At 46.4% G+C, this 57,671-nt stretch carries 45 protein-coding genes (2 of these 45 cut by a window edge); 31 read left to right on the top strand and 14 right to left on the bottom strand.

The window, feature by feature from the left end; all coding sequences use genetic code 11:
* On the bottom strand, window positions 1–230 hold the start of the coding sequence (locus IAQ59_RS05220; protein ID WP_209329723.1) for a TonB-dependent receptor plug domain-containing protein. Its footprint begins 1,768 nt before the window's first position; only the first 230 of its 1,998 coding nucleotides appear in the window; it begins with the start codon at window positions 228–230; the stop codon falls past the left edge of the window.
* A 214-nt stretch (window positions 231–444) separates the two neighbouring features.
* Between IAQ59_RS05220 and IAQ59_RS05215 the strand changes: the two genes are divergently transcribed.
* Window positions 445–939, top strand: coding sequence for a PAS domain-containing protein (locus IAQ59_RS05215; protein ID WP_209329722.1), 495 nt, complete (start codon window positions 445–447; stop codon window positions 937–939).
* A gap of 522 nt (window positions 940–1,461) precedes the next feature.
* Here IAQ59_RS05215 and IAQ59_RS05210 read toward each other — a convergent pair.
* Window positions 1,462–1,641: a hypothetical protein gene (locus IAQ59_RS05210; protein WP_209329721.1), complete on the bottom strand. Its 180-nt coding sequence runs from the start codon at window positions 1,639–1,641 to the stop codon at window positions 1,462–1,464.
* A 435-nt stretch (window positions 1,642–2,076) separates the two neighbouring features.
* Window positions 2,077–2,928, bottom strand: a complete 852-nt coding sequence (locus IAQ59_RS05205; RefSeq protein ID WP_209329720.1) for an alpha/beta hydrolase — start codon at window positions 2,926–2,928, stop codon at window positions 2,077–2,079.
* Between the two features lie 206 nt (window positions 2,929–3,134).
* Here IAQ59_RS05205 and IAQ59_RS05200 point away from each other — a divergent pair, with 206 nt between their 5' ends.
* From IAQ59_RS05200 to IAQ59_RS05190, 3 genes are all read left to right on the top strand, one after another.
* Window positions 3,135–4,682 (top strand): AbgT family transporter, encoded by a 1,548-nt coding sequence (locus IAQ59_RS05200; RefSeq protein WP_209329719.1) that lies wholly within the window; start codon window positions 3,135–3,137, stop codon window positions 4,680–4,682.
* Window positions 4,683–4,686: 4 nt separating this feature from the next.
* Window positions 4,687–5,571, top strand: coding sequence for a serine hydrolase (locus IAQ59_RS05195; protein ID WP_209329718.1), 885 nt, complete (start codon window positions 4,687–4,689; stop codon window positions 5,569–5,571).
* 87 nt (window positions 5,572–5,658) lie between these two features.
* Window positions 5,659–6,033: a DUF2784 domain-containing protein gene (locus IAQ59_RS05190; RefSeq protein ID WP_209329717.1), complete on the top strand. Its 375-nt coding sequence runs from the start codon at window positions 5,659–5,661 to the stop codon at window positions 6,031–6,033.
* Between the two features lie 60 nt (window positions 6,034–6,093).
* Here IAQ59_RS05190 and IAQ59_RS05185 read toward each other — a convergent pair whose 3' ends face one another.
* The 3 genes from IAQ59_RS05185 to IAQ59_RS05175 form a co-directional block, all read right to left on the bottom strand.
* Entirely contained in the window at window positions 6,094–7,656 is a 1,563-nt protein-coding gene (locus IAQ59_RS05185; protein ID WP_209329716.1) for a SulP family inorganic anion transporter, read from the bottom strand.
* Between the two features lie 253 nt (window positions 7,657–7,909).
* Entirely contained in the window at window positions 7,910–9,214 is a 1,305-nt protein-coding gene (locus IAQ59_RS05180) for a D-alanyl-D-alanine carboxypeptidase (protein ID WP_209329715.1), read from the bottom strand.
* A 12-nt stretch (window positions 9,215–9,226) separates the two neighbouring features.
* Window positions 9,227–10,141: a serine hydrolase gene (locus tag IAQ59_RS05175; protein WP_245189443.1), complete on the bottom strand. Its 915-nt coding sequence runs from the start codon at window positions 10,139–10,141 to the stop codon at window positions 9,227–9,229.
* Window positions 10,142–10,333: 192 nt separating this feature from the next.
* On the opposite strand from IAQ59_RS05175, the gene IAQ59_RS05170 reads away from it, so the two are divergent.
* Complete coding sequence (locus tag IAQ59_RS05170) at window positions 10,334–10,951, top strand: TetR/AcrR family transcriptional regulator (protein WP_209329714.1); 618 nt, start codon at window positions 10,334–10,336, stop codon at window positions 10,949–10,951.
* Between the two features lie 11 nt (window positions 10,952–10,962).
* Here IAQ59_RS05170 and IAQ59_RS05165 read toward each other — a convergent pair whose 3' ends face one another.
* The gene (locus IAQ59_RS05165; RefSeq protein ID WP_209329713.1) at window positions 10,963–11,364 is read right to left on the bottom strand and encodes a GNAT family N-acetyltransferase; all 402 of its coding nucleotides are present in this window, start codon (window positions 11,362–11,364) and stop codon (window positions 10,963–10,965) included.
* 471 nt (window positions 11,365–11,835) lie between these two features.
* Here IAQ59_RS05165 and IAQ59_RS05160 point away from each other — a divergent pair, with 471 nt between their 5' ends.
* The 8 genes from IAQ59_RS05160 (at window position 11,836) to IAQ59_RS05125 (ending at window position 20,121) form a co-directional block, all read left to right on the top strand.
* Window positions 11,836–13,188 (top strand): TolC family protein, encoded by a 1,353-nt coding sequence (locus tag IAQ59_RS05160; protein WP_209329712.1) that lies wholly within the window; start codon window positions 11,836–11,838, stop codon window positions 13,186–13,188.
* Entirely contained in the window at window positions 13,185–14,243 is a 1,059-nt protein-coding gene (locus IAQ59_RS05155; RefSeq protein WP_245189442.1) for an efflux RND transporter periplasmic adaptor subunit, read from the top strand. Before IAQ59_RS05160 ends, IAQ59_RS05155 begins: the two co-directional genes overlap by 4 nt.
* Window positions 14,240–17,287 carry an efflux RND transporter permease subunit gene (locus IAQ59_RS05150; RefSeq protein WP_209329711.1) on the top strand — a complete coding sequence of 1,016 codons (3,048 nt, stop codon included), beginning with the start codon at window positions 14,240–14,242 and terminating at the stop codon, window positions 17,285–17,287. Before IAQ59_RS05155 ends, IAQ59_RS05150 begins: the two co-directional genes overlap by 4 nt.
* 11 nt (window positions 17,288–17,298) lie before the next feature.
* Window positions 17,299–18,078, top strand: a complete 780-nt coding sequence (locus IAQ59_RS05145; RefSeq protein ID WP_209329710.1) for an SDR family NAD(P)-dependent oxidoreductase — start codon at window positions 17,299–17,301, stop codon at window positions 18,076–18,078.
* 5 nt (window positions 18,079–18,083) lie between these two features.
* Window positions 18,084–18,878: a hypothetical protein gene (locus IAQ59_RS05140; protein ID WP_245189441.1), complete on the top strand. Its 795-nt coding sequence runs from the start codon at window positions 18,084–18,086 to the stop codon at window positions 18,876–18,878.
* Window positions 18,879–19,031: 153 nt separating this feature from the next.
* Window positions 19,032–19,277: a cyclic nucleotide-binding domain-containing protein gene (locus IAQ59_RS05135; RefSeq protein ID WP_245189440.1), complete on the top strand. Its 246-nt coding sequence runs from the start codon at window positions 19,032–19,034 to the stop codon at window positions 19,275–19,277.
* A 49-nt stretch (window positions 19,278–19,326) separates the two neighbouring features.
* A complete protein-coding gene (locus IAQ59_RS05130; protein ID WP_209329708.1) occupies window positions 19,327–19,599 on the top strand; it encodes an SRPBCC domain-containing protein in 273 nt (90 codons plus the stop codon).
* A 282-nt stretch (window positions 19,600–19,881) separates the two neighbouring features.
* Window positions 19,882–20,121: a (4Fe-4S)-binding protein gene (locus tag IAQ59_RS05125; protein ID WP_209329707.1), complete on the top strand. Its 240-nt coding sequence runs from the start codon at window positions 19,882–19,884 to the stop codon at window positions 20,119–20,121.
* A 247-nt stretch (window positions 20,122–20,368) separates the two neighbouring features.
* Here IAQ59_RS05125 and IAQ59_RS05120 read toward each other — a convergent pair whose 3' ends face one another.
* Both IAQ59_RS05120 and IAQ59_RS05115 read right to left on the bottom strand, forming a co-directional pair.
* Window positions 20,369–22,234 carry a monovalent cation:proton antiporter-2 (CPA2) family protein gene (locus IAQ59_RS05120; RefSeq protein WP_209329706.1) on the bottom strand — a complete coding sequence of 622 codons (1,866 nt, stop codon included), beginning with the start codon at window positions 22,232–22,234 and terminating at the stop codon, window positions 20,369–20,371.
* A complete protein-coding gene (locus IAQ59_RS05115) occupies window positions 22,204–22,833 on the bottom strand; it encodes an NAD(P)H-dependent oxidoreductase (protein ID WP_209329705.1) in 630 nt (209 codons plus the stop codon). Before IAQ59_RS05115 ends, IAQ59_RS05120 begins: the two co-directional genes overlap by 31 nt.
* An 800-nt stretch (window positions 22,834–23,633) precedes the next feature.
* Here IAQ59_RS05115 and IAQ59_RS05110 point away from each other — a divergent pair.
* Entirely contained in the window at window positions 23,634–24,098 is a 465-nt protein-coding gene (locus IAQ59_RS05110) for a hypothetical protein (protein ID WP_209329704.1), read from the top strand.
* Between the two features lie 78 nt (window positions 24,099–24,176).
* Here IAQ59_RS05110 and IAQ59_RS05105 read toward each other — a convergent pair whose 3' ends face one another.
* Both IAQ59_RS05105 and IAQ59_RS05100 read right to left on the bottom strand, forming a co-directional pair.
* Complete coding sequence (locus IAQ59_RS05105; RefSeq protein ID WP_209329703.1) at window positions 24,177–26,045, bottom strand: sialidase/neuraminidase family protein; 1,869 nt, start codon at window positions 26,043–26,045, stop codon at window positions 24,177–24,179.
* A gap of 11 nt (window positions 26,046–26,056) precedes the next feature.
* Window positions 26,057–27,151 (bottom strand): acyltransferase family protein, encoded by a 1,095-nt coding sequence (locus IAQ59_RS05100; RefSeq protein WP_209329702.1) that lies wholly within the window; start codon window positions 27,149–27,151, stop codon window positions 26,057–26,059.
* Window positions 27,152–27,228: 77 nt separating this feature from the next.
* On the opposite strand from IAQ59_RS05100, the gene IAQ59_RS05095 reads away from it, so the two are divergent.
* The 9 genes from IAQ59_RS05095 (at window position 27,229) to IAQ59_RS05055 (ending at window position 41,874) form a co-directional block, all read left to right on the top strand.
* Complete coding sequence (locus tag IAQ59_RS05095) at window positions 27,229–29,826, top strand: family 20 glycosylhydrolase (RefSeq protein WP_209329701.1); 2,598 nt, start codon at window positions 27,229–27,231, stop codon at window positions 29,824–29,826.
* 525 nt (window positions 29,827–30,351) lie between these two features.
* The gene (locus tag IAQ59_RS05090; protein WP_209329700.1) at window positions 30,352–30,879 is read left to right on the top strand and encodes an RNA polymerase sigma factor; all 528 of its coding nucleotides are present in this window, start codon (window positions 30,352–30,354) and stop codon (window positions 30,877–30,879) included.
* Window positions 30,880–31,191: 312 nt separating this feature from the next.
* Entirely contained in the window at window positions 31,192–34,410 is a 3,219-nt protein-coding gene (locus IAQ59_RS05085) for a SusC/RagA family TonB-linked outer membrane protein (protein ID WP_209329699.1), read from the top strand.
* A 19-nt stretch (window positions 34,411–34,429) separates the two neighbouring features.
* Window positions 34,430–35,899, top strand: a complete 1,470-nt coding sequence (locus tag IAQ59_RS05080; RefSeq protein ID WP_209329698.1) for a RagB/SusD family nutrient uptake outer membrane protein — start codon at window positions 34,430–34,432, stop codon at window positions 35,897–35,899.
* Between the two features lie 117 nt (window positions 35,900–36,016).
* Window positions 36,017–37,162, top strand: coding sequence for a sialidase family protein (locus IAQ59_RS05075; protein WP_209329697.1), 1,146 nt, complete (start codon window positions 36,017–36,019; stop codon window positions 37,160–37,162).
* A complete protein-coding gene (locus tag IAQ59_RS05070; RefSeq protein WP_209329696.1) occupies window positions 37,159–38,088 on the top strand; it encodes a dihydrodipicolinate synthase family protein in 930 nt (309 codons plus the stop codon). The genes IAQ59_RS05075 and IAQ59_RS05070 overlap by 4 nt, the downstream gene beginning before the upstream one ends.
* A gap of 19 nt (window positions 38,089–38,107) precedes the next feature.
* On the top strand, window positions 38,108–39,118 hold the full coding sequence (locus IAQ59_RS05065) for a hypothetical protein (RefSeq protein ID WP_245189439.1): 1,011 nt from the start codon (window positions 38,108–38,110) through the stop codon (window positions 39,116–39,118).
* A 5-nt stretch (window positions 39,119–39,123) separates the two neighbouring features.
* A complete protein-coding gene (locus IAQ59_RS05060; protein ID WP_245189438.1) occupies window positions 39,124–40,317 on the top strand; it encodes a sialidase family protein in 1,194 nt (397 codons plus the stop codon).
* Between the two features lie 105 nt (window positions 40,318–40,422).
* The gene (locus IAQ59_RS05055) at window positions 40,423–41,874 is read left to right on the top strand and encodes a glycoside hydrolase family protein (protein ID WP_209329695.1); all 1,452 of its coding nucleotides are present in this window, start codon (window positions 40,423–40,425) and stop codon (window positions 41,872–41,874) included.
* Window positions 41,875–42,223: 349 nt separating this feature from the next.
* On the opposite strand, the gene IAQ59_RS05050 is transcribed toward IAQ59_RS05055, so the two are convergent.
* The gene (locus tag IAQ59_RS05050) at window positions 42,224–42,676 is read right to left on the bottom strand and encodes a hypothetical protein (RefSeq protein WP_209329694.1); all 453 of its coding nucleotides are present in this window, start codon (window positions 42,674–42,676) and stop codon (window positions 42,224–42,226) included.
* Window positions 42,677–42,806: 130 nt separating this feature from the next.
* The gene (locus tag IAQ59_RS05045) at window positions 42,807–43,109 is read right to left on the bottom strand and encodes a T9SS type A sorting domain-containing protein (RefSeq protein ID WP_209329693.1); all 303 of its coding nucleotides are present in this window, start codon (window positions 43,107–43,109) and stop codon (window positions 42,807–42,809) included.
* Window positions 43,110–43,511: 402 nt separating this feature from the next.
* On the opposite strand from IAQ59_RS05045, the gene IAQ59_RS05040 reads away from it, so the two are divergent.
* Both IAQ59_RS05040 and IAQ59_RS05035 read left to right on the top strand, forming a co-directional pair.
* On the top strand, window positions 43,512–45,785 hold the full coding sequence (locus IAQ59_RS05040; RefSeq protein WP_209329692.1) for a neutral/alkaline non-lysosomal ceramidase N-terminal domain-containing protein: 2,274 nt from the start codon (window positions 43,512–43,514) through the stop codon (window positions 45,783–45,785).
* Complete coding sequence (locus IAQ59_RS05035; protein ID WP_209329691.1) at window positions 45,710–48,838, top strand: PVC-type heme-binding CxxCH protein; 3,129 nt, start codon at window positions 45,710–45,712, stop codon at window positions 48,836–48,838. Before IAQ59_RS05040 ends, IAQ59_RS05035 begins: the two co-directional genes overlap by 76 nt.
* Window positions 48,839–48,895: 57 nt before the next feature.
* On the opposite strand, the gene IAQ59_RS05030 is transcribed toward IAQ59_RS05035, so the two are convergent.
* Window positions 48,896–49,774 carry an AraC family transcriptional regulator gene (locus tag IAQ59_RS05030; RefSeq protein WP_209329690.1) on the bottom strand — a complete coding sequence of 293 codons (879 nt, stop codon included), beginning with the start codon at window positions 49,772–49,774 and terminating at the stop codon, window positions 48,896–48,898.
* A gap of 416 nt (window positions 49,775–50,190) precedes the next feature.
* Here IAQ59_RS05030 and IAQ59_RS05025 point away from each other — a divergent pair, with 416 nt between their 5' ends.
* The 6 genes in view from IAQ59_RS05025 to IAQ59_RS05000 are tightly spaced (at most 44 nt apart) and all read left to right on the top strand, a layout consistent with a single transcriptional unit that may run on beyond the window.
* On the top strand, window positions 50,191–51,171 hold the full coding sequence (locus IAQ59_RS05025; protein ID WP_209329689.1) for a 3-hydroxyacyl-CoA dehydrogenase family protein: 981 nt from the start codon (window positions 50,191–50,193) through the stop codon (window positions 51,169–51,171).
* Entirely contained in the window at window positions 51,168–52,487 is a 1,320-nt protein-coding gene (locus IAQ59_RS05020; RefSeq protein ID WP_209329688.1) for an aspartate aminotransferase family protein, read from the top strand. The genes IAQ59_RS05025 and IAQ59_RS05020 overlap by 4 nt, the downstream gene beginning before the upstream one ends.
* Window positions 52,484–53,476 carry a 3-hydroxyacyl-CoA dehydrogenase family protein gene (locus IAQ59_RS05015; RefSeq protein ID WP_209329687.1) on the top strand — a complete coding sequence of 331 codons (993 nt, stop codon included), beginning with the start codon at window positions 52,484–52,486 and terminating at the stop codon, window positions 53,474–53,476. The genes IAQ59_RS05020 and IAQ59_RS05015 overlap by 4 nt, the downstream gene beginning before the upstream one ends.
* A 44-nt stretch (window positions 53,477–53,520) precedes the next feature.
* Window positions 53,521–54,261 (top strand): phytanoyl-CoA dioxygenase family protein, encoded by a 741-nt coding sequence (locus IAQ59_RS05010; protein WP_209329686.1) that lies wholly within the window; start codon window positions 53,521–53,523, stop codon window positions 54,259–54,261.
* Window positions 54,258–56,774 (top strand): sodium:solute symporter, encoded by a 2,517-nt coding sequence (locus IAQ59_RS05005; RefSeq protein ID WP_209329685.1) that lies wholly within the window; start codon window positions 54,258–54,260, stop codon window positions 56,772–56,774. Before IAQ59_RS05010 ends, IAQ59_RS05005 begins: the two co-directional genes overlap by 4 nt.
* A 10-nt stretch (window positions 56,775–56,784) precedes the next feature.
* On the top strand, window positions 56,785–57,671 hold the 5' portion of the coding sequence (locus tag IAQ59_RS05000) for a sialidase family protein (RefSeq protein WP_209329684.1). Its footprint extends 229 nt past the window's final position; the window shows 887 of its 1,116 coding nt (coding positions 1–887); its start codon is at window positions 56,785–56,787; the stop codon falls past the right edge of the window.

Here is a 57,671-nt window from a genome sequence, read left to right as displayed (position 1 = left end):
CCAGAGAGTAGGTTGAGGGCGTGCGATACCTCAGTACGATTAAACTTAGCCATCGTAGCTGCTGTGATGTGCAAGGAACTGTCGGATTTGGCGGCTAAAACAGTCACCTCTCCCAACGAAAAAATCAAATTACCTTTTTTGACTTGTGTGTAAGATGAATCTTGCTGTCCGTAGGACGTATAGCTAATGGCCATCCAAAGGATAGCAAGAGAAGCACCTACTGTTCGCAACTTTCGATATATATTTGAATACATATCGAAATATACGGCATATCAGGGCATTTTGCCTATAGGTAGCGAGTAATTTCAACGAATGAGTCAAAAAAGGCGAAAATTTTTAAACAAATGCAAGGTCTTATAGTTTAGTGCCTAGAAAAAAACTGCCAAATGAATCAATAAAACATTTTATAGGTTCGGTGGTGCAGAATTGCGAGGAGTAACAGATATGATTTTCAAGAAGAAGCAAGAAGTCGGTACCATTTCTCCATTACTATGCTGGGATGTTTACGCCAGTGAGTTTCGGCATTTGGTGGAAAAATTTAAAAAGGAAGAAGAGATCCAAACCCTTCGATTTTTTGCCAAGCAAAAAGGGTGGGTGTTTGATTGGGATCGATTACACAACTATCGGTATCAGACAGTCTTACTTACTGGCGTTGATAACCGCATATTGTGGGTAGGAGATGGCTTTCATGAGATGACTGGCTACCCCAAAATGTTTGCCGTTGGAAAGAGTCCTCAATTTTTGCAGGGACCGGGTACCACTCATGAGGATAAGGAAGCCTTTAAAGAGAAGCTACGTGGGGGAGGAGAGTTTACGCAGCGAATCCTAAACTACCGACGGGATCAAACGGAATATGTCTGTGAGGTCACCGTTCTTCCGGTTATGGGCAGTGATCAACGTACAGCTGCCTTTTTGGCCTTGGAATCGGAGGTTTTTTGAGGAGATTTAATCTACAAGTGTTTCTTTTAAAATTGCTTTACAGGTAGCGATCTCTTTGGTATATAAGCCTCCAAAGGATGTAATTATCTTAAAATTTTAAATTTGTACGTTCAGTGTTTTTTGGGTTACAGCTCCTACACCAGGGGGTCTTCCTTTGTTCCATTTTAGTATTCAGATAGCTATTGAGTGGTCATACCTGTGTAAGATAGAAGTGAGAGGAATGCTTCGTTGTCTTTTTTCAGTTCTCTTTTTAGTTTAACATCAATGTGTGTACCATGCGCTAAATGTATACGTCTGTTACCGAAGAGGCTGCCAGAACAGCACTATTGAAACAGACCTGGCTGTCGATATGCCGGAACGAAAAGTCATGGAAAATGAATGCGTTCGGATGAACTGCCATCCAGCGGAAAATCATGGAACTTAAATTGGAGAGAATACCGCAAAAAAAATCAAGTCACGAGGGACTGGCTAGGAAGGCCGTAGGCCAACGAAGCCAGTCCTGTAGAAACCAAAATTTAAGGCCTACTTATTCGCCTGCGGATCATTTTTCAACTTCCTCCCTCTAAGTATCCCATACAACAGCATGCTTGATGCATACATCCCGAAAATTAGTTGAATACCTTTTATGGGATAAATCTCAAATAGATCCAGGCCGGCCGCCACCAGTAGAATCAGCCCTATGAGAATAGCTAGGTACCTCATGTGCATGCGTTAAATCCTTCTCTGATCCAACAAGTATACTGCCACACCGGTGAAAAAAAATTTCAGTCACCGATAATTTTTTAAACCTCTGTGGATAGTTCTGATGCGTATTCGAAGCAAGTTGGCGTAGGTTCGATCGTGAATAATTATAGAGCCGACGTGTGGAAAAATAGGGATTGGAGGTAATTTGTCAAGTATATCGTGCAAAATACTTGACAAAACGGAGTTGGTTTCCAAAAAGGGGTTAGCCACTGCTTAAAAACCTTGACAAAATCCATTACCAGGGGTTCTCGGTTTACAATGCACTGGATTTTATGTCCTGATTTTTTTCGTTTCTGTGGGTTTTTAGTTCAAAATAAGAAATTGAAGGGGGGTAAAAATCGGTATTTTATTGAATTTCCACGTCCTCCTGTACAAATCCTTTATTTCCACCCACTACCTCCTCTCCAACCACTTCTCTGCAAACTCAGGCCAGCTTTCTGCAGCTACGTTACCGGCCCGCAGCCCATAGCCGTGCCCTCCGGTAGGCAAGAAATGGAGTTCCACCGGGATGTTATGGTCTCTGAGGGCTCCGGCATAGACCAGCGCGCTGTTGCCATGCCGATCGTCAGCGGTGCCGAATAAGAAGGTGGCAGGTGCTTCGTCCAAGTGGGATAATTCCGGTGTCAAACTCCGGTTTTCCCCGAGGTCCAGATAGGCCGGGTAAATCAATAGGGCAAAATCCGGTCTCGCGGAAATCAGGTGATCATCCTCAATGGATACGTAGGCCGACGTATTGAATTGCGTAGATGCCCTAGCTGCCAGGCTGCCTCCAGCGGAAAAGCCGATTACCCCCAAATCGCCGGATTCAACGCCCCACTCGGCGGCGCGGCTGCGCACCACCCGGATGGCCCGCTGCAAGTCCATTAACGCTTCGGGCTGCTTATCCGGTACCCGATATTCCAACACAAACGCCGTATATCCCAGTGAGGTCAGCCATTCGGCTACTTCATACCCCTCTTTGTCTATGGCCAAGAAACGGTAACCTCCTCCAGGACAAACGATGATTGCGTCGCCGTTTTTAATACTGGGTTGTGGTTTGAATACAGTAAGTAACGGATTGGTGACATCCCAGACCCTGGTTACCAAGCCGCTTTTATCCGGTTTTCGTACGGCAGCAGTTTTTGGTCCAGTCTCCCCGGGAACTTGCTCGGGCCATAAGACAATGCGCTCTTGTCCTTGGGCAAGCAACAGGTGGGTACTTATTAGCAATAAGCATAGCATGCTATATCGTATGGTTCGTTTCATGGGGTGTTTCGTTACAGTAGCCTTCCAGGAAGGGCACGTTGACTTTACTAATATCTGAAAAAAGGGGATGTGTTTCTATCACAAAGTTGGAGATTTGTCTTTTTTCTCAAAAATTGGCCCACTAGCAGCTAAAATGATGCATGCCATGGTGTATTTTTCGGCAAGCTGCTTATTTTTGGCACATTCCAACACCAAACCCGAATTCCATGGAAGAAGCCACCAAAAGATCCACCCTGCTAGACCGTTTTCTAAATTTGATTGAACGGGTGGGCAACAAGCTCCCCGATCCGGCGATTTTGTTTTTGGTACTGATGATGTTCGTTTGGGTGCTTTCAGCATTGTTGGCGCCTATTGATTTTGGGGAGGTAAATCCGAGAACGGGTGAAAAGCTAAACATCCAAAACCTGCTTTCGGGTGCTCAGCTCGCTTCCTTTCTCTCCAATATGATCCAAGTGTTTATTAATTTCCCTCCCTTGGGCGTGGTGCTGCTTGCCATGCTGGGGGTGGGTGTGGCCGAACACAGTGGATACATCAATGCCGGATTGAAGTACCTCCTGGGCTTTACGCCGGCATCCTTGCTGACCCCTATCTTAATCCTCGTCGCCATTGTAAGCCATACCGCAGCCGATGCAGGGTACGTGTTGGTCATTCCCCTTGGGGGAGTCATCTTTTATGCAGCAGGTCGCCATCCCATAGCGGGCATAGCTGCCACCTTCGCGGGCGTGTCCGGTGGTTTTAGTGCCAACTTTATCCCTTCGGCCATAGATCCCCTTTTGCAATCATTTACGCAGTCGGCTGCGCAGATCATTGATCCCTCGGTGGAATTGAATCCGTTGAATAACATATTTTTTACCGGACTTTCCAGTTTGGTGGTTATAGGGGTGGGCTGGTACCTGACCGACCGGGTGATCGAGCCTCGTCTATACCGTTCAGCGCCAGTTGATGATCAACTGGATGATGTGCCCAAGATGGAAGAACTTCAGCCAAAGGAAAGGGCTGCTTTTAAATTGGCGACGGCTGTGATGCTGGTTTTTCTTGTCGCCATGGTCCTTTGGTCCTGGCCGGATAGTTCTGCGATGCGGGATGGAACCGGTAAGCTGACTACCTCTGCGGCGCCGTTGATGAAGTCCATTGTTCCATTGATTTTCTTGGTTTTCTGGTTCCCGGGAGTCGTTTTTGGCTTTGCATCCGGAAATTACACCGAGATGAAACATGTGGTGGCCTCTATGAGCAAATCCATGGGAAGTATGTCACACTATATTGTGATGGCCTTCTTTTGTGCGTTGTTTATAGACGCCTTTACCAAGTCGAATATTGGGGCATTGACGGCATTGAAGGGGGCAAACTTTCTACAAAGCCTGCAATTGCCCGGGCAGCTGACCATTGTCGGTATTATCTTATTGAGTGCATTTGTCAATTTACTGGTTGGGTCAGCTTCGGCCAAATGGGCACTGATTAGCCCCATCTTTGTGCCCATGCTGATGCAGTTGGGAATATCACCTGACCTCACGCAAGCCGCTTACCGGGTCGGCGATTCCGTGTCCAATATCATCACCCCCTTGCTGCCGTATTTTCCATTGGTGGTTATTTTTTGCCAGCGCTACGTGAAGTCTACGGGTATCGGAACGCTGGTTTCCATTATGTTGCCCTATACACTGGTTCTCTTGGTAGCGTGGACGGTATTCCTGCTGGTATACTGGGCGCTCGGCATTCCTTTGGGAGTCCAATCTACTTACGAATACCTGATCCCTTAGCTATATGAAACAACGTCTGCAATCCCAAAGGCATTCCACAGGCTTTGGGTCATTTTCTGATGTAATCGCCGGAATTCTAGTGGCACTTTGGATGCTCTTGGCTTCCTGTGCCAAACCAGATCCCTTAGCTACCTATCTGAGTAATTTGCCGGACAGTGTGGAGGTTTCTTTCCAGATCGGTTTACCCGGTGCGCAGTCAACTACAGCCTATCAGCAGGACAAACAGGTGCCCTCTGCAAGCATTATCAAAGTACCCATCTTAATTGCCTTAATGGAGGATGTACAGACTGGTAAATGGGCGCTTTCCGAAGAAATCGTATTAAAGGAGTCCGATAGAGTAGGAGGGGCTGGAGAGTTGCAGTATCAGGAGCCCGGAAGTGCCTATACCTTGGAGTTTTTGGCCAGGGAGATGATCCGCATCAGTGACAATACTGCCACAAATTTGCTCATTCAATCTGTGGAGATGGAGCGTATTCAAGACTGGCTAAAGCGAAACGGTTTCCGGCAAACCCAGCTAAATCGACTGATGATGGATTTTGACGCCATTACCGCCGGTAGGCAGAACTATACTAGTGCCGAAGAGATGGTTCGTATGCTTTTGGAACTTTTTGAGGGTAAGTACCTAGACGCTAAGGGTACAGCCTTCGTACTAGAACTGTTAATGGATTGTGCAGATCGGGATGCCATTCCTTCCCAACTCCCAGATGGAACAGCGGTCGCACATAAGACAGGTACGCTGGATTATGTGCGGGGTGATGCAGGACTTTTTCTGGGGGAGCATCCCCTGGCGCTATGTGTATTTGTGGAGGGGTTTTCCTCCTTGGAGCAAGCGGATGAAATCATCGGGCAGATCGCCCGCTTGGCTTTCGATACATACGGTTCCAAGTGACGCATACGCTAACCAAAGACCGGTGTTGTCGTCGGTTTTTGGAAATCACATGGAAGGAAATGGAACCAATGGCTAAACGAAATGAATATGAGTGAAGGCACATACTTGATCCTTGCGGACTATTTCTTTCTTGTTGTCCATAACCTGCTTATCGTGTTCAACCTTTTCGGATGGATCGTCAAAAAATGGCGCAGATGGCACCTTGCCTGCATCCTGCTTACCTTCGCTTCGTGGGGAATTCTGGGGATATGGTATGGTTTTGGCTACTGCCCGCTGACAGATTGGCATTGGCAGGTGCTGCGTAAACTGGGGGAGTATGACCTGCCCTCTTCCTATTTCAGCTACCTGCTGGACAGGATGCTGGACATTAGGTTGTCACCCACGTTGATAGATGCCTTGACCGTTGGGTCCGCACTTTTGGCACTTGCCGCATCTCTATGGATCAATTTCAGGAAAAAGTAAGCCCTTCCTGTAACCCAAACAGCCGATTGCGGTCTGTTTAGGAAACTGGAGGCACTTGATTTATACGAATGATTTGGAGGCGTTCTTTTCGACAACGATCTTGTATGAAGGATCGTCATCGGTGTAGTTCACGTTGATGATTTTTTCCGCTTTGTTTAACAGTACTTTGCTGCTTGTATTTAAATGTCTTATATAGACGGTTTTACCCAACTTTTCATACCGTTCGGTGACTTTGTGCACCGCATCTATGCCTGAATGGTCAACGATTCGACTTTCGGCAAAGTCGATGATGATTTCGTCAGGATCATTTACTGGGTCAAATTTTTGTCCGAAGGCCAACGCGGAGGCGAAGAACAGCGGACCGTAGATCTCGTAATGTTTCACGCCATTTTCGTCAATAGTTTTTCTCGCACGGATCATCTTGGAGTTTTCCCATGCAAAAACCAATGCAGCGATCACCACGCCGATCAATACCGCCAGGGCCAAATTATGCAACAATACCGTAACCAGGGTTACCAGCACCATCACCAGGACATCGGATTTGGGTACTTTGCGGAATACTTTCAACGATGCCCACTCAAAGGTGCCTATGGCCACCATAAACATCAGACCTACCAACGCCGCCATGGGTATCATCTCTATATAGGTGGATAAAAAGAGTATAAAAACCAGTAGACCTACGGAAGCCACGATTCCGGATAGCCGGTTTCTACCGCCTGCGTTCACGTTGATCAGGGATTGACCGATCATGGCGCAACCGCCCATACCTCCGAAAAAGCCTGTGGTGACGTTGGCTACTCCTTGTGCAACGCATTCTTTGTTGCCGTGCCCTCTCGTTTCGGTAATTTCATCGATCAAGGTAAGTGTCAGTAGGCTTTCGATCAAGCCTACTCCGGCCATGATGGCGGAATATGGCAGGACGATCATCAAGGTTTCCCAAGTGAAAGGTACCAAGGGAATGTGAAATTCTGGTAAACCGCCGCTAATAGAGGCGAGGTCCCCTACCGTTCGGGTGTCTATTCCGGCAAAGATTACCACGAGGCTGATGGTCAAAATAGCCGCTAGTGCAGAGGGTATGGCGGTGGTCAGTTTGGGTAGAAACTTGATAATGACCATGGTTAAAACTACCAGTACGATCATAATTAGTAGTGGGGTGCCAGTCATCCAAGCAGAGGCACCACTTTCTGTGGTAAATTTAAACTGGTCAAACTGTGCCATGGCAATCACGATGGCCAATCCATTGACAAAACCAAACATCACCGGATGAGGAACCAAACGGATCAATTTACCAAGCTTTAACACTCCGACGAGAATTTGTATCAATCCCATCAATACTACCGCAGCAAATAGGTACTCGACTCCATGCTGTGCAACGAGGGCAACGATGACCACGGCAATGGCACCGGTTGCGCCGGAAATCATACCGGGCCGGCCCCCCAGTATAGAAGTGATGAGTCCAATAATAAAGGCGGTATAAAGCCCAATAAGTGGGCTGACACCGGCTATGAGTGAAAAGGCCACCGCTTCGGGAACAAGGGCCAGGGCCACTGTTAGCCCGGAAAGAACTTCATCTTTAAGGTTGGCCTGCTTGGGCTTGAAAAAATTCAAAAATAATTGCGTCATTTTTTATTCGTTCAATAAGGTTTGTTCATCAGGTCGCGTAAGATTTGGCAAAACTTGGTAATCCAGATTTTCCGAATGGTTTCAAGAAAAGAACTAGCCTAAGTGGATGCTTATCGTAGTTGATGTAAAATGGTTTTGGGCAGGACTTGATGAAGAATGGCAAATTTACGAATAATAATTGGTTTTTTGTGATTGGTGTTCTCTGCGATGTGGAGTGGAAAGGTTTTTTGGCTAGAAAAGCAACGATATTTCTTTACCTATAGTGTTGGTGGATCTGGTACAGGATCTTTTCCATCTCCCGCTTAAGGTCATCTGAGGGAATCGGGTAGTTGTTGTGCATAAAGCTGAAGTAGAGCGTTTTTCCACTTTTGGTCAGCAGGTACCCACTCAGACAGATGGAGTTGTTGAGCGTGCCCGTTTTTGCGTAAATATAGGCTGGCTGCCCCTCGTCGGGCTTATACCAGGAGCGGATGGTTCCCTTTGTGCCTCCGGCCGGAAACACGTCGAAAATGGTTTCCTCCGGTACTTCTGCTCGTATTTTCCCCAGCAATTCGATGATGCTTTTGGGCGTAAATTTATTGTCGCTGGACAAGCCGGATCCGTCTGCCCATTGGGGTTCATGGCTGAGGTCATCGAGCAGGTTTTTTTTGGCATAATCGATGGCCGTAGCTGTATTAAGCGAATCGGTGAGCCGATCCGAGACCAACAGTAGCAGTTGTTCGGCCAAAAAATTGTCGCTGTCTTCCATCATTTGTTTATAGATCTGGGCGGTTCCCAGTCCAGGTAGCTTTTGGGGCTTTCTTCCCTTGGCGATATTGTAGGGGATCACCTGAATGGTTTTGCCTAGGGTGTCGCGGAGCAGGGAGGCGGTAAGGTGGGCAGACGTAATGAAGGGTTTATCTGTTTGAAAATTGCTTCCATCCGGCCAGTGCAAGGGTATCTGAAACCTGTTTTCATAAAATTTCCTCAATGGTTGTGATCCCGTGAAAGCGGGATCCGGGTAAAGCAACTTGCCGAAATACCTTGGGTAAAGGAATAAGTCGTTCGCTTTGGAAAACCGTACCACGTTGCCGTAGATCGGCAGAGCGGAGCGCTCGGCACCGAAATAATAGGTGTACCAACTCCAAGACCAGCCCGGGCCATTTGCCCTCACCTGCGGAAAATTGTCCGCCAGGTATAGTTTCTTGTCGGTTTTACCAAGCAACTCCAAAGCTTGGCCGCCTTTAAGGTCCGGGTGTAGCAACGATGGATCCCCCGTGCCCCAAAAGATCAAGGAATCGCCACTTTCGAGGTAATTGAGTGCGTATACCTGTTCACCGAGCAGTTTGTAAGAGGTGTAAAAGGTAAAAAGCTTGGTATTGGAAGCGGGAACGAAATAAAGGTTTTCGTTGAGGGCATAAAGCGGCTTGTCCTTTTCCGGATCCACCAGCATAAATCCCGTAAAACCGGATTTGTTGAAAACCTCCGATTGCTCTATGGCCTTCCCGACCTTTAGGGAAGAACAGGCGGAAATTGCCAGTAGCAAGCATGAAGAAAGGGCCAGTAAAAATCGTTGCATCTTGGTAGTTTTTTAGAGTTTTAGAGAGGAAACATACTCGTAGACGAGCTTACTGACCTGTGCGATGGTTTCTTTTCCCGCGGCGGCATCGGTAAGGTTTTTGGACAAAAGTACCAACACATACCGCTTCCCATCGGGAAGCTCGAGGATGGCGGAGTCATGCTGCACCCCTGTGATGGAGCCGGTCTTATGGGCTACCTGAACCGTCTCGGGCAGGTATTTGGGGATTAGGTCTTTGAAATACTGATCGCCGAGGATTTTCATCATTTCCTTGCTGGCTTCCCGGTTTACAGCGTTGCCGGTGGCGATGGCCTCCAAAACCACCATCAAGTCGTAGGCAGTGGTGGTATTGCTCATGCCGGCATCAAAAGCTTTTTGGTCTTCCACGCCCCGCAGCACCTGAATGTCAGCCGCGCCCAGTTCCCGCATGGTCTGGGTGACGGCTTTTGCGTTGACCAGCTCAATCAGGATATTGGTGGCCAGGTTGCTGCTTTTGATGATCATTTGGTAAGTAAGGTCATAGATGCTTGCCTGTCCGCCGATCCTACTGTACAGCTCCTCCTGGGAGTCGCTGCCCAGATCCATGGAAAAGTTGCTGCCATCCACGATGCTGGTGAATTCGTTGATCACCGGAATGGAATCCCGCAGCGAAAACTCGCCCTCCTCGGCCTGTTTGAACACCTCGATCATCACGGGAGTCTTCATGGTGGAGGCAGCGTGAAAGCTTTCCCGTTCGTTGATTAGGAGTGTCTGTGTGGTGTCGTTTAATAAGCGGAACGCCAGGGCAAAGTCACCCGCTGTCTCTTCGAATAGCACGTTGATTTCGTGGTTGAGCTTGGATAGGGGTGCTTCCGTAGAGGAAGTTTGGCAGGAAGCGAATAGCGCGAGTACTATGCCGGTAAGCATAAAACGGTTAGTGGTTGTCATACAAGAAAAAAGGCTTGGTGTATGGGGTGACAAGATAGGGCCAATTGAGATACTTTTCAACTTCCTTTTTCAAATCTGACTTTGGAAGCTCGTCAATCGAAAAATTCCTTTGTTGAGCCTGTCTGCCCCAGTGAAAAGCGGATTGATATTTTGAACAATGTTCACTAAATTTGCCTTGTTCAAAGCGTAAGTATGGGAGTAGCAGAAAGAAAAGCCAAAGAAAAGGAAGAGTTGAGAGCCTTGATCTTGAATGCAGCAAAGGATTTGTTTGCCGAAAAAGGCATTGATCAGACAACAATCCGCAGTATTGCCAAAGAAATCGAGTACAGTGTGGGTACTGTATATTTATACTTCAAGGATAAAAATCAGATTCTTCACGAGTTGCATTCGGAGGGTTTTTTAAAGCTTGCCAAGGAAATGAGGACTTTGTTTCATGTGTCTGATCCTATGGAGCGATTGAAAGCCTTGGGAAGGACCTACATGTCATTTGCCCTGGAGAATACTCAAATGTATGATTTGATGTTCAATATGCGGGCGCCTATGGAGTTTGTCAAAGAGCAAGAGGAGCAAAACTGGCATGAGGGCTCCAATGCATTTGATGCCTTGAGAAATACAGTCAAAGAATGTATGGATCAAGGTTACTTCAAAGGACATAGTCTTCAGCCCCTATCCTTTACCATTTGGAGTTGTGTGCATGGAATGTGTTCCCTGTATATCAGAGAGCGTGTAAAAGGCGCCACAGGGCAGGATCCAGAGAAGTTATTGTACGATGCTTTTGAAGATTTCTTGTTGATGCTCGTCAAAAGATAATAGATAGATCTTTAATCTCCGGTTTTTTTCATTCCAATTGCGAATTCAGTAAATCCAAATCTCCTGTAATAGGGAATTAAATGGTCTTCACATAAAAGTTGAATATGAAGGCCTTTTTTGGTGCATGATTCGATTAGTAATTTGCAGATTTGACGCCCGATTCCTTTGTTTTGAAATTCTGGAATAACCCCAACACCACATAGGTATGCGTTTATAATACCATCGGAAATCACCCGTCCGGTTCCAATCAAGGTTTTGTTGTGATAGGCATATACGACCTGCCAACTTTGCTCCATCGCTATATTTAAATCTTCTTTAGTTAGTTTTAAATACTTGTTCCAGTCTAACTTTTCATAAAGATCAAACATGTTGTCATCCGAATCGAGAGGTTTGTCTAAATATTGAATTTCCATGTTGGTTGATTTTTTAACTAATTTAAGACAGTTTCATTATGGGTCTGCTGCCTTGATCCAACATCCTAGACTGGTGGCTATTTTGTTAGGTTAGGTTTCTTTAAATTCAGGAAATGCCCGTTTTTTTATAATTCGGAGGATTTTTAATTTTCGTTCAGAAAAAATTCTCGAATTTCTATTGTATAAATGAACAATGTTCATTATGTTTGTTTTGTTCAAAAAAAACTTTAGATAGTCTGGGGGATTTCGACAAAAAGGAAGGAATAGAAAAACAGGGATTAACAGGGTTTTTGGATCAAGAATGGTTCATTAATCAATCTAAGAGCTTATTTTAAATTGTTTTAATGCCCATTTTGAAAATAGATAGTCATACGTTAAACTGAGGAGGAATTTATTGGGAGGTCAGTTGCTTGAGTTTAAAAAAATTTATCAGGTAAATGAACAATGTTCAATTTAAATACATAGGTCATTTTGAGAAAAATACTATTATTCGTGTTGGCGACTGGGATGCTAGAAGTATCCAATGCCCAAAGTGTTCTTGAAAGCTATATTCAGGAAGGCCTAGCGTCTAATCAGCAGGTGCAAGGGAGGATACTTGATTTTGATAAAAGTATTTTAGTCTTATCAGAAGCTCGAAGTTTATTTTTTCCAAGAGTGAGCGTTGAGACAGATTACTTTTTGGCAGGAGGGGGTAGAACGGTAGATTTTCCTGCGGGTGATCTGCTCAACCCCATTTATGGTACTTTGAATCAACTAACCGAAAGCCAAACGTTTCCTATGCTTGATAATCAGCGGATACTTTTGAATCCCAATAATTTTTATGACGTGCGGTTAAGAACCGCCTTACCAATATTTCAAGCAGAACTCTTATACCATAAAAGAATTCAGTCAGATTTAGCGGACTTTGCAGCTTTTGAATTGCTTATTTATAAAAGGGAGTTGGTAAAGGAAATCAAAATTGCCTATTACAACTACCTCAAAACCGTTGAGGCCGTACGCATTATCCAGACAGCTTTGCAGCTTGCAGAAGAAAGCAAACGCATCAACGAGGCTTTGTTTAAAAACGAAATGGTTAATAACACCATTGTAGTAAGGGCATCCCATGAAGTAATCCGATTTCAAAATGAACTGGAAGCGGCTTTCCAGCAATCAGATAATGCAAACGTTTATTTCAATTTCCTACTAAACCGGGATTTAAACGAGCAGATCCTTGAAACCCAGCAAACCTTGCCTTTCCATGAGACATTAATTGATCATAATTCCTTTTTGCAACGAGAAGAACTGCAACAGTTGATTGTATCTGCCACTGTAGATAAACACAAGCTGGATCTATCCAGAGCCTACTTGCTACCGCAAATTTCTGCATTCATGGATCTTGGATCACAGGGCTTTGATTGGGAATACAACAATCAGACCCGCTATTATTTTTTCGGTCTTTCTACCCGATGGAACATTTTTTCCGGTGGGCAAAATCGAATTCAGGTACAAAAAGCCAAAGTAGACCAAGCAAAAACCGCTTTAGTTATTGATCAGGTTTCTAAGCAGCTAAATATGGCTTTGATCGTGAGCCAAAATAATTTTAAAGCATCCTATAGCCAGTATTTGGGAAATGTTAGCCAAGCTAAAAGTGCTAAAAGAACCTATGAGGATTCCAGGAAACTGTATGCATCGGGGCAGATCCTTTTTATAGAATTATTGGACGCCCAAAATCAATTCATTACTGCTCAACTCCAGGAGAATATTTCCCTTTTTGATTGTCATATCAATATAGCGGAAATCGAGCGTGCCAGTGCTTCCTTCAATCTAAACACTCAAGGATTATGAAAACTTTAAAAACTGGGACCCTAGTCGTGCTTACTAGCTTTATTGCTTTTGCATGTTCTTCCTCAGCCCAACGTTCGGAAATAGAGGAAGGGTATGATGCCATATCCGTAACCTTGTTCACTTTAGAAGAAACTACAGAGGAAACCCATGTCACCGGTACAGGACTACTTAGCAGTATCAACGACGTTAAATATGCTTTTAAAATCGGGGGTGTAATTGACAGAATATTTGTTGAAGAAGGTCAGTCTTTTCCAAAAGGGAAATTGATTGCTCAATTGTTATTGACTGAAATCGATGCAGGCCATCTGCAGGCACAATTGGCCGTCGATAAGGCCTCAAGGGATTACCAACGTGTTCAGAATTTGTTTGCGGACAGTGTGGCCACACTAGAACAATTGCAAAACTCGAAAACAGTGCTGGAGCTTTCCGAACAGCAACTATCCACCGTAGCTTTCAACAAAAAATATGCATGTATCTATGCGGACAAGCCCGGATTTGTGGTGAAAAAAATGGCCAATGAAGGCGAGGTCATTGCCGGGGGAGCTCCTGTGTTGGCATGCAGTGAAAATGGGAACGACAGCTGGGAATTGAAAATAGGTCTCTCGGACAAAGAGTGGGCAAAGGTATCCATGGGAAACAAAGCCAAGGTGAGGCTGGAGGCATTTCCAGATAGCTGGTGGGAGGGAGAAGTTTTTAGGAAATCAGGTGCCGCAGACATGGGAACTGGTTCTTTTCAGGTAGAGCTCAAATTGGAAAACTTGACTGAATCTCCCGCGATAGGGATGTTTGGAAAAGCCATTATCCAAACAGGATTGCAACAGAAGTCCAAATTAATCCCTTATGAAGCGCTGATCGAAGCAGATGGAAAAAAGGCTTTTGTCTTTGTACCAATGGGTACCAATCGGGTCAAGAAACAACCCGTGTTGATAGAGAGCTTTGCCGACAAAGGCGTCAGCATCAGCGAAGGCCTGGAGGGGGTAAGCGAAATCGTCTTGGGGAACTCTGCTTTTCTAAATGAGTTTTCTACGATTCAATTCATAAAGCAACAACCATGAACCTCACAGATTTTTCAGTGAAAAACTACCAGTTTACCCTAGTGATGTTTGTAATGGTGGCAGTCATTGGAGTAGTGACCTTGCTGACCATGCCCAGGGCAGAGGACCCGCAAATCAATCCACCTACCTACCCAATCGTAGTGGTTTATCCTGGTACCAATCCACAGGATATGGAGGAGTTGGTGGTGAAACCTATCGAAAACAAAATCTATGAACTAGAGAACATTGATAAAATTGTAACAGCTATTGAAAATGGGCTGGCGGTGATCCGGGTAGAATTTAAGTATGGGGTTAATGTGGATGACAAGTATCAGGAAGTAGTGCGGGAAATAAATGCGCTGCGCAATGACCTGCCAGAAGATATATTGTCCTTTGAAATCCGAAAAGTAGATCCCAGCGATGTGAATATTCTTCAAGTGGCCTTGGTCAGTGAAAATGCCTCCTACAGACAGCTTAAGAAGCAGGCTGAAGACCTTCAGGATCAGCTGGAAAGAGTAGTCGATCTCAAAAAAGTAAAAATATCGGGAGTACCTGATGAAGAAGTTCGGATTGATCTAAAACTGGATAGGATTGCAGCATTTCAGATTCCCCTCAATGTGGTTCTGGGCAGTATCCAAAGCGAAGCTGTCAATATTCCTGGTGGAAGTGTTACCGCTGGTAACAAGACCTTCAATGTAAAAACCAGTGGGAAGTTTACTAGCCTTGAGGAAATTGAAAATACAGTGGTGAGTACTGCCGATGGTAAAATCATTTTATTGAAGGAGGTTGCTGAGGTTGATTTTAAGTATGAAGATGAAAAACACATCACCCGATTAAATGGTAGACGAGCTGTTTTGGTAAGTGCCGCTCAAAAAACTGGAAGTAATATAGCCAGTACCCAAGCCAAATATGAACCTATCATTTTGGAATTTGAAAGTAGTTTACCCGATAATATTAAGCTGTATAAGCATTTTGACCAGGCTGAGAATGTTTCCAGACGTTTATCCGGTTTGGGACTTGACTTTTTGATTGCCATTGTGCTGGTATTGTTTACGCTATCGCCTTTGGGTATTCGTGCCTCTTTGGTGGTGATGTTGGCCATCCCGCTATCCTTAGCCTTAGGTTTGGTTGGCCTAAACGCTTTCGGTATTTCACTGAATCAGCTGAGTATTGTGGGGCTAGTGGTTTCACTTGGTCTGCTGGTAGATGACAGTATTGTTGTAGTGGAGAATATCGAGCGTTGGTTGAGAGATGGGTTTACCAGAAAGGAAGCAGCCATCAAAGCCACCAAGCAGATCACCTTACCAGTCATTGCAACGACTGCAACATTGATTATTGCCTTCCTTCCGATGGTCTTTTTACCTGGAGGGCCTGGAGATTTTGTCCGGGGGTTGCCACTTGCTGTGATCTGCAGTGTACTGGCTTCTACGGTAGTATCCCTGACCATAGTACCCTTTATTTCCAGCAGATTTTTGAAGGAATATGAAAATCCAGAGGGAAATATTTTTCTCCGTACGTTGAAAAAAGTAATCGGAGCCACTTATGCAAAAGTGATGAAAGTGTCTTTGAATAACCCTGTGAAAACGCTCGCAATTTCGTTCTTATTATTTGGGGTATCCTTGTTGCTTTTCCCTGTAATCGGTTTTAAACTCTTTCCTACCTCAGAAAAACCCATCTTTTTGGTCAATGTAAAAATGCCTTTACAAACCAGCTTGCATGAAGGCAATAGAATTACCAGAATGGTGGAAGATAGCTTGAAGCGAAATGAATTGATCCGGTACTTTTCAACCAATGTGGGAAAAGGGAATCCGCAGATTTATTACAATGTGCCCCAGCAGGAGGAAAAATTTGACTTTGCCCAAATCTTCATTCAAATGGATCCTGATGCCAAACCCGTGCTCAAAAACAAATTGATCAATCAGCTTAGGAATCAGTTTGCCGTTTTTCCTTATGCCAAAATAGAAGTTCAGGATTTTGAGCAGGGACCACCAATCGAGGCACCAATTTCCATTCGGGTGTTTGGAGAAAATCTCGACAGTCTGCGCAAGTTGTCCTTTGAAGTGGAAAGGATTTTAGCCGCTAGCGGTGGGGCACTTTATATTAACAATGAATTGAATACCCTCAAAACAGATTTAAAAATCACTATCAACAAGGAAAAGGCCAGAACCTTGGGGGTGTTCACAGTAGATATTGACAGAACGGTTCGCCTGGCTGTGGCAGGACTCACCATGGGGACTTATACCGATGAAATTGGAGATGATTTTGATATTGTTGTCACTTCCCCAAAAGGAAAATACAGAGAGTTGGATGCCTTGGGAGATCTGTTTGTCAATAATGTCCAAGGAGCAGCTATTCCACTCAAGCAGTTGGCAGGCTTGGATTTTGAAACTTCACCCACAACCATCAACCACTTCAATAAAAACCGCTTTGTAAAAGTCACCTCTTCTACCCGCAAAGGAGTATTGGCCAATGATGTTTTGGCTGAAGTGGTTCCGCAATTGGATGCCATGGAAATGCCTGCCGGGTACTATTATAAACTATCCGGAGAAACTGAAAGCGAAGATGATGCCTTCGGAGGTGGTTTTATCACTGTGATATTGCTGACAGTTTTCCTCTTCGTGGCTGTGTTGATATTGCAATTTAAGACTTTCAAGGGGCTTTTGATTGTACTATCAGTAATTCCATTGGGAGTTATCGGAGGTGTCAGTCTTCTTTGGATTACAGGCAATCCCATGTCTTTTATCGCCATCATAGGATTTATTGGCTTAGCAGGGATAGAAGTAAAAAATTCCATACTGTTGGTTGATTTCACCAATCAATTGCGCAAAGAAGGAGTGGATTTACAGACTGCGATCGAGCAGGCTGGCGAACTGCGATTCTTACCCGTTGTACTAACTTCTTTAACTGCTATTGGAGGACTTTTGCCCCTTGCTCTCAACCCTAATCCACAAATATCACCGTTGGCAATCGTCCTGGTTGGAGGGCTGATCAGTTCCACCATCCTTTCGAGGATTGTGACGCCCGTGATGTACAAGTTAATTCCACCAAAAATCGAATCACTTTAAACACTATACAAATGAAGGAATACATTTTAATCACAGGAGCTTCCTCTGGCATAGGCTATGAAATGGCTCAACTATTGGCTGCTAAAAATTTCAACCTGATTTTGGTGGCAAGAAAGGTACATGTTCTGCAAAAGATGCAGATGGAATTATCTGCTAAATACAAAAATGAGGTCAAGTATTTTCAAGTTGATCTTTCCGATATAGAAGCTACCCAAGAACTTTACAATATTATCAAAGTCCAAGAGCTACAGGTAAGTCACTTGGTCAACAATGCAGGCTTTGGGGACTATGGGAGTTTTCTTGAAACTTCTTTGGAGAAGGAATTGAACATGATAAGCCTTAATATCAGTAGCCTGATGATACTTACCAAGCTTTTTGCTCAGGATATGGCTGTACGAAAATCAGGTAGAATCATGAATGTAGCATCACTGTTGTCCTTTATACCTTTTCCTTATTGCTTAGTCTATTCTGCTTCCAAGGCGTTTGTTTTGGCCTTCTCAGAAACTGTTGCAGCAGAACTTGAAGATTCAGGAGTTATAGTTACGACTTTATGTCCAGGGACTGTTGAAACTCCCTTTCATACTCCAGAGATGAGGAAAACTAATGCCATGAGCTCAAACATGCCTGTTCCAGCAAAGGATGTAGCAGAAGCAGGTGTAAAATTATTGCTTTCTGGAAAGGGAAAGAAGGTTGTTGGTTTTAATAATTGGTTTATCTCCAATTTACCAAGGGTGACACCATCTGCTATCATGATGAAGATCAAGAAAAATCTGGCCAGTCCAAAATTATAATGATTATGCTTGACTTTGTTTATGAATTGAAGGAAAGGAATGCAGCGCTCTTTTATTTTGGGCTCTTGTGTTTGCTGCTCTCTTTGGTCTTTTTGGTGATGACCAGGATTTCCAATGTGCAGGTTTATCAGGTCAATGCCTGGTTTAAACCTTTCAAGTTTGCCTTTTCCACGTTTCTGTTTGTTTGGGCCATGGCTTGGTATTGTTTCTACCTGACTGATTTTAACATAAGTATTTTCAATTGGTCGGTTATCCTTTTTTTGGGATTTGAAATAGGCTACATCGCCTTGATGGCGGGACAGGGCAAGATATCCCATTACAATGTTAGCACCCCGTTTTACTCCATAATGTTTTCCCTTATGGCATTGGCTGCCACGTTGGTTACTATTTACACCGCATATGTGGGCTTACGATTTTTTGCAGGTTCATTTCCGGCTCTACCAAGCTATTACCTCTGGGGAATCCGATTGGGGATAGTGATTTTTGCGATTTTCTCTTTTCAGGGTTTCTTGATGGGAGGACGCATGAGTCATACCGTTGGCCTGAGCAATGATAATTCCAACTTGTTTATTGTCGGTTGGAGTAGATTGGTGGGGGATCTGAGGATTGCCCACTTTATCGGCATGCATGCCTTGCAGGTATTACCCATCTTGGCATTTTATGTATTGAAGAACACCAAGCTGACGCTTGTAGTGGGTTTACTCTATGCGGCTTTGGCAACGTTTACCTTGTATCAGGCACTTCAGGGAAGACCTCTTATTCCTGAGTCTAAGTCGAAAATTTATACTACAAAAATTTAAACCATATATAAGAAATATAAGGACATAGAAGAAAAAGAATAAATATTTATATATTACCATTTATTTTGTATGGTTCCAAGTCTATTTTATCATTAATAAAAAGGACCAAAGCTTATTTATTTACTTTGTTTTTGAGAAATAAAATGATTAGCAATGACTTTACTAGACCACTACATCCAAGATTATTTCGGTGTCCTTAAGCAAGTAGACTTGAAGGCTGTAACGGAGAGATTTCATGAGGGAAAGCTTCAAAAAGGGGAGTATTTTCTAAAGCAAGGTCAGGAATCAAATAACATGAGTTTTATCAAAACGGGTTTGATTAGGATTTTCGCAAATGAAGATGGAAAAGAAATCACTCTGAATGGAACCCCTTCATTAGGTCCATTACAGGTGACGTAGCGGAAGGAGAAAAATTAAAGTATTGCTAGGGCCTCAAGGTGATAAACCAATGATTTTCAAGCCAAAGGTTTTGGCTTTTAGGCAAGCTCAGGAATTCCGATGGTTAGGCCACATGCTCATTCCAGGCATATTTGATGGGGAACATTTCTTTGAGCTATTGGAAAATGTAGATGGTAGCACTACCTTTATACACGGAGAGCTGTTCAAGGGCATACTTGTTGGAATGATGGCTAAAAAGTTGGATACTGATATCATGCAAGGTTTTGAAGAAATGAACGTGGCGTTGAAGAAGCAGGTTGTGGCATTGGCTAACGCTGCATGAAAGGTATGCAAGGGGACAATAGCCAAAATGGAAAATTCAACATTTTTACCGAATAAACGGAGCAGCGGTAGTGCCCAATGCCTTGGCGGGACATGATGTTATCATCATCGATGACATTGTTTTAGACGAATCTTTGAAAGGTAAAGGTGTTGGGTAAAGCACACGCTTACTATTGATTTTGCTAGAAGTCGGAAATTGAAGGTGATATAGCTTGCACCTTTTGCCAATAGTATATTTAAGAAAATTCCTGAGAATAGCAATGTTCTATAAAATCCAACTAGTATGAATCCCAAAGATGTAAAAAAGGAGTACAGCAATGGTGAAATCACGATTGTATGGCAATCAGCGAAGTGTATCCATTCTGGCAACTGTGTGAAAAACAGCCCTAATGTATTTCAGCCAAAAACCCAACCTTGGATTAAGCCGGAGGCAGCTCCTACAGAGGAACTTATAGAGACGATCAATAAGTGTCCGTCCGGTGCTTTGTCCTATTATTACAATGAGACGCTTCCTGATCGGTAAATTGATTGGTTGGTCCTGCTGAAACCTTCAATGGTGCACGTCTAGAAAGCTGTGCGATGGATTGTAGCTTACGACCACTACAAAATGCGTACTTTATGCCTTCCAAACGGCGGGGGGTGAAAAAGCGCGCAACCATATGAAGTGTTTTGTAAGACATGGGTAATTCTTATTGGCCATTTCTCCATTCTTTTGTGGACATTCAATTCTTATTTACGCGTCAAAAGTAATTGTTTCCGGAGCTGGTGGTCTAGTCTGTTCGTTTTTTATTGTCCCAGGCATGGTCTGATAATCTCAAATCAAATAACTTATCCGCATTTAGCAGCCTTTCCTGGTTCTCAATTTCTTTACGCGCTTGCAATATATAGCCTTCTTTTTCTTTGCGGGTTTTTGCTAGTTTGGACAATGCCTCTTCATCGTATTTGATAAATGAAAGTGCTTTTCGTGTGGCAGTATATTTTCTATAACCCAATCTTTCCAGTACATCTACACCCATTTGAACAGATGTGTGTAATGATTCGCGATAGACATGTTTAACGGATTTTTCCAACAACTCATAAGCGTCAGACCTGTTTTTTGACCGCATATACAATTCAACGTGGGGGAAATGTTGATGTAATATATCTACGAGCTCATTGTTCTTTTCGGGGGAATCAAGTGCCGAAATAAATATTTTTGCCTCTGCAATCCCCGCTTTTTCTAAGAGATCGACTCTTGTGGCATCTCCATAATAAACTTTGAACCCCATCTTTCTTAGAAACGCGACTCTATTGCTGTCATGATCCAAAATCGTGGCTGAGACGCCATTCGCTCTTAGAAATCTCCCTAAGGTGTTGCCAAAATGTCCAAATCCCGCAATGATCACCGGGTTATGAATATCTATATGATCTTCCTTTTTGGATTTTTGTGCTTCTTTGACCCCAAATTTCGGGGAAATGAGTTTCTCATGTAGGAATAGGAATATGGGTGAAAACAACATGGATAACGTGACACCTGCTACCAAAAAATCCACCATTTCTTTGGCTATCAATTGGTAAGAACTAATGGACGCAACCAATACGAATGCAAACTCACCCATTTGGCAGAGCAGTAATGCCAAAAGAATCAGCTGATCGAATTTTTGTTTGAATAATTTGCCTACCAACAAAAGAGCCCCTGCTTTAATGGCCATAATGGCACCGACAAATAGTAAGATAGAAGTCGTTTCGTTAAAAATCAGATCGAAATTCACAGTAGATCCAACAGCTGTGAAAAACAATCCCAATAAAATACCCTTAAAAGGATCTATATCGCTCTCCAATTCATGTCTAAACTCGCTGTTTGCCAGCATAACTCCAGCCAAAAAGGTGCCTAATGCAGCACTTATTCCAATTTGCTCCATAAGCCATGCTACGCCAATAACGATAAATAAGGCAGAAGTGGTAAATAACTCCCGCATACGCGCTTTGGCTATCCAATGAAGAGCGGGGTTTATTGCATATTTACCGGCCAATAGAATAAACGTAACAACTCCAATGATCACCAAAGTGGTCATTGGGGCACTAAGTCCATCTACCCAAGTTTCATGGGCGGATACCGAAGTAACCTCAGGAATATTGGTGGCGAGCAATGGGATCAAGGCAAGAATTGGAATGACAGCTATGTCTTGGAACAATAGTATTGAAAATGAAGATTTACCAGCGGCTGCATTGCCAAGATTCTTTTCTTTGAGGGTTTGTAGGACAATAGCAGTAGATGACATGGCCATTGTCAAGGCCAAAGCCAAACTGCTTTGCCATGAAAGGTTCAGTCCAATGTAAAAAACAAGGAAAATGGGAATGCTGCTTGAGATCATTTGTCCCGAACCCATACCAACGATCGATTTTCTCATTTTCCAAAAAGAAGCTGGATTCAATTCCAAGCCAATGACAAAAAGCATCATCACAACTCCGAATTCAGCGGCATGCATGATGTCCTCACCTTCCTTACCAATCCAACCCAATACATAAGGGCCAATGAATATACCGCCCAAAAGATATCCCAGTACACTTCCGATCCCTAGTCGTTTGGCTATTGGCACGGTCAAAAGTGAAACCCCTAAAAATATCAGGGCGTTTTGAAGAATGTCTCCTTCCATCGTTCCGTATTAAGGTGATTTAAATAATCAATATTTAAAAGTTTGTGAGCATCTACATCGGGGTGTTTTACAAGGGTTAGAATCTCTTTGAGTTTCCCTCCGTAGGCAATTAAATCAGATTCAAGTTGTCGGGATGCTGATGGTATAATAAAAGGAGGTAAGTAAAGCATCTGACATAAGTATACTGTTTGATTAAATGGCGCCAATAATTCCCGAAAAGTGAATCTGTTTCGGCCATTCTTCTGATATATTTCAAAATCACCACCTGCGGTAATTACCTGCAAAACCCACTTGTTTTTAAGTTTGTTGCCATTAGGACCATATGCCCATCCGATTTCCAATACCAAATCTATCCACTGCTTCATTAATGGAGGACAGGAGTACCAGTAAAATGGATGCATCCAAACCATGACATCATGAGCTTCAAGGTCTCGTTTTTCAAGGTCGACATCAATATTGAAGTCCGGATAGAGTTCATACAAATCTTTTACCGTTACATCTTTTAGGTTTGATATTTCCTGTAATAGGATGCTGTTCGCTTTGCTATCTTCAAACCTGGGATGAAAGAATAATAGTAAGATTCGTTTTGGCGCTGTCATACGTTGGCGGATCCATGTTCACGGGCCAAGATAATCAATTTTAAAGGCTGTTGTGTGCATGGTCTTAAATTTCATTTGAATTTAATTTTGTCGTAATTCACTGACAATAAATATTTTGAATTTTCGCTCCGGTTTAGTTATTGTCTGCTGAGTGCCATTTCGGCCCATGAACTTTCTTTACTAGTTCATTACCGTAATGAATACGCTTCTAGCCAATTTTTTTTTCAGTAAAAAAGGCTAGTTTGCGCAGTTGACGAGCGTCTCATTTGATTCAATAGTGCGAACAAGCGTTTAGGTTAATTGAAAAGGGCTATTTCAATGTATATGCAAAAGACTAAAAAAGTTTTGCTTCTGGTTCTCCTTTTCCTTTGTTTTTTGGGAACACTGCTTCCGTTGACAAGTGGATTTCAAGAGAAACCAGGCTATCGGATTTTCTTTATCAGTTCACTTGTCATTGGTTACGCTATCATTTTTTACCAAATCAAATTCTACAGGTCTAGGCCTTAGTGGCATATGACTGTAACCAGAATGAGGCCTTTCTGCTGAGCAATCTTGAACAAAAAGAAGGGTTGAAGCTCGGTATAAGGCCATAGCAGCAGTGTATTACACGAGACAAATTGAGTTTAACACGTTAATGGAGCGAATCAAACGTGTTCTGTTTGCGCTTAACCATTAAAACCTAGCATCTCCTAGTTGTTTTCTGGATAGTATCAGGGCATTGTAATAGTTCGAAAAAAATAAATCCAGTCAGACCCAACCCTAGTCGCCGTTTTGCAGTTTAAATGTGCAACTTTGCATTTATGAACCTAACAGCATCAACGGATACCAAAACCCAATTGCGTAACCATGCATTGGCGCAACTCACGGATACCCTTAATGATATTTTAAAACAATTGGGTGAACTGAGGGAAGCCTCTGATGGAGAGGAAAAAAACCCAGCGGGAGACAAGTACGAGTCCGGCAGGGAGTCTATTCACCAAAGTCAAACGCTGTTAGATAAGCAATACGCCAGCCTCACTCAGATGCAGCGGCAACTCAAGGAGGTGCCGGTGCAGCCGGTTGCTACGGTACAAGATGGTGCCTTGCTTAGGTTGCCCATAGGCAATATATGGGTGTCTGTACCAGTTGGCAAAGTCGAATTCGACGGCGATGTCTACCAGTTGGTCTCCAAAGATTCTCCTTTGGTGGAAGCACTTTGGGGGATGAAAGCAGGAGACAGCGTTGATTTCCGGGGCCGTAAGGTGACCTTGCAGGAAGTCAAATAAACAACTGCCTCTTTCCTGTCCAATGCTAGGCTCCGTATTATTATGTGGGAAATCAGTCCTTTTCAGCAGCTAGGCACGTTACTTCTTGATGGTGACCTCGTCGATCAAAAAGGTACCCAATGTTTCTTTGTCGTCAGCACCAGGTAGGGGCGGTTCCGGATCCTCGTTGGGTGTTTTCCGGTTTGGCAGGTCTCTGTAAGGTCCTGTTCGGAATGAAAGCCGCTCAACAGACTTAACGCCCTCGGCCAATGGTGCGTTTTCCACTACCATCTCGCCGTCTATTTCTAGGCTGTAGCTGCCAAAAAAGCCTGCATGTACGATCATTCGGACGTTGTGCCATTTTCCTTTTTGGTAGTTTTTCAAGGTCTTCTCGGAGTACCCGTCCACAGCGGTCCACTTACCAGCTTCATTCATGCTGATCCTTACCGGTCGGTTGCCAAATTGATCTACTACGTCTATCTCCAGCATGCCTTGGTTTTCCACCGGGGCGAACACCTGAAACCGTATGTCGGCAGTGGTGCTTTCTTCAAATATTCGGATCGCTCTTGCGTAATCATAGGGGTCTTCATCCCTCAGTTCCAGAGAAAGGCCGTCTTTTAAAGGGCTTTGCACTAAATTTACCGGGGCCCATTGAGGCGCATAAATGTTCCATTCCGGTACCGCTCCTCCTAGGGCAAGCCGGTCAAAATTGTCTGAAACACTACCCCTTACGGTATGCCTTATCGGCACCGGTACCCGGCTTACCCACATGTCCTCCTTATTCATGGAGTAGGTCAGCCACATGTCCTCACCGGGAGGATTTCCGTTGCCCGGCACGATGCCCCGCACGTAGCAGGGGCCAAAATCCTTCCATCTGCCAAAATAACGCCTGGGAGGTACCTCTCCCTGCACAAGCACCATGTCATCAAAGATGACCCCGTCGTCTGAGGAAACGGTGATAAGTGGATACCTGTATTCATCCAGATCGATTGGATTATAGACCATTGCGTAGCGGTTATCGGCTGTTTTTTGTCCCCATACTTTCCCGCCTGCCATGGTAAGGGTAGGTACTTTTACCGATTTGGAAAAGCTCTTCCCACCGTCGAAGGAAAGAGCGGTATGCGACCGCTTCCATAGTCCAACGATATTTCCGTCTTTCCGCTCAAAAAAGGAAAATGCCGATCCGCCGTACTCATCTCCGTCGTAGAAGCCATCCAGCCCCCTGTCTTCATCCCGCCATTGCAGGGTGATCAGGCGGTCTTTTAGCAGTGCCTCGCATGCTTCTATAAAGCCCTTGTCCGTAGAACGGGTATAAAACGGATAGCGGGTATTGGTTTCGTTCCACTGGGTGTGGGTGCTGTAACGAATGAAGTAAATGGGGCCAAAGCTGCCATCTTTGTGGATTTCCCGCACTACCCTTCCGATGCCGCCTTCCTCAAAGGGTTCTTCGGCATGGGCGTAAAATGCGAGCGTGAGTAGTCTACCGTTAGGAGCCACGTAAAACCCCATGCGCTGATGCATCATGTAGCCGTCGTAGCCTTCCGGTATTTCTACACCCTCCGGAGCCTCATAGGGAGGGAAAATTACTTGAGGTTTATTCCAATTTCTGCCGTCCGGAGAACGCACCAATAGCGTCTGCCCCGGAGCGATGTGTTCATCGACGGGGTTGCTCAGGTACTGCTGGTAGAAGTGTCCTTCCCAGTAAGCCAGACTCGAGGCGTGGTTATAAGTCCAGCCAAATCCCTCTGCCAATTCCGGTTTGCTGCGGTTTACCCGTAGTGTCTGCCTGCTTTCCACCCCCACTGCATACCTCAACCGGCCTTCGTGGAGGGCTGGGTCTATAGTTACGCCGCCTACATACCTAACCGGTTCGTGTATGCTCCCGGTCTGTGAATTACCCCACAAAGGAGCGCCAACGCAGATCAATATGAAAGCGGCTTTTAGGCTTGATTGGAATGTTTCGAGCATGGATTGGTAGGTTACAGCTTGATGAAGATGTTTCGTTTGAACAGCAAATAGGCAGGTATAAAATTGATGGATACGAATAAGATGGCATAGAGCATACTGGCCAGTTTGATGGATAGGCCTATAGCAGTGGCGCCCGATAAAAATTGATTGTTCAGTCCGCCGAGAACCTGCTCATTGTAAAATACCAAGGAGAGGACATCTGCCAGAACATATACGGTGATGGCGTTTGCTCCGAAGATAATTCCAACGGAGGTACCTCGTTGCTTGCCTAGGATATCCACCAAAAAATAGGTGGCCCCCAATACGATAAAGCCTGCACCGCCGGTTACTAAGGTGAATGGGCTGGTCCAAAGGTGCTTATTGATAGGAAATACTTGAGCCCACAGCAGGCCAAGCAGGACAATGGGCACCCCGATAGCCATGAGGTAGTTCGCTTTTTCCTGGGGGGTTTTGGTGCCTAGCAACAGGTGCCCGGCGAGCATGCCCAAAATTCCCGTCACGATGGCCGGTAGGGTGCTGAAAAACCCTTCCGGATCCCAAGTGCCCTCCCACATTTTGCCCGGTAGGATGTAGGTATCCATCCATGCGGCGAGGTTTATTCCGGGTTCCATCATGGCTTTTTCATAGCCCGGGGTTGGGATCAGCGTCATGGCCAGCCAATAGAAAACCAATATACCGGCCCCCAAATAGGCCTGGGTTTTCCAGTTCGTATTTAAAAATAAAAATGCACAGGCCATAAAAACAATGGCTATTCGCTGCAACACCCCTGCTATCCGCATATCCGAAAAATCAAAGTGGGGAATTAGGTTAAGTATTAGGCCGACCACAAAGATCTTTATTGTCCTAATAACGATTTTGCGATATAGATCCCCTTTGGGGGCGTTGGTTTGAAGTCGTTTTGTATAGGCGAACGCGATGGAGACGCCGACAATAAATAGAAAAAACGGGTAAATAAAATCGGTCACGGTGATACCGTTCCACGAAGCGTGAAGTAAGGGGGCATATACATGATCCCAAGTGCCGGGGTAGTTGACCAAAATCATTGCCGCAATGGTGAATCCCCTCATGGCATCGAGGGAAATCAAGCGGGCATGCTGTGTTGTCATAGGATAATTTCTTGAGTTTGGATAGTCGTTTTAATACTAGGTATCGTATTATTAAGGCTATTTAAACATACCGATTTATGCGTAAAAAACTCAACGTTTTCTGTTTATTCCTTCCTTTGGTTTTTTTCTATGCCTGCGGCGGGAATCCCTCTTGGGAAGGGGATTTGCAGGATATAAAGATCAAGTGGGAGCTAGTAAGTAATTTTTTGGAAGAGAGCGGCCAATTTGAAGCGAAGTTCGTCTTTCACAACGAAGGGAGCCGGGATTTGGGGAGCAATGGATGGAAGCTGTTTTTTAATATGTCGCCTCGTAGGATTCTGCCTTATCCCGATGAATCCATTGCCAAAATTTCGCATATAAATGGAGACTGGTACGAGGTCAGTCCGGGGCCGGATTTTGAACTTCCCGCAGGTGGCAGCCTATCCTTTACCTATCGGGGAGTAGAAGGGGTGATCAAAGAGTCGGATGCGCCTATGGGGTTGTACTTTGTGTTTTATGATGGGCAGGGCCAAGAGATGGAGATACTGCCATTTGACCAATTTACCGTATCGCCGTTTTACCGGAATGAGCAGTTGCTGCGTGGACACATGGATAGGGAGGATCCGGCTTCGGCCCAGCAGCGTTTTGTAGAAAACGAGAACCTGACGCTATTAAATAAGGAGGATCTGCATCCGATTTTGCCCACTCCTTTTCAATTGCAATACAAGCCCGGTGTTTTTAGCCTTACCGAAGAAACCGGGATCTACTATGCAGATGGACTGGAATTAGAGGCGAGCTATTTGCAGGATAAACTAAGGGAGATTACCGGTGTTTTATTGAAAATGGAGGCTGGTTCCTTGACAGAAGGAGGCATCTATATGGGGTTGGGAGAGATCGTAGTGGATGGCAAAAAGGAAGAGGCCTATGAATTGGATATTGCTGAAAAACATATACGGATTCAGGGTTCGGATGCCTCTGGGGTATTTTATGGTGTGCAGAGTTTATTGGCATGGTTGGGTCCGGAGGTTTTTTTAGGGCGAAAATTGCCTTTGGACTTAAGGCAGGCGAAGGTGATGGATGCGCCCCGTTTCTCATTTCGAAGCCTTCATTTGGATGTAAGCCGAAATTTTCAGAGCAAGGAAACCATTTTGCGCATGTTGGATCTAATGGCACATTACAAGCTTAATCATTTTCTCTTTTACACTACCGAGGACGAAGGATGGAGATTGGAAATCGAAGGATTGCCTGAGTTGACCGAGGTGGGTGCGCAACGACACCATGTGGCGGATATGCATGATCCGGCCTTGCATCCCGCGTATGGTTCAGGGCCTTTTGCGTATGCGGAGGGAAAGCATGGCAGTGGCTATTACACCAAGGCGGATTTTGTTGAAATCTTAAAGTATGCCAAAGAACGGCATATAACCGTTATCCCAGAGCTGAACTTTCCGGGACATGCTCGGGCGGCGATCAAATCCATGGAGGCCAGATATGAAAAATATATGGCGCTGGGAGATGAAGAAGCAGCAAACGAATACCGCCTTATTGATCCGGATGACCGTTCCGAATATTTGTCTGCGCAATCTTTTAAAGACAATACGGTTTCGGTTGCGAGGGAATCTACCTATCGTTTTTACGAAAAGGTCATGGATGAGATAGCCCGAATGTACGAGCAGGCAGGCCTAAAACTGACCAAAATCCATGCTGGTGGGGACGAGGTGCCCGAGGGTGCTTGGACAAAGTCGCCAATGGCTGCCGAGTTACTCCGGCAACTGCCCGATATAGATGATCCAAAAAACCTGCAAGCCTATTTTTTTAGGGAGTTACTAAAGCGGTTGGAAAAATTGGATGTGGAAGTGCACGTATGGGAGGAGATGGCCCTCAAGAAACAGCCTGACGGAAGTTATGTCCCCAATCCGGAGTTTGTGGGCAAACGGGTGATACCTTATATATGGAACAACATGTTTGATTACCCCGATATGGGCTATCAGCTAGCCAATGCAGGCTATGAAGTGGTCTTGTGCAATGTTTCCAATTTTTACTTTGACCTTGCCTATTCCAATGATCCCAAAGAGCCCGGTCTTTACTGGGCGGGGTTTGTGGATACCAAAAATGCGTGGACTTTTGCCCCCTTCGATTGGTTCAAGACCACCTTTCAGACCTCATTTGGCGAAAAACTGAATATGGAGGTCGCGGGAGCGGAAATGGTCAAGATCAAGCCTGAGGCTAGAAAGAATATCATCGGACTGGAGGCGCAATTATGGAGCGAGACGATCAAGGGAAGGGATATGGTGGAATATTACACCGTGCCTAAGATTATTGGCTATGCAGAAAGCGCCTGGGCGAGGGAACGAGATTGGGAGACTATTGAGCAGGAAGGGACTAGAAATGCACAGATAGCCGCGGGCTGGAATGTATTTGCCAATACGGTTGCGCGCAGGGAGTTTCCGAAGTTGTCTTCATGGAACGAGGGGTATGAGCTTCGAATCGCCCCCCCCGGTGCCAAGTTGGAAAATGGCATGCTTTACGCAAACGTGGATTTTCCAGGGCTAGCCATTCGGTATACAACCGACGGATCAGAACCGACTCCTACTTCTGCATTGTATACGGTTCCCGTTTCGGTGCAGGGAGGGGTTAAGCTCAAGGTATTTGATGCATCGGGAAATGCCAGTAGGTCGGTAACGCTCAGCAATGAATAGTTGCTTCCCGTAAAGAAGTCCCGAAGTTTATAATATTTCGGGACTTTTTTAGTGGAAGCAAGTAGGGATGGGATTGTTTGGGAATGGCATAGTTGCAATCGGTTGCGCCAAATTTATTTGATGTATTTTTTAAAACATTTTAATTTTTGATCGAAAATCAGGTGTTTATTTGGCAAGGTTCATTTTTCTGGGAGTTTTTTCGGTTAACAAAAAAATAACAAAATGCCGTGATTTTCACCTTTGTTAAAAAACCTAGTCTATTTTTAACAATAATGTAATTTAGGGTTCATTTTGTCTCGAATTTTTTAATTTATCAACTTCTTTTTGAGGTGTTTTTTGTAAGCTATTCATTTTCAAAGGGTAGCAAATCGGGTGTTTACGTGAAATGAAGATTAATATTCGTGATTTGCGCAGATTATATTTCCCAAAAATGGGATATTCATGAAATAATTAGCTAGTCGACCTCCAAGGCTGATTCGCAAATGAAAGTGGTAATTGAAAAGCGCACGATTTAATCTTTAACTTATGGAACAACCTGACAAAGCACTATTGGAAGATTTTCGAATGGGTAGCAACCGTGCCTTCGAAAAGATTTATCAATATTATCGAATGCCCGTGATTCGGTTCAGCGTCTCCATTATTAAGGATGAACAGGAGGCAGAAAATATTTACCACGAGGTATTCATGAAAATCCTTAAAAAGCGGAAAAATATCAAGCCGGAGCTGAATTTCAATTCCTACGTTTTTACCGCGGTCAAGAACGAAATTTTTGATTATTTAAAAGCGTTAAACAGGAATAATTGCCTGAAGGAACGTTTTTGGGAAAGGCTTCAACACGAGGAGGATGGTTGTGACCAGGCAAAGGAGGAAAATCTGACAAAGTTGGAAAGTATCATCAAGAACCTCTCTCCTAAACGGAGGCAGATTTTGGAGATGAATTACTTTGAGAAAAAGTCCTATAACGAAATCGCGGATATCCTGATGATTTCAAAAAATACGGTCAAAAATCAGCTGGTGAAGGCGAAATTTATTCTAAGAAAAGAAATGGAATAGTTGGTCGGAGGGAAATCCTCCGCATTTTAAGTTCTGATGAGATGCCCATACACGGCGGGTAGTTTAACATAGACGTTTACATCTGCATCAAACTTGCTAGATAGCATACGTTAATTCCTTGATCTTTTTACCACCTATACCGGCCCGTCCGGTTTTTTTGTGTTACGAGGTGCTTTTTACCGATTTTAAATTTGGCGATAAAACTTACGGTAAGATTGTATTGATATCATAAAATAAAGTAGAAGCCTTTGGGAAGGGTCTGCAATAACTTTGGTAGGATAAATGAAAAATCCAAATTTAAATCATTTTCCTATGAAGAAATCTGTACGTTTTCCAATTATTTGGGAAAAATGCATCTTACTGATGTTCTGCATATTGCTGTCCCAATTGGCTCATGCGCAGACAGGCAGTGTGGTACGTGGCACTGTTACAGACAGTGATGGGGAGTCTATCCCGGGCGTAAATGTTTTGGTGAAAGGAACCTCTGTTGGTACCATTACAGACATTGATGGAGGGTATACAATCAATGTGCCTCAGAATTCCAGCACATTGGTATTTTCGTTTATTGGATACCGTACCGTGGAGGAGGTACTTGGTGGACGGAGCCAGATAAATGTTCGCTTGGAGTCCGCCCTCTCGGACATGGAAGAAGTCGTGGTGATTGGATTTGGTGAGCAGTCCCGGGAGGTTTTGACGACGGCTGTCACAAAAGTCGATAGCAAAGCCTTACAAGCCGTTCCTTATCCCAATGCTGCTTCTGCGTTGCAGGGGACCGTTTCGGGTGTCAGGGTTCAGAGTACTTCCGGTCAACCCGGTGCAGCTCCTAGAGTAATCGTAAGAGGCGGTACTTCCATCAATAATCCAAATGGAGCGTCGCCGCTTTTTATCATAGATGGAGTAATCCGGCCCGATATGAACGATATTTCGGCAGATGATATTGAGAACATGCAGGTACTCAAGGATGCTGCTGCCACTTCGATTTACGGAGCTAGGGCATCAAATGGGGTCGTGATCATCACAACAAAATCCGGCAAGGCCGGACAGACCCGTGTAAACTACCGATACGACCTGACATTTTCTGAGCCTGGAAAGCTCTATGAAATGGCAAATGCCCGGCAATACTTGACCGCGTATCGCTTAGGCCATATCCGTCCGGATAAATTTCCCGATGAGACGATCAGATTGACGCTTCCCAATGGCTTTGGTACCGGAAATGATTTATCAAACAACACGGCGTTTACTACACAGTACCTGACACCGGAAAACGAACACAAACTTAACGAAGGATGGGAAAGCATGCCGGATCCGGTAGATCCTTCCCGAACCCTCATTTTTCAGGACAATGATATCCAATCGCTTATTTATCAGACTGGTGTTTCCCAAAATCACCATGTCAGTGTGCAAGGTGGTACGGACAAAGCAACCTTTAACGCCGGCCTTGGCTACCTTAGCAACGAAGGAACGGTTATTACCACCCAATACGATCGATTGACCTTCAACCTAAACGGGGACATCCAAGTTAAAGATAACCTGAGTATATATGGCAGGGTTTTGTATACCTATAACACCACGAATACTACAGGGCAGTCAACAGCAGTAACCTTTTACCGTTCGGCAGGACTCGCGCCAACTACTAAGATTTATTTTGAAGATGGGACACTTGCGCCTGGTACTGCGGCAAATATTGGCAATCCGTTGTATTTTCTAAATAACCGGGTGGCTGAAAGTACCGGTGAAAAATCCACCTATACCGTCGGGGCAAAATGGGATATTCTTCCTGGATTGTCTTTTGATCCCCAATTGTCGATGTATAACATCAATAACAACTCCTACAGCTTTCAACCGGGATTCCTGAATGGCCCATTGAATTTCGTGGATACCCGTGTGGCAAATGCCTCAACCTATCAGTGGAGACAGCGGCAGGCAGACTTGGTGTTATCCTACGGAAAAACGTTTGGGGTTTCCCATAATTTAGATGCCAAATTAGGGTTTGCTTATTTTGATAGGAATATCAATTCCATGAGTGCTGCCGGAAGAGGAGCTTCGACCGACCTGATTCCCACCCTGAATGCTTCGAGTGAGCCCACTTCGGTAAACAGCTCTATTACCGATCAGGTGATTTTGGGGTATTTTGGACGGGTAAACTATGATTTTGACCAAAAGTACCTTTTTTCCCTTAACATGCGCTATGACGGTGCATCGAACTTGGGCGCAGCCAATAAATGGGGTTTTTTTCCCGGAATATCTGCCGGATGGAACCTACATCGAGAGGATTTTTGGCAAAATGCAATCCCCGAGAATCTGTTGAAGATGAAGCTTAGGCTCAGTTACGGGGAAAATGGAAACATTGGTGGTTTAGGAGACTTTTCTGCACAGGGGGCTTATGGCGTAGGAGCCAGGTACGCAGGTCTTCCGGCTATCCAAAACACCATCATTCCCAATCCCGATTTGCAGTGGGAGCAATCCCGAACCGTCAATTTAGGTACTGATTTTAGCCTCTTTGACAATCGACTTAGTTTCATAGTGGATGTTTACCGGAGAGTGACTGATAACCTTATTACTAGTTTGCCACTACCTCAGTCTACGGGCTTTGCCAGCGTACAGACAAATTTGGGAAGCCTCGAAAATACCGGATTTGAAATGGAGCTCTCAGCCCAGGTACTACCCCGGAATTCTCGGGTACAGTGGAACTTGGGTTTTAACGCATCAAAAGTAAGGAACAAAATACTTCGATTGCCTCCCAATGGCGTGGAGCGCAACAGAGTGGGCGGTGTGTTGGTATGGGATCCGGGAGTACAGGATTATGTGTGGAAAGGAGGCCTACAGGAAGGGGGCCGCTTGGGAGAAATGTATAGCAGACAGCAAATCGGAATTTATCCCACCGATGAAGCTGCGGCAAATGCGCCGACCGATATGTGGATCGTGTCTTCCAACCGAACCAAATATGGAGGGGATACCGAGTGGTTAGATCTTGATGGAAACGGTGTCATTGACAGCCGGGATCAGACGTATATGGGGCAGGAGTTTCCTGTATGGACTGGAGGGATCTCGAATAATATTTCGTACAAAAATTTTAATCTCTATGTACGCATGGACTATACGACGGGCCATACCATCTTTAACTGGGCCAAGATGTTTATTGATACCAATTTATTTGGTGACAATAACATGACGGTTGATAAATATGAGAATTCGTGGAAAGAACAGGGAGACGTGGCAGAGTATTCACGCTTCTACTGGGGTGGAGAACGGGTACAACGAAATAATTTCAATGGCACGGCAACTACCGGTAATTCGGTGTTTTTTGAATCGGGAGATTTTCTATGCGTCAGAGAACTGACGTTGAGTTACGCTGTTCCCATGGAGATAGTAAAGAAGCTCCGTTTAAATGGAGTCCGGTTTAATTTCACCGGGAACAATCTTCATTATTTCACTGCCTACAAAGGGTTGAACCCCGAGGAAGGCGGAAGGGATGACGGACGGTATGCAGTTCCTAAAAATTACAACTTTGGAGTTAATGTGACATTCTAATTTCAAAAGAAACGAAGCCATGAAGAATCTAAAAATACTAGCCGTTTCAACGCTGCTTTTGCTTGCAGGGTCCTGTACCGAAACGCTGAATGTGGATCCAACCAGTGTGATCACGACCAATAATTTTTGGCGTACGGAAAACGACGCCAATGGAGCCCTGATGGGCATGTACGTGGAGCTAAGGAATTTATCCCAAGGCTTACATCAACTTGGCGAACACCGCAGCGAAGTGATGACTCCCGGTTTGTTTGGCGAGGGGGTATTTATTCTGCACCGCAATGAAATGAATGCCGACACGCCCGGTCATCCTGACTGGAGTGGATTTTACCGTGCTATCAACACGGCAAATCTTATTCTTAAAAACGTACCAAATGTTACTTTTGCCTCGGAAGCCCGAAAGAACAGCGTGCTGGCCCAGGCCTATGCGATGAGAGCTTTTCTGTATTTCACCATGACCAAAACCTGGGGAGATTTGATCATTCGGACAGAACCCACGGAGGGTTTTGGGGCCGAGGTTACCCTCCGGGAGCGGGAGTCCCAAGCGGAGGTGTTTGCGCTCATAAAACAGGATTTGGAGCAAGCCTTGCAGCTGTTTCCGGACAATTCCTTTTCCAACGGCAGGGCGGTATGGTCCAAAGCAGCCACCAATGCATTGAAAGGGGATGTGTATCTGTGGACGGCAAAGCGCAGTGGAGGCGGTACGGCCGATTTAAATACCGCATTGGCAGCGCTGAATGAGGTAGATCAAGCAGATGTCGCCTTATTGGAGGATTTTTCGGATGTTTTTGACTTTGAAAATAAGGGTAATAAGGAAATTTTAATGTCAATTCGGCACCAGGATCTAGAGCCAGGTAACTATCTGTGGTTTATGTGGATCATCGGTGCAGCGGCACCAAGCAATATTGATCAGGAAACCAGGGATAAAATATTTCCCATCGGAGGTGGACAGGGACTGATGGTGATGGACGAGCGGGTAAGGAGTCAGTTTACCGAAGATGATACCCGTAGGGCGTCCACTTTTTTTGAGATCGAAACCATTGAGCAAGACGGATCTCGAACGTATTTGACCAATATTCAGCAGAAGTTTCAGGGCACCATCATTGGTGGCAATCGGGTATTCTTGAGTGACCCCATTCTCTACAGGTATGCAGATGTATTGCTGATGCGTGCGGAGGCCAAGAATGCCCTTGGGCAGGATCCATCACAAGAGATCAACCTGGTGAGAGAACGGGCTTACGGCGAAAATTTCGATGCGTATCGATTTGTGTCCGGCAGTCAAGAAGCGAATGATGCCGCCATTCTAAAGGAACGACTATTGGAGTTGGTTTTGGAGGGGAAGCGATGGTGGGATCTGCTGAGGTTTGACAAGGCGTTTGAATTGGTACCTGCTTTGCAGAACAGGGTTGGACAAAACCACTTGCTTTTGTTTCCAATCGCTAATACCGTGCTCAGCCAAGAACCCCTTGTGCAGCAAAACCCCGGATATTGATCAATCCTTTGTAGTTACTGCCGGAATGTAAGCCGGCGTTTCGCAGTATTTGATCGAGCATACATTTGTTCTAAGCAGCGTTTAATAAGTTTTATTGAAGTATAAAATTAATGGAATATGATTCAGACTTGGATAATGGCCACAGGAATGGTTATGGGTGCTGTTTTGATGAAGCCAGCAATTAGCCCCACCGATCCATCTCCCAAAGAAAAGCAAAAGGTGGAAATCGTTAAGCGATTTGTGTCTATCGATAATGTATGTGCGTGGCCGAATTTGACGAAATTGGAGGATGGATCCATCCATGCAAGCATCTTTAATCAACCCAGCCACGCTCGGATGGAAGGAAGTGTGGAAGTATGGTCAACTGCAGATGGAGGGCATTTTTGGACAAAATCAGGCATTGCGACAAAGAATGATACGGGAACAAATCGAATGAATGTCGCCGCAGGTAAAAATGGTAGAGGAGAATTGGTGGTGGTAGCTTCAGGATGGGAACTAAAGCCCGGTGAAACACCTACTTCGCGAATGGATCTGGTTCGGGTGCTGCGTGCATGGTCTTCTGTTTCAGCAGACGGGGGAGTGAGGTGGAAAACATATAAAAATGGCTTTCCGGGAGCAGAAGCGGGAATGACCGAATTTATCCCTTTCGGAGACGTATTGGAAGCAAGGGATGGAAGCTTAAGGGTTCTTGCTTATGCACAGTCATTAGATAAGGTTGTAAACAAGGTATCTATGTTTAGAAGCGATGATCAAGGAAGGTCATGGAGCTGGGTATCTCATCTCAGTGATGCCTCTGGGCCTACCGCATTTGCAGGTGGTCACAACGAAACTGCCTTCTTCCAAACAGGAGAGAAAAGCTGGATTGCAGCCGCTAGGAGGTGGAAAGCGGGTGCAGCGATGGATTTGTTTATCAGCGAAGACGATGGGAAAAGTTGGGGCTACGTTAGTCCGATAACCGAGGAGCTGCAACATCCCGGCCACATCACTTCATTGTCCAATGGAGACTTGTTACTTACTTATGGCAACCGAATACCCGGAGAATTTGGAGTGGCAGTCAAGTTTAGTTCAGATCAAGGGAAAACCTGGTCCGACGAATATTTGGTAATAGATGATCTAAAAAGTCGGGACTGTGGCTACCCCTCTAGCACGCAGCTGCCGGATGGCAGCATTCTTACTGCCTATTACTCCGATGGGAATGCCACGCATGATCGGTACCATATGGGCACGGTAATCTGGAAACTTCCTTTGGGGCAAGTTCAATGAGGCCCCTGTTAGCGGATCAAATCCGGGGAGTGTGGGCAACCCTGTTGTTGCCCATCACGGAAAAAGGAGAGATAGATTATGCCCGGTTTGCGGATCAGCTTACCTACCTGGCGAAGGCTGGGGTGGACGGTGTCTATACCAATGGAACGGCAGGTGAGTTTTATAATCAGACGGAAAGTGAGTTTGATCGTGTCAGTGCGCTAACTGCTGAAATCTCCGAGCGGTATTCTTTGCCATTTCAGTTAGGGTGTAGCCATATGAGCCCCATAATTTCGCTGGAAAGGCTCCGAAGGGCAGTTGCGTTAAGGCCATCTGCCATACAAGTTATCCTGCCTGATTGGATGCAGTTAAGTTTTAGTGAGATCTGTGCCTTTTTGGAAAAGATGGCGGCTGAAGCAGCACCAATAGGCTTGGTGCTTTATAATCCTCCTCACGCCAAGCAGGTGTTGAGTCCCAAACAGTGGAAAGAGCTTGTTTCCACAGGAATCCCCTTGGTGGGTTGTAAAGTCGCTGCGGGCGATGCGGGCTGGTACGAAGAAATGCAGCCGGTATTGGAGCGGATTTCGGTGTTTGTCCCTGGCCATCGATTGGCCACAGGGATTTCCCGTGGAGCGCACGGTTCCTACTCGAATGTTGCCTGTCTGAATCCAGGTGCTGCGGTAGACTGGTTTCACTTGATGCAGAGCGATCTGCCGAAGGCCCTGGCCATTGAAAAGCGGGTGCTGGGTTTTTTCGAGGAGGCGATATTGCCTTTTATCACAAATCAGGGGTATTCCAATACAGCAGTGGATAAATTACTTGCCGCACTGGGTGGTTGGATACCGATTGGAACCGGTGTCCGGTGGCCCTATAGGGGTGTTCCCGAAGACGAGGTGTCGCATCTTCGGACAATTGGGCGAAAATGGATTCCGGAATTTATTTCTTAGAAAGATTAACTGAACACACATGTATTTAAATAAAGGTTTTGCACTGCTTGTCCTGCTTTGGATAGTAGGTGGTTTGGAATTAAAGGCTCAGGATTATGTGCCTACTTCCAAGGTAGTATGGGATAAGGCGCCTCACAATGCCTTCCCGGATCTTATCCGGTTTAAAAGTTATTTCTATGCCGCCATCCGGGAAGGAAACAATCACATGCCTGATAAAAGCGGGCAGGTTAGATTGCTTCGTTCAAAAGATGGGGACCAGTGGGAGGATATCGGCCTTCTGGAAATGGATGGTTACGATGTGAGGGAGGCGCGGCTTTCCGTTACACCAAAGGGCCAGATCATGGTGCTCACCGCAGTGGGGATATACGATAAAGGATACAAGGAATTGTTTCCCATGGTGTCATTCTCCGATCAATCGGGATTGAATTTTTCCGAGTTGACCCGAACAACTATGGGCCTTTCTCCTTCCCTTGATTGGATATGGAGCCTGACCTGGCATAAAAAAGTGGGCTACGGCGTTATCTATCAAATCAAGGAAGGAGGATGGGAAACCCACTTGCTGAAAACGGTGGATGGCAAGCACTTTGAATGGGTGTCACAAATTGATACCGGAGGAAATCCCAATGAGGCGACCATACGCTTTGATAAAACGGGAAAAATGTACGTACTGGTACGCCGGGAAGCGGATGACCAAATGGGTATGATTGCTTCCGCGGAGGCACCGTATAAGGACTGGAAATTCAGTCGATTGAACATTCGATTGGGTGGTCCCAACTTCTTGTTTTTAAACAAAGATCAATTGGTGATAGGATCCAGGTATCATCAGCCAGGAGGTCCAAAAACGGCTATTTTCACCTCGGATTTGGATGGCAATTTTCTGTCTACTATGGTGTTTCCTAGTGGAGGTGATACCAGTTATCCCGGAATGATCTTTCACAAGAATCGTCTTTGGGTGATGTATTATTCCTCCCACGAAGAAAAATCCAAAATCTACCTTTCTCAGATTCCCATTAACCAATTAAAACCCTAAATACGATGAGATTATTCAGTATGTACAGTCTTGTATTGATGTTTGCCTTTATTCTGCCTTCGTTTGCCGAGGGAGAGGTAGTGTTGCTCCCTCCGGACAGCACACAGCAGATAGCTGAAAAGGTAAAGGACATCGTTATATATCACGACGAACGGTATTATGCCGCTTTTCCTTCAATTGTCCGGAAGCCCGACGGAGAGTTTTTACTGTCCTTTAGGCGTGCTCCGGACCGACGAAATTTCGGTTCCAAAGGCTATAGCCACACCGATCCCAACAGCTACCTGGTACAAATGACTTCCAGGGATGGGATAAACTGGTCCGGAGAGCCCGAGCTGCTGTATGCCCATGATTTTGGAGGGTCCCAAGACCCCTGTCTGCTACAGTTGTCCGACGGTACCCTGCTTTGTACTAGCTACGGATGGACACAGATCAGTGAAGCAGACCGCAAAAATCTACGTACACCCAACTTCGTGACGGGTGGTGGCTACGTGTTTCTGGGCGGCTATGTGGTGCGGTCTTCCGATGGAGGCAAGTCTTGGAAGGGACCTTTTTATCCGCCTCACATTCAGCCGGAAATCAATTTCACTCCTACAGGGGATCCGGTTCCCGCTTATAACCGAGGGGCCCTGTATGAAGGAAAAGATGGCAGGGTCTTTTGGGTTGTCGCTTCCCATGATCAGCTGTCGCCCAGTAAAACTTCCAATCATTTATTGATTTCGAATGACAAAGGTCTTACCTGGCAGTATTCCGCTCCGGTGGCAGTGGATCCTGAGGTGGTGTTTAACGAAGCATCCGTCTACGAAACACCCAAGGGGGATGTGGTGGCCTTTATCCGAACAGGGAAATACGATGACCAAGCGGTTATCGTGCGATCTACGGACGGAGGCAAGAGCTTTGGACCATGGAAATCGATGGGATTTAAGGGCCATCCCTTGCAGGCATTGCGCCTGCCCGACAATCGGGTGCTGCTTGTCTACGGTTACAGGCATCAGCCCTACGGGATCAGAGCCAGGATTTTGAATGCGGAATGTACGGATTTCGAAACCGCTCCGGAAATCATCCTGCGCGAGGACGGAGGCAGTACGGATATTGGCTATCCTTGGGCAGTGGCATTGGACGAAAAGCATGCCTTGGTGACGTATTATTTTAACAAGGAAAATCAGACCAGACACATTGCCGGCAGTATCATCCGATTCTGAATGCATTCATTTTAGCAACATAAACCCCACGGTAATGGCAAATAGCGCTTTTTCCGTGGGGTTTAGTTGTATATTTAGGGATCAACCTTTCTTACCCGATCGATTATGATTAACCGGATTTCGTTTATTTGCTGCCTGCTGAGTGTCCTGACTGGACTGACTGTTGTTTTTGCCCAAGGTCCCCTTACCATCGGATCGGATAGGGAACTATTTGTGGACCGCACGCTGATTGAGTCGTTGGATGGTGCGCAGGTTATATTGCACGAGCCAGTGGACCGAGGCGAGGTTTTAGCCTTCGATAGGCCTTGGGAGGGAGCTTTTTCGGCTTATGTAACCATATTGAAGGATGGACCGATGTACCGGGCTTATTATAGGGGAGTGCCAATGGCCGGAAAGGATGGTAACGAGGCCGAAGTCACCTGTTACGCAGAATCAAAAGATGGGATCCATTGGGAAAAGCCGGATCTCGGAATTCATGAAATAGCCGGAAGCAAGGCAAACAACGTGATTTTGGCCAATGCGGCCCCCATTACCCACAACTTCAGTCCGTTTATTGATACCAACCCAGATGTGCCAAAACAGCAACGGTATAAGGCCCTGGGAGGTACCTCCTCTAGCGGGTTGGTGGCCTTTGTATCCGAGGACGGTATTCACTGGCAACGCCTACAGGAAGGTCCGGTATTTACCAAAGGGGTATTTGACTCTCAGAATGTCGCCTTCTGGTCTGAATCTGAAAGGCAATATGTTTGCTATTTCCGTTCCTGGACCGGCGGAGGTTACAGTGGCTACCGTTCGGTCAGTAGAACTACCTCTCCCGATTTCATCCACTGGAGCGACCCGGAAGCGATGAGTTTTGGAAACACACCCTATGAGCATCTTTATACCCAGCAGACCAGCCCTTATTTTCGTGCGCCGCACATTTACCTGGCCATAGGTGCCCGATTTATGCCTAATCGTCAGGTAATTTCCGATGAAGAAGCCAAGTTGCTGGGGGTGGATCCCAAGTATTATAAAGACTGTTCGGATGTAATATTGATGAGTTCCAGGGGAGGAAATGCGTATGAGAGGCAGTTTATGGAATCATTCATCCGCCCTGGGATTGGATTGCAAAATTGGGTTTCCCGATCCAACTACCCTGCGTTGAACGTGGTTCAGACCGGTCCCGAAGAGATGTCTGTGTATGTAAATCAAGATTATGCCCAGCCCACCGCCCACCTGCGCCGGTATTCCATGCGGCTGGATGGCTTTGCTTCTGTCTCCGCGGGGTATAACGGAGGGGAAATGCTCACCAAGCCGTTTATCTTTGATGGGAATGTGTTGCAACTTAACTATTCTACCTCAGCCGCTGGAGAGATACTGGTCGAAATCCTCGATGAAAATGGAAACAAAATACCTGGGTTCTCCAAAGAAGAATGCCGGCCGGTGATAGGTAATGAGATTTCAAGGACTGTTTATTGGAACAACTCAAATGATGTATCGGAGCTCTCAGGAAAGCCCGTCCGAATGCGTGTTTACCTGAAGGACGCGGATTTGTTTTCGTTTAAGTTTAATTGGTGATAGGATCCAGGTATTATCAGCAGGGCGGCCGGAAAACAGCCATATTTACCTCAGGTTTCAAAGGTAATTTTGTGTCTACCCTGGTATCGCCGATTGGAGGAGATACCAGCTATCCGGGGATGATCGTTCATAAAAATCACCTTTGGGTGATGTGTTTTTCCTCACACCGATTCAATCATTTATTGATTTCGCATGATAAGGGGCTCACTGGGCAGTATTCTGCCCCGGTGGCAGTGAACGATGAGGTGGTGTTTAACGAAGCCTCGATCTATGAAACACCCAAGGGGGGATGTGGTGACCTATTACTTTTACAAGAAAAATCATACCAGGCAAATCGCCGGCCCTATACTTATTCAATTCTTATCAGCGTTAGCAAGGGACCATCGACTGGCCTCATGTCCAGTTTCATAATTCCGTCAACAAGGGAAAACCAATAACCTAAGGTTCCTATTTTTAGCTGATAACTATAATAGTTATCAAAGCTTTCTTCAGCAAGCTCGTACATGCTGCCGTCGTGAAATTCTCCCCCAAACTCGTTTGTTACATCACTCGAAACGGATAGTATGCCGTCTTCCTGAAAATGATATACGATGTTATCGCAGGAGTAATTTTCGATTTTCCAACCCCCGTTTATCATGACAACTTGTTGCCATTCCACCAGCTTCCATTTTCCGATGACATTGTTGTCATCCCCTGCCACGGGTACCACCTCGCATTCTATGTCCGGATCATTCGGCCCCCAGCAGGCTGCAAGGTATAGCAGGGGCAACGTTATCAGTATAGGATAGATTTTTTTCATCATTGACAATTTTTTTGATTTGTTAGCCATAGCAAAACCATTTTAGTCTTTTTCGCCACATTTTTGGTTATGTGTTGAGATAATCTAAATGGCCGCAATGGAGGTAAAGAACTCTCCCCTGCGGCCCTATTGGTCAATGCCTGACGATCACCTTTTGGGCGAAATTGCCCTCAGGGTGGTGGAGGCGCACATGGTAGATGCCTTCTTTCCAGCCCGTAGTGGGGATATGCTCTTCTTGGCTGTCCGTTTCTTTTTCCCATACCGGGTTGCCGTTTTCATCGTGCATCCCTTTGGTATAGTACCCTGGGTTGTCCGTCGGCACTTTTCTGCTTTCTCCCTCCATCCGTACATGGATGGCTTCGGACGCGGGATTCGGATAAACCGTAAATACAAAGAAGCTGCAGCCCCTGGAGTAATGATTTTTAACGGTATCCATAGTTGCTTGTGCCAATGATCAGGACGTAGGTAGATGCATAAATGCTACTAGGAATATATCTTTTTTTAGATAAATTACCTTTCACTTATATTATTTTTCTAATTTACAATAATGTCCACCTTTCTTTAAATGATTCGTAATGTTTTATCACTTCGATCTTTCTGAAGCAGGTGCGATTTTCAGCAGCGATGAATTCAAACATAGCTATTTCCAGGCTGGTGTATGGGAATAAAAGTGCGGATATTACACCATTGGCAGGAAAACCAGTCAGAATGCGGGTATATTTAAAGGATGCAAATCTTTATTCCTTCCGTTTTCACTAATGCCCTCCCTTGGGAGTAGTCTTTTTCTGGTGTTATCGGTAAGCGATGTAGTATAAATCGGTAATTAATCAGTTTGCAAATGATCAAAAGACAACAAACCCAAAATAGTAACGAAGGCTTGGTGGTACTTTTCAGGGCTCAGCCGCCGGCAAAAAAGATAGTCTTATTCATTGCCATCCTTTTTTTGGTTCATATGCACGCCCTTGCGCAGCAATCTTCCGCCGAGCCAAGTGTCAAGGTATTCCGTGCCGGTGCGGCAAAGAGCGTAATTACCCCCAAAATCGGGACTTCCATTAACGGCAATATGCAGGATGTCAAAGTGAAGCATGTACACGACGATACCCACGCAAGAAGCCTGGTGCTGGATGATGGCGCTACCAAGTTGGCGATTGTTACCCTCGATCTGTGCATGACCTACCGGGAGACCATCGACAAGGCCAAGCAGCGGGCCCATGCGTTTACGGCAATCCCGGTAGAGAATATGCTGATTTCCTCCACCCATACCCATTCAGGCGGGACGGCCTGCTCGGTATTCCAAAGTGATCCCGATCCGGCCTACCTGGATTTTTTGGTGGAGCGTGCCGCGGACGCCATCATACGCGCAAACAATAACCTAGAGCCCGCAAAAATCGGATGGGGTGTAGGGCATGAACCCGGTCAGGTGTTTAACCGTAGGTGGAAGATGAAGCCCAGCGCGGTTCTGACCAACCCGTTTGGCGGCGTGGACCGGGTAAAAATGAACCCCGGCATAGGAAACCCCGATTTGCTGGAGCCGGCCGGACCCACCGACCCGGAGATTCCCTTCGTTTCGGTCCAATCAAAGGATGGCACACCCATTGCCCTGCTGGCCAACTATTCCCTGCATTATGTGGGCGGAACGGGCAGTGGAGAGGTTTCAGCAGATTACTTTGGGATGTTTGCGAACAAGTTTGCCCAGCTCATAGGGGCTGATCGGCAGTCCCCGGCTTTTGTTGCCATGATGTCCAACGGAACCAGCGGCGATATCAATAACATCAATTTTGGAGGAACGGCTCCTGATCCGTTGCCGCCTTACGCAAAGATGGAAGCCGTGGCCAATACAATAGCAGCCGAGGCTTACAAGGCATATCAGCACATTCCCTACCATGATTGGGTGCCGCTGGCGGTAGTACAGGAAGAAATCAGCTTGGATGTCAGAAAGCCAAGGCCAGAGGAAATTTCAAGGGCAGAAGGCATCCTATCCAAGGCCAAAGGCCCCAACATGGTCTCCATGGAGGAGATATACGCCAGGGAGACCGTTTTGATGAAGGATTTTCCCGATCGCGAGCGCATCCTGCTGCAAGCCATAAGAATCGGGGACTTGGCGATAACGGCCATACCCTGTGAAGTTTTTGTGGAGATCGGTTTGGAGATCAAGTCGAAAAGCCCCTTCGGTCAGACGTTTACGGTCTCTTTGGCCAATGGCTACCACGGGTACCTACCTACTCCGGAACACCATGAACTCGGTGGTTATGAAACTTGGCGTGCCAGATCCAGCTACTTGGAAGTCAATGCCTCCCGAAAAATCTCAGAACGGGTAGTTGCGTTATTGAACCAATTGAATACCATGCCTGCCACTTCCCGGTATTCCAAACCCTTGGATGCCAACGACAGGAATCTTGGCCAGAAGTTAGCCCTTTTTGACGGAAAGAGTCTGGCGGGCTGGTATACGTTCCTCAAAGACAGGGGGAAAAACAATGACCCGAAGGGAGTTTTTACTGTTAGGGATGGAATGATCCATATCTCCGGGGAGGAGTGGGGCTGTATCACCACCGAAGAGCCCTACGATAACTACAAACTGGTGGTGGAATTTAAGTGGGGAGGAGGAACCCACGCACCCCGGCTAGAGAAATCCCGGGATAGTGGAATCCTGTTGCATTCCCAAGGGATGGATGGGGGCTATTCCGGTACCTGGATGCACTCCATCGAAGTTCAGATCATCGAGGGAGGCACCGGGGATTTTATTGTGGTCGGAAATGGCACGGATCAGTTTGCCATTACCAGCCCGGTGGCACCCAAAAAAGTAGCCGGTGCCTACGTCTACCAACCAGACGGGGATCCCCTAAGCCTACATGGCGGAAGGGTTAACTGGTTCGGTCGGGATCCGGAATGGAAGGATGTGTTGGATTTCCGAGGCTCCCAGGACGTGGAAAAGCCGGTTGGGGAATGGAATACCCTTGAGTGCCATGTGTTGGACGGAGAAATTACAGTATACCTGAACGGGGTGTTGGTGAACAGAGCCTTGGATTCAAAACCAAAATGCGGAAGGATCCAAATACAGTCCGAAGCTGCCGAAATGTGGGTGCGAAAAGTAGACCTTTATCCCATTTTGTGATGGTTGGTGTGTGGTTTCATTGGCATCAGCATAGGTTTGTTGTTTTTTTGATCCTTTGGATCACTTGGGGCTGCGGGACCGATCGGCCCGATGCAGGCGGTGGCGAAGAAGTGATTTTTGAATTGCAGGATTCCCCGGTCAATTCTCCTCTGTATACTTATGCCGATTCGATCCAACTCAAGGCTGCCTTGGCCAGTTTCCAGTTGGAGCCGGGGCTGCGGATTGAGTTGATTGCAGCAGAACCTCTGGTAATCGACCCGGTGGCCTTTGCCTTTGATGAAAACCGCGTGATGTATGTGGCGGAAAACAGAGGTTATCCCGACCCCGCAGAAGGGGGGTCGCCTACCCAGTTGGGAAGAATAGCCCGACTCGAAGATCGGGACGGAGATGGCAAGTACGATCACCGAACCGAGTTTGCCGCAGGCCTTACCTATCCCAATGGAATCCTGGTCTGGCGTGGAGGTGTTTTTGTGACCTGTGCCCCGGACATTTTTTATTTCAAAGACACCGATGGAGACGGTGTGGCTGATGTCAAAAAAGTGGTGCTGACCGGCTTCAATGCCGATAAAACAGCTCAAATTAGGACTAGCCACCCCATCTTAGGGTTAGACGGTTGGGTCTATGTGACGGGTGGGCTGAACGGAGGTTCGGTAACTTCTCCCTTGCACCCCGACCGTGCAGCAGTAACGTTTTCTTCTTCGGATGGCCGTTTTCATCCCGATACCTTTGAGTTTCAGACCACAGGAGGGAGAAGTCAGTTTGGATTGGCCTTTGATCCTTTTGGCAGGCGATTTGGAACGTCCAATAGGCATCCGCTTCAGCATGTGGTAGTCGAGCCTTGGCAGTTGGCCAGAAATCCCCACCTAACATTCAACCGCACGACTCAGGATGTGGCCAAGCCAGAAGCAGAGGCGACGGTGTATCCGATCAGTAATGCGGTCATCACCGCAGATTTTATCCCCAAGCTAATCGGGTTATCCCATAAAGGCACATTTACCTCCGCCTGCGGTCCGGTACTTTTTCACGGGACAGCGCTGAAGCCTGAGCATGTAGGCAATGCTTTTGTTTGCGAGCCTGCTCAGAACCTCGTGCAGCGGCAGGTGCTGACGGATGAAGGGGTTTCGTTCCGTGCGCAAAGAGCCTACGAGGATCGTGAGTTTTTGGCATCCACAGACCGTTGGTTTAATCCGGTTTTTCTGGGGCACGGTCCCGAAGGGGCGCTCTATTTGGCAGACATGTATCGAAAAGCAATCGACCATCCCTCTTATGTGCCCGAGTCGGCGAGGGAAGGATTGGATTTTGAAAGCGGCAAAGACAAGGGACGCATATATCGAATAGTAAGCAAGGAATTTGCCTTGGCTAAGATGGAGAGTAGTCTATCCGGACGTTTGAAATTTCTCTTTGAAGATCCGGTGGCTATATTGAGTTCTCCGGATGAATGGGAACGGTCAGTAGCTCACCGCCTACTCCTTGAGAATGGAGATACCGGTGCCGGTTCCCGGATTCGTGAGTTGTTCCATCAGTATGAGCGGCCCGAAAGCAGGGCCAGGGCACTTTGGGTTCTACAGTCGATGGGAGCCTTGGATGTGAAGCTTCTACAATCCGCCCTCAGAGATAGGGATCCCGGAGTGAGAGAACAGGCAGTTATATTGTCCGGGCAATTGGTAAGTGATCATTCGGAATTGGTAAAAGCATTGATAGCCGCTACGGAAGATGAGGATATGCGTGTACGGTACCTGGCGTCGTTGGAACTGGGATCGCTCGAGGGACAGGAAATCATGGGAACCCTTGCCCGGTTAGCTGTGCGGGATGGGGAGAATCCTTGGTCCCGTAGTGCGGTGCTGAGTGGGATCGGAGGGCAAATTCCGGAGTTTTTGCAGGTTTTCCGGACCTTGGAATCGGAAGACGGCCCGGCGTTTTCGGCGATGATGCAGGAGTTGGGTGCCTTAGTAGGTCATTCGGCTTCACGGGAGGATTGCCGGAAGCTGTTACGGGATATGTTAGATTTATCTGGAGACATCCGCTGGCGCATGGCTACCGCACAGGGATTACTGAATGGGTTGGAAGGAAGAAGTAGCATTGCTGGGGAACTCAGTCTCGCTTATGCGTTGGATACGCGGCCGGTTTCAGAAAGCGAGTTGGCTCTAAGGAAGGAATTTATTTCACAAGTAGTTCAGCTAGGGTTGGACGAGTCGGAGCTTTTATCGGTGAGAACCACTGCCGTATCCTTGTTGGGGTATGCTCCCTTTGAATGGGTAGGGGTGCAACTGGACCAACTGTTGAAGCTCAATTACCCCGCAGAGATTCAACTCGCAGCAGTGAGGTCCATTGCCAGGATGGGTGATCCGGATGCGGTGGCGTTGTTGCTGTCCGCGGATGCTTGGTCTGCGTTTACGCCTCGGGTGAAGTCTGCGGTGATTGCCGCCTTAGTAACGAGAAGCGCCACGGTGCAGCAATTGCTTGGCGCCATTGCCAATCAGGTAATAGCACCCGCTGAGATTCCTTCGATTATACGGCAGCGGCTGATGAGCGACGCGTTCCCTGCCATCAGGGAACAGGCAGCCTCCCTCTTTCATGACCTAGAGGGAGGCGGGCGCATGGCCGTGTACGAAGCCTATTTAGATATTTTGGAAAATCCGGCTGATCCTGTATCGGGGAAGGTTGTCCTTGAAAAAAACTGCTCCTCCTGCCATTCCTATGCAGGAAAGGGTGGGCAGGTAGGGCCAGATCTGACCGGTGTGAAAAATCAACCCGGAGATGCACTGTTATTGCATACCCTAGTTCCAAATTACGAAGTGTTGCCTGCTTACCAAGCTGTTTCATTACAGACCAAGGATGGTAGAACGCTCTCCGGTTGGGTAGCTGCGGAATCCGACCAAAGCATTACCCTTCGAACCGCCTACGGAACCGACGAGGCGGTGCTGAGGTCAACAATTAATTCGGTTCGCCATTCGGGTTTATCTCTTATGCCGGACGGACTGGAGCAAAGCATGACCAAGGACGAGCTGGCAAACCTGATTGCCTTTCTCAAGTCAGATGGTATTGGTTCTTAGTATTCGAGCGTTCAGGAATTTCAGGTGAAAAAGTGATATTACGATCCAAGACGTCTCCTAAGCGACATGCTGTATATTGACCATTTTTCTAAATTCAGTGGGGGTCATCTTCTTATGCTTCTTAAATTGGCGGTTGAAGTTTGCGAGGTTGTTAAAGCCGCATTCAAAGGCCACTTCCACAATGTTCATGTCGGTTTCCGATAGCAGTTTACAGGCATGGCCTATCCGGACTGTGTTGAGGTATTCGACAAAGGTGATGCGATATTGTTCTTTGAAGAAATTGCAGAACGTGGTCACGGCCATATTGGCTAGGGCTGCAACTTCTGGCAGCGTGATTTCCCTATCGAAATTTTTGAAGATATACTCTTTGATTTTGGTGAGGCGGTCAGATCCCTGAGGATCTATTTGATCCAAATATCCAGGACTGGCCAAGAGTTCGTATTCTCGGGTTTGGGAAAGAATGTCAAAGATGGAAAGGAGGCTGGAAAGGCGTTGGATGCCATTCATGCGTACCATGCCTGTCATTAAGGCTCTTACTTGTTCTTTGGTATTTCCGCTTAGTGCTATGCCACGTTTGGAGAGTTTTAGGAAATTTTTGAGTGGTTCCATTTCTGGAATATTCAGAAAATCCTCTCCTAGAAAGTGCTCCTGAAAGTGGATCACGATGGCTTCTGCGGAGCCTTCGGCCTGACCGTTCACATAGTTGGAGTCATTCACCCAAACGTGGGGAAGGTAAGGACCCATGCAAACCAGGTCCCCTTCTTGGAAATAACCGATATGGTCTCCAACCATCCGGCGTCCGGTACTTTTTAACACCAAAACCAGTTCGTACTCGGGATGATAATGCCAGGGGCACGGGAAATAGCGTCCCTCCTCTTTGAATACAATAAAGGATTTGTCGAAATCCTGCGGTAGTCTGACTTCTATCGATTTCATCTGTTTATAATTTTTTTAGGCGGTCTAAACGCAAATTTGTCAGTATGCAATGAAATCCCGTTTATAGAAAGGCAGGCTAGCTGCATTGAGTCATCTTAGGTATGTGATGAGTACATCATACCTGCCTGCGTTTTCATAATCTCCTGAATAGGTTAGCTTAATATAGATTAAATATCTATAAGGTGAAAGTTTTTTGGCCTTCCTTGAAAAATAGTATCATAAATATAGATAATAATAACAGAGGATGACTCAAAAAAAGAGGCTGTTTGACAAGCGGTCTTTTTTGCTGAAAAATAGTATCACTATTGTAAAGGATATTAATAGTATCTGTTCAGGTTACCGGATACTTTTGGTATTGTGAAAATTTATCCGTTAGCACGTAATTGTGCCGACAGCCCATTTTTATAGAACAGGGAATGATAAAACCGAATGAGCTTGCGGAAATTGAACTGGGAGTAGTAGGCCTTGGATTGATGGGAAGCAGTATTGTGGTTGCTTTGTTGATTGCCGGGCATCCGGTGCGCGGAGTGGCACCTATTCCTTCGGACATGGAGGATGCCGAACTCCGTATCACGAAACAACTGAAACACGCTGAAGAAAGCAGCCTGCTACATCAGCCGATTTCCCATTACCTGTCCCGTTTGACGCTGTCCGAGGACTTTGGTATATTAAGGGACTGTAAGATTGTACAGGAATGTGTGGTGGAGCGGCAGGAGATCAAAGCTCTCATGTATCGGAAAATTGCGGAGGCCACCAAGGGGAAGGCCATTATTTCCAGCAACACCTCAGCGATACCGATAAGTGTACTTCAGGAGCTTGTGCCCAATCCGGAGCGGTTCTTAGGGGTGCATTGGGCCGAGCCAGCCTACCTAACTCGCTTTTTGGAAATTACCAAGGGGGCAAAAACTGCCGAGGAGCCTGCTCGGTGGGTATTTGAATTGGCTCATTTTTGGGACAAGGAGCCCACTTTCCTGCAAAGAGATATCCGGGGTTTTGTGACAAATCGGCTGATGTATGCGGTTTACAGGGAGGCGTTTCATCTGATCGAGACGAAAGGGGCGACGGTGGAAGACGTAGATAAGTCGTTTCGCTACGATGCAGGTTCTTGGATCACGGCCATGGGTCTGATGAAGCGAATGGATCTTTTGGGATTAGCGGATTTTCGGGTAGCGCTAATCCGCTTATTTCCTGAACTTAGCAATTCCACGGAGGTTCCAGCGCTTATGCGCCGAATGGTGGAAGAGGAAGCCCGTGGTATTCAGAATGCAAGGGGATTGTACCCGTATACCGAGAAGGAGGCAGGAGAATGGGAAAGGGCATTTGCTGCTTTCAATAAGGAAATATATAAGCTCGCTGCGGAAAATCGTTCTGCGGCTACCAAAAAACAAGATATATGACAGATAATCGATACAAAGAATCCGGAAATTGGCTGGATCGGGCCAAGAAAGTCCTGGCATCCGGCGTTTCATCGGAATTTAGAAAATACAACCATCCTCATGCCTTGTTCTATACCCACGGAAAAGGGGTACACCTATGGGATGTGGACGGCAACGAGTACCTGGATTTTACCCTTAGTCAGGGACCGTTAATTCTCGGCCACTCCAATCAGGAGGTATTGGATGCAGTTCAGTCCTATTCTGCACAGGGACAGCTGTTTGCCGGGCAGCATCAACAGGAAGTTGAACTGGCCGAATGGCTCAATCGCGTTATTCCCTCTGCGGAGTTGATGCGGTTCTGCTTGGATGGATCCGAGGCCGTGCACACAGCGATACGCGTGGCCCGAGCAAAGACGGGCAAAACCAAATTCATACGCTTTGAGGGACACTATCATGGTTGGTTGGATAACGTCGCTTGGGGAATTTCTGCGCCAAGTCCGGATGCATTGGGTGATCGGTTCAATCCGGTCGTATTTCCCTGGAGCCAGGGTCTCCCTTCTCAGGCCAAGGATGAGTTTATTATCCTTCCGTGGAATGATTTAGAATTGGTGCGGGCTAAGCTGGCCGAATGCCACAGCGAGGTGTGTGCCATTATCACCGAACCCATGATGTGTAATAGTGGCTGTATTCCACCGCATCCTGGATTTCTGGAAGGCTTGAGGGCACTGTGTGATGAGTACGGCATCGCTTTGATCTTTGATGAAGTCATAACCGGTTTCCGGTTGGGGCTCGCTGGTGCACAGGGCTTTTTCCAGGTAACGCCCGATATGTCTATTTTCGCCAAAGCTCTAGGCAGTGGTTACCCGATCAGTGCAATTGTGGGTAAGAAGGTATGGATGGAAGAGATTGCCTCCGCACGGGTGATTCATGCGGGTACCATGAATGCCTGCAATCCTACGGTGGCCGCCGCATTGGCGACAGTCCGTATTTTGGAAAGGGATAACCCTTATCCACATATGTTTACGATGGGGGAAGAGCTCAGAGATGGACTGAGGCAACTGGCAGAAGATATGGATGTCAACTTACTGGTGCAGGGCTTAGGGCCTGTGGTGCATACGGGATTCATTGACCGCAAAAGTGTGTCAGATTTCCGGGAAGTGCTGCAATACGATGGAGTTAAATTAAAGCGTTTTATATCGGGATTACACGATGAGGGAGTTCGCGTTATTGGAAGGGGGCTTTGGTATATTAGCAGTGCCCATGAGCCGGATCACATAACGCAGGCATTGCGAAAGGCCAAAGAAGTTTTGCATCGGCTAAATCAGGGGAAGCTATGAATTTACCCTATCCAAATGTGGCGGTGGTGGGAACCGGTCGTCTCCTTCCTGAGATCGTCTGTTGCCTTCTTCAGGCGGGACACCTGGTTCAGGTGTTGGAATCGTCCTCCGCTGAGGTGGATCTTACAGATTTATTCGATGTCGGGCGATCTGTGGCATCGGTGGAAGAACTCAGTGGGCGAATAGAGCAGGTTGCTGATCTTGGTGCCCTTTCGCCGGTTGATCTGGTAATCTTGGTAACGCCTGAAGACTTACCTACCAAAAAGCAATCCCTGCATGCTGTCAGTCAGCTCGTCCCAGAAGGCGCCGTTTTGGCGGTGAATACGGAGAGTTTTTCGCTAGATGAGCTACGGGATGGTTGTGCCCATCCGGATAGGGTCATCGGGTTGAACTGGGTAAGACCGGCACAAGTGACGTTATTTTCAGAGGTAATCGCGGTACCGGATACGCCGTCCTCGCTCTTAGGGTCATTGGTTTACCTCATCGAACGCTACTGGAAAAAGGATCCCTATGTGGTTTATGGGGGGAGGAGCATTCGATCCAGGTTATTGGCAGCGATGGTTAGGGAGGCGTTTTTCTTAATCGAGCATGGCTATGTAGGTGCGGAAGATATCGACCGTGCCTGCCGTAATGATGCGGGATATTACATGCCCTTTGCAGGTAACCTGCGATACATGGATCTCATGGGCACCAATGTATATGGTCTGGTAATGGAGGATCTTAACAAAGAGTTGGCGACAGGAAAAGCCCTGCCTTCTTTTTTTGAGGAGGTTTTTAGTGAAAATCCCAACCCAGGTATGGAAGCCGGCAAAGGGTTTTACCACTATGAACGGGGAGCTGTGGTTAGAGAGGAGGAAGCGATGATTGCGTTTGCTTACAAAGTAAGGCAACTGATGGATAGGTATCCTTTTCCGAGAGACATCCAATACGATGAAGTAGACTCAATGAAAGATAGTACGTCATTCATACAAAAAAATAGAAGCCTTTAACCTGGATTGATCTGAAATTTAGGTTCTATTACCTTATTCAAGACATGGATACAGAAACGTTAAAAACTACATTTGAGCGGGATGGATTTATTCTTCTTCCAGGATTCCTCACTATCGAGCAAATCGCCGAAATCCGCGAGCGATTGGATCATTTTATTAAGAATCAGTCGGCGGTTCTTCCTCCTGAGCATATTAAATATGAAGTGAAGGGAGATGCCAGCACCCTAAAGATGCTCCAGGATCTCCACGCTTACGATCCGTTTTTTGCCGATGTACTTTTCAACAGCACCTTTACCAAATTGGCAGAGGAACTTTTGGAGGAAAAGGTAATAGGTAAGACGGTGGAGTATTTCAACAAACCCCCAAAAGTTGGCAAAGGTACGCCTCCCCACCAAGATGGCTATTATTTTATGTTGAAGCCAATGAGTGCCGTCACCATGTGGATGGCCTTGGAGGATGTAGACGCGGAAAACGGGTGGGTGAGCTATGTAAAAGGTTCTCATAAGTTAGGCATGCGGCATCATGCCTATACCAATACACTGGGTTTTTCCCAAGGTATTCCTGATTTTGGTATTCCAGCGGACACTGAAAAGGAGGTTTTCTTCAAGACCAAGCCCGGTGATTTATTGGTACATCATGCATTGACCATACACCGAGCCAGTCCAAATACCAGTGAAGACCGAACTCGAAAAGCCATGGGACTGATTTATTTTGGGGCTTCTGCGGCGGAGGACGTGGCCGCCAAAGCCGCTTATGTGAAAGCACTGAACCAAACCGGACCATGAGACAATTCCCCGTATCCTGTCTGTTCCTGGCGTTGGGGTTACTTTTGATGTTGGGTGCCTGCGGCACACACGAGGATTCGCCCGTTTCGGATGCACTTAGGGAGCAGGCCGTTGAAGTGCTGGATGAGGTGATGCGGGAACAGGAATCATGGGTAAAGGTCCACGCGGCAGAATACAAAATATGGGCAGGCTACGGAGAAGGTGTTCGGGAGACCTATTTGGCTGAAAAGGTCCGTTTAGAGGAATTGCCCCAATATCGTGTGGGGATCTGGCGTGTATTGGCTCAGGCATCTCCGGAGGAACGGGATTTTTACGGACAAAAAGTAGTGGAAGCCTTTCGGGATCCTTTGGGGGAAGACCGCATTCACGCTGCGGAAACCGCCGCTAAGTTGGGAATTTCCTTAAGCGACCTGGCCCCTGAGGAAACAAAGGAAGTGTTGGCGGGCCCCATTAATTCGCTTTACGTTTATACCCTTTGGAGCACACTTCAGGGATCCCTGCAATCTCCCTCCGAGCCATCTTTGTTGGATCTTGTGCTGGATAATGTGGTAGAGGACTTGCCGAGGATGCAGGCTGCCTTTGCACTGAGAAATGAGCGAAATATTTCCCCAGACCAATGGGAGTCATTGGCATCCACGGCAATGGAAACGCGGGATGGGGATCTTTCCCGGGTGTACCTCCTTTCAGCGGCCTATGTCAATGCGCCAGATTCCTATCGGGAAAGCCCGCTTTTCTCCCAAATCAAAAAGTCTCTACTGGAACTGGAGCTTTCACCTCGAAAAGGGGAACGGATGGAATTATTGATGGCGTTGTCCATCGCTGGCAATGAGGAGGATCTTCCGCTCATGAAGCGGCTGTTTGATGGAGAAAACCCGATTTTGATACCAGGTGAAACCAAGGAGGCTTCGGTGAATTCTCCTGATAATGCCGATGTACGTGCCACGGCAGCCTATGCCATCCTTCAGCTAGATAGGAAGCAGCCCTACTCCCTTGCCTGGGGCGATTGGATGGTGATCGTCATGTATTTATCGGGTATGCTGGGAATAGGTTACTTTTTTTCCCGCCGAAACAAAAACGCCCAAGACTATTACCTGGGAGGTGGGAAGATGAATCCCATCGCCGTCGGTCTTTCGCTGTTTGCCACCCTACTCAGTTCGTTGAGTTACCTTTCCTATCCTGGGGAGATGATCAAGTACGGTCCCGTCATTTTTTCGGGTGTGCTGGTGTTTCCCTTGGTGTATTATGTGGTGGGCTGGTTTTTGATTCCAAAGTTCATGAAACTTCGTGTGACCAGTGCATATGAAATCCTGGAGATCAATCTAGGCGTGAGTATCCGGCTGTTGGCGACCTTTTTCTTTTTGTCTCTCCGGTTTTTGTGGATGGGCACAATTATTTTCATCACCGTCAACACGGCAATTTTGTCAATTTTTGGCTTTGATCCAGCCTACACCCTGCTGATCAGCGTATTGTTGATGGGTATAACAGTCGTATATACGACGATGGGTGGCCTAAAGGCGGTAGTTTTTACAGATGTTATTCAGTCAGGCGTATTGATAGGAGGAGCCTTGCTTACGCTGGCAGTGGTAAGCTGGCACTTTGGTTCCTTTAGCGCTTGGATTCCAACGGAATGGATTCCCTATTGGGGTGAGTTCAAATGGGGCTTTGATGCCCGAGAGCGGCTCACCATTGGCAATGCCCTGTTGACGACCTTCGTCTGGTACCTCGCTTCCTCGGGCTCTGATCAGATGTCCATACAGCGGTTTTTGGCCACGGAAAACATTCATACCGCTAGGCGTACCTTCGGGGTGTCTTTGATGACCACGTTCGTGGTGCAGATCCTGCTCGGTTTGGTGGGGCTGGCTGTGATGGCCTATTTTACGGCTTTTCCCAGGTACTTGGCGCCCGGAGAGACCCTGACCTCCCATGCAGACCAGTTATTCCCAAAGTTTATTTTGGTGGGATTACCGGTGGGTATTTCCGGTCTGGTGGCGGCAGGCATACTCGCGGCAGCCATGTCCAGCCTTTCTTCCGGACTCAATTCCACCTCCTCGGTGATATCGGAGGATTTATTGAAGCGTTTTTCCAAGAGGTACACGGCCCCCAAAAATCAACTCAAGTCCATACAAAAACTTTCCCTGTTTGTGGGTGTGCTGGCACTAGGATTGAGTTTGGGTATCAGCCGCGTGGAAGGTAATCTGTATGATGTGATAGTTAAGGTGGTCAACCTCTTTGTTTCGCCCCTGTTTGTGTTGTTTTTTCTGGCCCTATTTGTTCCTTTTGCCACTGCCAAAGGCACGTTTTGGGGTGGGATATCCAGTGTGGCAATTGCCATTGCCGTTGCGTTCTACAAGGTATTTGGAATAGAAGTATTGTATATCATGCCGGTTTCGCTATTCGTGGGCATCTTGGTGGGCACCCTGCTCAGCTGGGTGGATCACCGTATACTGGGCAATCCGGAAACAATGAAAAAACGGGTGCGCGCTGCGGCCATAATAAAGGAAAAGGTTATCTAACCCAATAGCCATGAAGATCATCAACCGTGGGACTGTAGGCGGTATTCCGGGAGGAGATGCCCTGAAAAGTAAAACCTTTCCGGCCTTTGAGGTCTTGCCCTCTGGCCGCTGGCTGGCAGGTTTCAAAGCTTCTGAGAAAAAGGCCGATGCCCGGTACAAGTCGGTATGGATGACATGGTCAGACGATCAGGGCACATCTTGGGTGCCGGCCTTTGTGCCCGTTGAGTTGCCTGAAGTATCCGGGAGGGTTGGTCAGGCAATATCGGTTTACTTTCTGGCACTAGGAGGTTCACGGGTACTGTTGGTGATTAACTGGGTAGATGAATCCGATCCTGAGGCGCCATTTTATGATCCCACAGACGAAAGCCTGAAGGATACCCGTATTTTCTGGAGTATAAGTGAGGATTCCGGTGCGCACTGGTCCGCTCCGCAGCTGATAGATACAACTGGGTTGGGCGGCCCTGCCCCCCTTACCGGACCGCCCATTCGATTGGGAGACGGTAGTTTGCTGTGTCAGTTGGAAATCAATAAATACAAGGGAGATCCCGCGAAGTGGGTTCACCGTTCGGCCATGTTGAGGTCGGTGGATGGATGTATCACTTGGCCGGAGACGCACATGGTTACCAACTACCCGGACTGGTATTTTTGGGATCAGCGCCCCAATGTACTACAAGATGGCAGGACGCTGGTAAATTACTTTTGGACCTTGGATGGCAAAAGAAACGAATACCTGAACGTTCATGAGGCGATTAGCCATGATGGAGGGGTAAGTTGGCGCTTTCCGAGGGACACAGGCATTTATGGTCAGCCTGGAAGACCGGTGCAGTTAGAGGATGGGCGTATTGTACTTATCTGCATTGACAGGTCCATTGTGCCGGTGATCAGCTTGTGGATTAA

The sequence above is a fragment of the Lunatimonas salinarum genome, assembly GCF_017811155.1.
In the GTDB taxonomy this organism is placed as follows: domain Bacteria; phylum Bacteroidota; class Bacteroidia; order Cytophagales; family Cyclobacteriaceae; genus Lunatimonas; species Lunatimonas salinarum.
This window is presented reverse-complemented; position numbering and strand designations above follow the sequence as displayed.

Excerpts from the sequence above, each read along its gene's own strand:
- IAQ59_RS05015 (WP_209329687.1), top strand. The coding sequence starts at position 52,484 with ATGAATTTACCCTATCCAAATGTGGCGGTGGTGGGAACCGGTCGTCTC.
- IAQ59_RS05165 (WP_209329713.1), bottom strand. The coding sequence starts at position 11,364 with ATGGAAATTCAATATTTAGACAAACCTCTCGATTCGGATGACAACATG.
- IAQ59_RS05035 (WP_209329691.1), top strand. The coding sequence starts at position 45,710 with ATGCGGAAGGATCCAAATACAGTCCGAAGCTGCCGAAATGTGGGTGCG.
- IAQ59_RS05030 (WP_209329690.1), bottom strand. The coding sequence starts at position 49,774 with ATGAAATCGATAGAAGTCAGACTACCGCAGGATTTCGACAAATCCTTT.
- IAQ59_RS05055 (WP_209329695.1), top strand. The coding sequence starts at position 40,423 with ATGATTAACCGGATTTCGTTTATTTGCTGCCTGCTGAGTGTCCTGACT.
- IAQ59_RS05040 (WP_209329692.1), top strand. The coding sequence starts at position 43,512 with ATGATCAAAAGACAACAAACCCAAAATAGTAACGAAGGCTTGGTGGTA.
- IAQ59_RS05145 (WP_209329710.1), top strand. The coding sequence starts at position 17,299 with ATGAAGGAATACATTTTAATCACAGGAGCTTCCTCTGGCATAGGCTAT.
- IAQ59_RS05070 (WP_209329696.1), top strand. The coding sequence starts at position 37,159 with ATGAGGCCCCTGTTAGCGGATCAAATCCGGGGAGTGTGGGCAACCCTG.
- IAQ59_RS05175 (WP_245189443.1), bottom strand. The coding sequence starts at position 10,141 with ATGACAACCACTAACCGTTTTATGCTTACCGGCATAGTACTCGCGCTA.
- IAQ59_RS05075 (WP_209329697.1), top strand. The coding sequence starts at position 36,017 with ATGATTCAGACTTGGATAATGGCCACAGGAATGGTTATGGGTGCTGTT.
- IAQ59_RS05215 (WP_209329722.1), top strand. The coding sequence starts at position 445 with ATGATTTTCAAGAAGAAGCAAGAAGTCGGTACCATTTCTCCATTACTA.
- IAQ59_RS05045 (WP_209329693.1), bottom strand. The coding sequence starts at position 43,109 with ATGGATACCGTTAAAAATCATTACTCCAGGGGCTGCAGCTTCTTTGTA.
- IAQ59_RS05205 (WP_209329720.1), bottom strand. The coding sequence starts at position 2,928 with ATGAAACGAACCATACGATATAGCATGCTATGCTTATTGCTAATAAGT.
- IAQ59_RS05065 (WP_245189439.1), top strand. The coding sequence starts at position 38,108 with ATGTATTTAAATAAAGGTTTTGCACTGCTTGTCCTGCTTTGGATAGTA.
- IAQ59_RS05125 (WP_209329707.1), top strand. The coding sequence starts at position 19,882 with ATGAATCCCAAAGATGTAAAAAAGGAGTACAGCAATGGTGAAATCACG.
- IAQ59_RS05010 (WP_209329686.1), top strand. The coding sequence starts at position 53,521 with ATGGATACAGAAACGTTAAAAACTACATTTGAGCGGGATGGATTTATT.
- IAQ59_RS05170 (WP_209329714.1), top strand. The coding sequence starts at position 10,334 with ATGGGAGTAGCAGAAAGAAAAGCCAAAGAAAAGGAAGAGTTGAGAGCC.
- IAQ59_RS05060 (WP_245189438.1), top strand. The coding sequence starts at position 39,124 with ATGAGATTATTCAGTATGTACAGTCTTGTATTGATGTTTGCCTTTATT.
- IAQ59_RS05095 (WP_209329701.1), top strand. The coding sequence starts at position 27,229 with ATGCGTAAAAAACTCAACGTTTTCTGTTTATTCCTTCCTTTGGTTTTT.
- IAQ59_RS05210 (WP_209329721.1), bottom strand. The coding sequence starts at position 1,641 with ATGAGGTACCTAGCTATTCTCATAGGGCTGATTCTACTGGTGGCGGCC.
- IAQ59_RS05200 (WP_209329719.1), top strand. The coding sequence starts at position 3,135 with ATGGAAGAAGCCACCAAAAGATCCACCCTGCTAGACCGTTTTCTAAAT.
- IAQ59_RS05100 (WP_209329702.1), bottom strand. The coding sequence starts at position 27,151 with ATGACAACACAGCATGCCCGCTTGATTTCCCTCGATGCCATGAGGGGA.
- IAQ59_RS05130 (WP_209329708.1), top strand. The coding sequence starts at position 19,327 with ATGATTTTCAAGCCAAAGGTTTTGGCTTTTAGGCAAGCTCAGGAATTC.
- IAQ59_RS05020 (WP_209329688.1), top strand. The coding sequence starts at position 51,168 with ATGACAGATAATCGATACAAAGAATCCGGAAATTGGCTGGATCGGGCC.
- IAQ59_RS05190 (WP_209329717.1), top strand. The coding sequence starts at position 5,659 with ATGAGTGAAGGCACATACTTGATCCTTGCGGACTATTTCTTTCTTGTT.
- IAQ59_RS05180 (WP_209329715.1), bottom strand. The coding sequence starts at position 9,214 with ATGCAACGATTTTTACTGGCCCTTTCTTCATGCTTGCTACTGGCAATT.
- IAQ59_RS05110 (WP_209329704.1), top strand. The coding sequence starts at position 23,634 with ATGAACCTAACAGCATCAACGGATACCAAAACCCAATTGCGTAACCAT.
- IAQ59_RS05135 (WP_245189440.1), top strand. The coding sequence starts at position 19,032 with ATGACTTTACTAGACCACTACATCCAAGATTATTTCGGTGTCCTTAAG.
- IAQ59_RS05150 (WP_209329711.1), top strand. The coding sequence starts at position 14,240 with ATGAACCTCACAGATTTTTCAGTGAAAAACTACCAGTTTACCCTAGTG.
- IAQ59_RS05185 (WP_209329716.1), bottom strand. The coding sequence starts at position 7,656 with ATGACGCAATTATTTTTGAATTTTTTCAAGCCCAAGCAGGCCAACCTT.
- IAQ59_RS05155 (WP_245189442.1), top strand. The coding sequence starts at position 13,185 with ATGAAAACTTTAAAAACTGGGACCCTAGTCGTGCTTACTAGCTTTATT.
- IAQ59_RS05195 (WP_209329718.1), top strand. The coding sequence starts at position 4,687 with ATGAAACAACGTCTGCAATCCCAAAGGCATTCCACAGGCTTTGGGTCA.
- IAQ59_RS05005 (WP_209329685.1), top strand. The coding sequence starts at position 54,258 with ATGAGACAATTCCCCGTATCCTGTCTGTTCCTGGCGTTGGGGTTACTT.
- IAQ59_RS05140 (WP_245189441.1), top strand. The coding sequence starts at position 18,084 with ATGCTTGACTTTGTTTATGAATTGAAGGAAAGGAATGCAGCGCTCTTT.
- IAQ59_RS05025 (WP_209329689.1), top strand. The coding sequence starts at position 50,191 with ATGATAAAACCGAATGAGCTTGCGGAAATTGAACTGGGAGTAGTAGGC.
- IAQ59_RS05085 (WP_209329699.1), top strand. The coding sequence starts at position 31,192 with ATGAAGAAATCTGTACGTTTTCCAATTATTTGGGAAAAATGCATCTTA.
- IAQ59_RS05115 (WP_209329705.1), bottom strand. The coding sequence starts at position 22,833 with ATGACAGCGCCAAAACGAATCTTACTATTATTCTTTCATCCCAGGTTT.
- IAQ59_RS05120 (WP_209329706.1), bottom strand. The coding sequence starts at position 22,234 with ATGGAAGGAGACATTCTTCAAAACGCCCTGATATTTTTAGGGGTTTCA.
- IAQ59_RS05080 (WP_209329698.1), top strand. The coding sequence starts at position 34,430 with ATGAAGAATCTAAAAATACTAGCCGTTTCAACGCTGCTTTTGCTTGCA.
- IAQ59_RS05050 (WP_209329694.1), bottom strand. The coding sequence starts at position 42,676 with ATGATGAAAAAAATCTATCCTATACTGATAACGTTGCCCCTGCTATAC.
- IAQ59_RS05105 (WP_209329703.1), bottom strand. The coding sequence starts at position 26,045 with ATGCTCGAAACATTCCAATCAAGCCTAAAAGCCGCTTTCATATTGATC.
- IAQ59_RS05090 (WP_209329700.1), top strand. The coding sequence starts at position 30,352 with ATGGAACAACCTGACAAAGCACTATTGGAAGATTTTCGAATGGGTAGC.